Origin of the sequence: Bifidobacterium biavatii DSM 23969, from assembly GCF_000741165.1 — a bacterium.
Lineage (GTDB): Bacteria > Actinomycetota > Actinomycetes > Actinomycetales > Bifidobacteriaceae > Bifidobacterium > Bifidobacterium biavatii.
In genome coordinates, this window is record NZ_JGYN01000030.1 from 230,686 (window position 1) to 288,356 (window position 57,671).

The 57,671-nt window shown below is 64.1% G+C and carries 37 protein-coding genes and 1 riboswitch (2 of these 38 only partly in view); of the genes, 7 read left to right on the plus strand and 30 right to left on the minus strand.

Translation table 11 applies throughout. The features are described from left to right. Both dnaK and pulA (BBIA_RS10460) read right to left on the minus strand, forming a co-directional pair. On the minus strand, nt 1-67 hold the beginning of the coding sequence (gene dnaK, locus BBIA_RS10455) for a molecular chaperone DnaK (RefSeq protein WP_033492623.1). Its footprint begins 1,811 nt before the window's first position; 67 of the gene's 1,878 nt are visible here — the first part of the coding sequence; it begins with the start codon at nt 65-67; its stop codon lies beyond the left edge, outside the window. A gap of 315 nt (nt 68-382) precedes the next feature. Further along, complete coding sequence (gene pulA, locus BBIA_RS10460) at nt 383-5,701, minus strand: type I pullulanase (protein WP_238548498.1); 5,319 nt, start codon at nt 5,699-5,701, stop codon at nt 383-385. 600 nt (nt 5,702-6,301) lie between these two features. Here pulA (BBIA_RS10460) and BBIA_RS10465 point away from each other — a divergent pair. Further along, a complete protein-coding gene (locus BBIA_RS10465; RefSeq protein ID WP_051923983.1) occupies nt 6,302-7,396 on the plus strand; it encodes a LacI family DNA-binding transcriptional regulator in 1,095 nt (364 codons plus the stop codon). An 874-nt stretch (nt 7,397-8,270) separates the two neighbouring features. On the opposite strand, the gene BBIA_RS10470 is transcribed toward BBIA_RS10465, so the two are convergent. From BBIA_RS10470 to BBIA_RS10495, 6 genes are all read right to left on the minus strand, one after another. Continuing rightward, the gene (locus tag BBIA_RS10470) at nt 8,271-9,053 is read right to left on the minus strand and encodes a TraX family protein (RefSeq protein WP_033492624.1); all 783 of its coding nucleotides are present in this window, start codon (nt 9,051-9,053) and stop codon (nt 8,271-8,273) included. Nucleotides 9,054-9,316: 263 nt separating this feature from the next. Continuing rightward, a complete protein-coding gene (locus BBIA_RS10475; RefSeq protein ID WP_033492625.1) occupies nt 9,317-10,189 on the minus strand; it encodes an HAD family hydrolase in 873 nt (290 codons plus the stop codon). Nucleotides 10,190-10,353: 164 nt separating this feature from the next. Then, the gene (gene pulA, locus BBIA_RS10480; RefSeq protein ID WP_238548499.1) at nt 10,354-12,399 is read right to left on the minus strand and encodes a type I pullulanase; all 2,046 of its coding nucleotides are present in this window, start codon (nt 12,397-12,399) and stop codon (nt 10,354-10,356) included. 237 nt (nt 12,400-12,636) lie between these two features. After that, nucleotides 12,637-13,533, minus strand: a complete 897-nt coding sequence (locus tag BBIA_RS10485) for a sugar ABC transporter permease (protein ID WP_033492628.1) — start codon at nt 13,531-13,533, stop codon at nt 12,637-12,639. Next, nucleotides 13,530-14,936: a carbohydrate ABC transporter permease gene (locus tag BBIA_RS10490; RefSeq protein WP_033492630.1), complete on the minus strand. Its 1,407-nt coding sequence runs from the start codon at nt 14,934-14,936 to the stop codon at nt 13,530-13,532. The genes BBIA_RS10485 and BBIA_RS10490 overlap by 4 nt, the downstream gene beginning before the upstream one ends. A 380-nt stretch (nt 14,937-15,316) precedes the next feature. Continuing rightward, nucleotides 15,317-16,627: an extracellular solute-binding protein gene (locus tag BBIA_RS10495; protein ID WP_033492632.1), complete on the minus strand. Its 1,311-nt coding sequence runs from the start codon at nt 16,625-16,627 to the stop codon at nt 15,317-15,319. Nucleotides 16,628-16,907: 280 nt separating this feature from the next. Between BBIA_RS10495 and BBIA_RS10500 the strand changes: the two genes are divergently transcribed. Together BBIA_RS10500 and malQ are read left to right on the plus strand one after the other, a co-directional pair. After that, nucleotides 16,908-18,785 carry an alpha-amylase family glycosyl hydrolase gene (locus tag BBIA_RS10500; protein WP_051923984.1) on the plus strand — a complete coding sequence of 626 codons (1,878 nt, stop codon included), beginning with the start codon at nt 16,908-16,910 and terminating at the stop codon, nt 18,783-18,785. Nucleotides 18,786-19,343: 558 nt separating this feature from the next. After that, a complete protein-coding gene (gene malQ / locus BBIA_RS10505; protein ID WP_033492634.1) occupies nt 19,344-21,698 on the plus strand; it encodes a 4-alpha-glucanotransferase in 2,355 nt (784 codons plus the stop codon). Between the two features lie 441 nt (nt 21,699-22,139). Here malQ and BBIA_RS10510 read toward each other — a convergent pair whose 3' ends face one another. The 10 genes from BBIA_RS10510 to BBIA_RS10550 form a co-directional block, all read right to left on the minus strand. Next, on the minus strand, nt 22,140-23,411 hold the full coding sequence (locus BBIA_RS10510; RefSeq protein WP_033492808.1) for an ABC transporter substrate-binding protein: 1,272 nt from the start codon (nt 23,409-23,411) through the stop codon (nt 22,140-22,142). Between the two features lie 85 nt (nt 23,412-23,496). Further along, complete coding sequence (locus BBIA_RS14320) at nt 23,497-23,904, minus strand: hypothetical protein (RefSeq protein WP_152600483.1); 408 nt, start codon at nt 23,902-23,904, stop codon at nt 23,497-23,499. Nucleotides 23,905-23,943: 39 nt separating this feature from the next. Beyond that, a complete protein-coding gene (locus BBIA_RS10515) occupies nt 23,944-24,777 on the minus strand; it encodes an ABC transporter ATP-binding protein (protein ID WP_033492636.1) in 834 nt (277 codons plus the stop codon). Next, nucleotides 24,774-25,877 (minus strand): ABC transporter ATP-binding protein, encoded by a 1,104-nt coding sequence (locus tag BBIA_RS10520; protein ID WP_238548500.1) that lies wholly within the window; start codon nt 25,875-25,877, stop codon nt 24,774-24,776. The genes BBIA_RS10515 and BBIA_RS10520 overlap by 4 nt, the downstream gene beginning before the upstream one ends. Continuing rightward, nucleotides 25,870-26,853 carry a branched-chain amino acid ABC transporter permease gene (locus BBIA_RS10525; RefSeq protein WP_033492638.1) on the minus strand — a complete coding sequence of 328 codons (984 nt, stop codon included), beginning with the start codon at nt 26,851-26,853 and terminating at the stop codon, nt 25,870-25,872. Before BBIA_RS10525 ends, BBIA_RS10520 begins: the two co-directional genes overlap by 8 nt. A 6-nt stretch (nt 26,854-26,859) precedes the next feature. Continuing rightward, nucleotides 26,860-28,350 (minus strand): ABC transporter permease subunit, encoded by a 1,491-nt coding sequence (locus BBIA_RS10530; RefSeq protein WP_033492640.1) that lies wholly within the window; start codon nt 28,348-28,350, stop codon nt 26,860-26,862. Between the two features lie 464 nt (nt 28,351-28,814). After that, complete coding sequence (locus tag BBIA_RS10535) at nt 28,815-29,027, minus strand: helix-turn-helix domain-containing protein (RefSeq protein ID WP_033492641.1); 213 nt, start codon at nt 29,025-29,027, stop codon at nt 28,815-28,817. A 124-nt stretch (nt 29,028-29,151) separates the two neighbouring features. Then, the gene (locus tag BBIA_RS10540; protein WP_033492643.1) at nt 29,152-29,535 is read right to left on the minus strand and encodes a fluoride efflux transporter FluC; all 384 of its coding nucleotides are present in this window, start codon (nt 29,533-29,535) and stop codon (nt 29,152-29,154) included. Next, on the minus strand, nt 29,532-30,851 hold the full coding sequence (locus tag BBIA_RS10545; protein WP_051923985.1) for a fluoride efflux transporter FluC: 1,320 nt from the start codon (nt 30,849-30,851) through the stop codon (nt 29,532-29,534). The genes BBIA_RS10540 and BBIA_RS10545 overlap by 4 nt, the downstream gene beginning before the upstream one ends. 154 nt (nt 30,852-31,005) lie before the next feature. Then, nucleotides 31,006-32,292 (minus strand): adenylosuccinate synthase, encoded by a 1,287-nt coding sequence (locus tag BBIA_RS10550; RefSeq protein WP_033492645.1) that lies wholly within the window; start codon nt 32,290-32,292, stop codon nt 31,006-31,008. Nucleotides 32,293-32,664: 372 nt separating this feature from the next. Here BBIA_RS10550 and BBIA_RS10555 point away from each other — a divergent pair, with 372 nt between their 5' ends. Continuing rightward, nucleotides 32,665-33,852 carry an FAD:protein FMN transferase gene (locus BBIA_RS10555; protein WP_033492814.1) on the plus strand — a complete coding sequence of 396 codons (1,188 nt, stop codon included), beginning with the start codon at nt 32,665-32,667 and terminating at the stop codon, nt 33,850-33,852. Nucleotides 33,853-34,134: 282 nt separating this feature from the next. On the opposite strand, the gene BBIA_RS10560 is transcribed toward BBIA_RS10555, so the two are convergent. The 4 genes from BBIA_RS10560 to BBIA_RS10575 all read right to left on the minus strand — a co-directional run bounded on the left by BBIA_RS10560 (nt 34,135) and on the right by BBIA_RS10575 (nt 40,655). Next, nucleotides 34,135-35,985: an ABC transporter ATP-binding protein gene (locus tag BBIA_RS10560; RefSeq protein ID WP_033492646.1), complete on the minus strand. Its 1,851-nt coding sequence runs from the start codon at nt 35,983-35,985 to the stop codon at nt 34,135-34,137. Nucleotides 35,986-36,212: 227 nt separating this feature from the next. Further along, nucleotides 36,213-38,099 (minus strand): ABC transporter ATP-binding protein, encoded by a 1,887-nt coding sequence (locus BBIA_RS10565; RefSeq protein WP_033492647.1) that lies wholly within the window; start codon nt 38,097-38,099, stop codon nt 36,213-36,215. Nucleotides 38,100-38,314: 215 nt separating this feature from the next. Further along, entirely contained in the window at nt 38,315-38,803 is a 489-nt protein-coding gene (locus BBIA_RS10570; protein WP_033492648.1) for a MarR family winged helix-turn-helix transcriptional regulator, read from the minus strand. An 832-nt stretch (nt 38,804-39,635) separates the two neighbouring features. Continuing rightward, nucleotides 39,636-40,655 (minus strand): aldo/keto reductase, encoded by a 1,020-nt coding sequence (locus tag BBIA_RS10575; RefSeq protein ID WP_051923986.1) that lies wholly within the window; start codon nt 40,653-40,655, stop codon nt 39,636-39,638. A gap of 38 nt (nt 40,656-40,693) precedes the next feature. Next, nucleotides 40,694-40,797, plus strand: a riboswitch (TPP riboswitch). 435 nt (nt 40,798-41,232) lie between these two features. Here BBIA_RS10575 and thiS point away from each other — a divergent pair. Then, on the plus strand, nt 41,233-41,427 hold the full coding sequence (gene thiS, locus BBIA_RS10585; RefSeq protein ID WP_033492650.1) for a sulfur carrier protein ThiS: 195 nt from the start codon (nt 41,233-41,235) through the stop codon (nt 41,425-41,427). A 125-nt stretch (nt 41,428-41,552) separates the two neighbouring features. Continuing rightward, nucleotides 41,553-42,446 carry a thiazole synthase gene (locus BBIA_RS10590; RefSeq protein WP_081892302.1) on the plus strand — a complete coding sequence of 298 codons (894 nt, stop codon included), beginning with the start codon at nt 41,553-41,555 and terminating at the stop codon, nt 42,444-42,446. Nucleotides 42,447-42,657: 211 nt separating this feature from the next. Here BBIA_RS10590 and BBIA_RS10595 read toward each other — a convergent pair whose 3' ends face one another. The 5 genes from BBIA_RS10595 to BBIA_RS10615 form a co-directional block, all read right to left on the minus strand. Then, nucleotides 42,658-43,779 carry a DNA adenine methylase gene (locus BBIA_RS10595; protein ID WP_202962049.1) on the minus strand — a complete coding sequence of 374 codons (1,122 nt, stop codon included), beginning with the start codon at nt 43,777-43,779 and terminating at the stop codon, nt 42,658-42,660. Nucleotides 43,780-43,783: 4 nt separating this feature from the next. After that, the gene (locus tag BBIA_RS10600) at nt 43,784-44,662 is read right to left on the minus strand and encodes a hypothetical protein (RefSeq protein ID WP_152600486.1); all 879 of its coding nucleotides are present in this window, start codon (nt 44,660-44,662) and stop codon (nt 43,784-43,786) included. Nucleotides 44,663-44,801: 139 nt separating this feature from the next. Continuing rightward, nucleotides 44,802-46,328, minus strand: coding sequence for an amino acid permease (locus BBIA_RS10605; protein WP_033492654.1), 1,527 nt, complete (start codon nt 46,326-46,328; stop codon nt 44,802-44,804). A 302-nt stretch (nt 46,329-46,630) separates the two neighbouring features. Further along, nucleotides 46,631-50,518, minus strand: a complete 3,888-nt coding sequence (locus BBIA_RS10610; protein WP_051924011.1) for an FtsX-like permease family protein — start codon at nt 50,516-50,518, stop codon at nt 46,631-46,633. Nucleotides 50,519-50,883: 365 nt separating this feature from the next. Then, nucleotides 50,884-51,585, minus strand: a complete 702-nt coding sequence (locus tag BBIA_RS10615) for an ABC transporter ATP-binding protein (RefSeq protein WP_033492655.1) — start codon at nt 51,583-51,585, stop codon at nt 50,884-50,886. Between the two features lie 317 nt (nt 51,586-51,902). On the opposite strand from BBIA_RS10615, the gene BBIA_RS10620 reads away from it, so the two are divergent. Continuing rightward, nucleotides 51,903-53,378, plus strand: a complete 1,476-nt coding sequence (locus BBIA_RS10620) for an amino acid permease (protein WP_162179171.1) — start codon at nt 51,903-51,905, stop codon at nt 53,376-53,378. A 289-nt stretch (nt 53,379-53,667) separates the two neighbouring features. On the opposite strand, the gene BBIA_RS10625 is transcribed toward BBIA_RS10620, so the two are convergent. The 3 genes from BBIA_RS10625 to BBIA_RS10635 form a co-directional block, all read right to left on the minus strand. Beyond that, nucleotides 53,668-55,011, minus strand: coding sequence for a serine hydrolase domain-containing protein (locus tag BBIA_RS10625; protein ID WP_033492657.1), 1,344 nt, complete (start codon nt 55,009-55,011; stop codon nt 53,668-53,670). A 98-nt stretch (nt 55,012-55,109) separates the two neighbouring features. Then, complete coding sequence (locus tag BBIA_RS10630) at nt 55,110-56,252, minus strand: glycosyl hydrolase (RefSeq protein ID WP_033492659.1); 1,143 nt, start codon at nt 56,250-56,252, stop codon at nt 55,110-55,112. 414 nt (nt 56,253-56,666) lie between these two features. Beyond that, a protein-coding gene (locus tag BBIA_RS10635; protein WP_238548501.1) for an alpha-galactosidase crosses the window boundary here: on the minus strand, nt 56,667-57,671 show its 3' end. It continues 1,290 nt past the right edge of the window; only the last 1,005 of its 2,295 coding nucleotides appear in the window; its start codon lies beyond the right edge, outside the window; it ends in the stop codon at nt 56,667-56,669.

Consider the following 57,671-nt stretch of genomic DNA (forward strand, 5'->3'; position numbering starts at 1 on the left):
CGCCGCCTTCAAGCGTGGCGATGCAGGAATTCGTAGTACCCAGATCAATGCCTACTGCACGTCCCATAATGTTGCTCCTTTGTTGAGTTGGTTCGTTGTACGTTTCTTGCTCAAGTCTCGGACCCCGAACCGCCCGCCGGCACTTCCCGGTTGGCCGCCCGGCGCCCTCGTCTCGAGGACGCTCTGTTTTGCTTTCCAAAACTTGAGCCTACACCACTCAACTTTTCGACGCAACTTTTTATTCCCGCTTCTTCAAACTTTTTTCAGAACCGCGCGTCAGAACCCATCAGTCCACAGCAGACCGCGGCAACACGCAGAAAATACGAAAGGGGCGCCCGGCAGATGAAACCGGGCGCCCCTTTCAGGCATCGATCAGGTCAGCTCACAGGCCGTACCACGCGATGCCTTCGGCTCGCCAGCCGCGATGAGCGGACGTGATCACGTCGTACTCATACTTGCTGGTCGTGTACAGATGTTCCCCATTAGAAGGGTTATATGCACGATACACCGTGGTCTGTCCATCGCTCGGCTGGTACCAGGCGATGCCCTCGGCACGCCAGCCGTAGCGGGTGGTCAGGATCGTGTATTCGCCCTTGTTCGCGGTCCAGTGGTGGTTGCCGTTATTCGGGTTGTACGCGCGGTACACCGGGGTGCCCTTGTCGGCCTGCTTGAACGCGACGCCCTCGTAGTTCCATCCGATCTTGACCAGATGGTTCTTTTCGTTGGCGTTGGCCGTGTAGTGGTGCAGTCCGGAGTGCGGGTTGTACAGACGGTACACGGACACGGTCTTGGCCGCCGGCTTGGACGGCTTGGAGGGTTCAGACGGCTCGTCCGGCTCCGGAGTCGGGTTCGGATCCGGGTCGGGGGTCGGCGTCGGATCAGGATCCGGCGTCGGCTCGGCCGCGGCCTTCTTGAGCACGGTCGTCGACAGCGCGCCGACGTTCGCCTTGCCGTCCGCGCCGACCGTCACCTTCGCGCCGCCGTCCGTCGTGACCTTGCCGTCGGCGACGAGCGTCTCGTACGCGCCTTCCGGCACGCCCGACACGGCCGCCGCGGCATCGTTCGCGTTGAACGCGACCACGTACGTGTCGTCGCCGTCGGTCAGCTGGTACGCGACCACGCCGTCGGACTGCTGCAGCACGGTCATGTGCTTAGCGATCTCGTCGTAGTCGGACAGGTGCAGCGCGGCGATCGACTTGCGCAGCTTGATCAGGCCCTTCACGTACGCGACGGAGTCGGCCTGCTCGACGGTGCGGTTCCAGTCGATCGCGTTGACCTTGTCGCCCGCGTTGTAGCTGTTGCCGTTGCCGCCCTTGGTGCGCAGGAACTCCTGGCCGAACTGCATGTCGGTGATGCCCTGCGACAGCAGGATCAGCGAGTCGGCGAGCTTGGCGCGCGCCAGACGCACCGCCTCGCTGTCACCGGCCGCGCTCTTGACGAGCTTGTCGTACAGCGTGAGGTTGTCGTGGATCTCGACGTACTGCACCACCTGGTCGGCGCCCGCGTACGCGGTGTCAGAGGACCCGTTGTTGCAGTGTCCGGTGTCGTCGATGCCGTCGCGCTTGTTGTTGCAGCCGAGCAGGTTGGTCGCGATGAGGTTCTCCTTGCCGGCCTTGCCGGTCACGAAACCGGTGTCCTCGTCGGAGAACACGCTACCCTTGATCGCATCGCGCAGCGAGTCGTTGAAGAACGCCACGCCCGGCACCTTGCTGGCGTTGGGCTGAGTGGTCTCCTGGTCGCCGATCGCGTCGGTCATGTCCCAGCCTTCGCCGATGACGAGGATGCTCGGATCGATCTTGTCCAGCGCCGCGCGCACCTGCTTCATGGTGGTCTGGTCAAGCAGGCCCATGAGGTCGAAGCGGAAGCCGTCGACGTTGTACGTCTTCGCCCAGTAGGTCACCGAGTCGACGATGTACTTGCGGGCCATCGCGCGTTCGGAGGCCACGTCGTTGCCGCAGCCGGAGCCGTTGGTCAGGTTGCCGTTTGCGTCGTAGCGGAAGTAGTAGCCGGGGACGGTCTTGCCGAACGCGTGCGTGGAGGCGTTGTACACGTGGTTGTACACCACGTCCATCACCACGTACAGGCCGTTCTTGTGCAGGCCCTTGACCATTTCCTTCATTTCCTTGACGCGGGCGCTCGGGTTGCTCGGATCGGAGGAGTAGGAGCCTTCCGGCACGTTGTAGTTGACCGGGTCGTAGCCCCAGTTCTGCGCGCCGTCGGCGCCGTAGCTCAGGTCGCCGGTCTCGTCGACGGAACCGTAGTCGTAGACGGGCATGATCTGCACGTGCGTCACGCCGAGCGACTTGAGATAGTCGATGCCGGTGGACGCCGCGCCCTTCTTGCCGTCGACCGTGGTGCCCTCCTCGACGAAGCCGAGGTACTTGCCGCGCTTGTCGGCGGAGACGCCGGAGGTCGGCGAGATCGTCATGTCGCGAACGTTCGCTTCGGTGACGATCGCGTCGGTCGGCTTGCTGAACGACTTCATGCGCTTGCCTGCGTCGCCCTGCTCGGATTCGGACAGCACGACGGAGCGCTCGCCGTTGGCCACAGCGGCGGTCGCGTACGGGTCGGGGGACGTGTTGACCGTGCCGTCGGCGAACGTGAGCTCGTAGTCGTAGGCGTAGTCCTTGAGATCGCCCTTGACGCCGAACGACCACACGCCCTTGTCGCCGGACTTCTCCAGCGTTTCGGACTTGGTCGCGGCGGCGTCGGTCTTGGACGAATCCTGGTACAGGCGCAGCGTGACCTTGGTCGCGGTCGGCGCCCACAGCTTGAACGTGGTCTTCTCGGCCGTGTAGTTCGCGCCCAGGTCGTCGCCGTCGTACGCGTACTTCTTGTCGAACGCGTCGGAGCGCACAACCGCGCCGAGCGAGACGTTCTGCGTGCCGTAGCCGTCAACGCTCACCTGGTACGCCTTGGTCACGTCGAGCTCGCCCTTGACGGTGATGGTCAGCGTGTTGCCGTCGGCCTTCACGTCCTTGACGTCGGCGCCGCCGACGCTCACCTTGGAGGCGAGGTCGTCGGCCGCGATGGACTTGTTGAGCTTGGCGGTGATGGTCGTGAAGTCGCTCATCTGCGCGGAGACGATCGTGCCCTTGGCGTCGTACAGCGTGCCGTTGGTGTAGATCTTCGGATCGCCCTGGACGAGCCAGATTTCGGCGTTGGCCGTGCCGTCGTCGTTCATGGTGATGGCGGACTGCGGGATGGTGCGGTTGTTGTCGTCCGGGTCCTTGGCTTCCCAGCCGTCGCCGCCGTAGCGGACGATGAACTGCGGCACGCTCATGCCGCCGCCGTTGAGCGTGTACTTGGCGGTCAGGCCGTAGTCGTCGTGCTCGGTGAACGGGTAGGCGGCGCCGTTGACGCCGTCGGCCCAGCCCCAGATGTCCCATGCCTTCATGCCGTCCTCGCTCGTGTAGTCGTCGGCGAGGCGATGGTAGTGGATGGTCACGTTGATCTTGTCTGCGGTCTTCTTGTAACCTTCCGGAGCCGCGGTGAGCGTCTCGTCGGGCTTGGATCCGTCGACCCAGATTTCGGCCGTGCCGGTGGAGCCGTCAATCAGGCGGTCGCCTCCGACCTTGTCCCAGCCTTCGGTGGTGACGATCACGCCGATCTTGTCGGCCTCGTACGCACCGTCGACGGTGGTTTCGAACACCTTGCCGTAGGAGTCCTCGCCGGTGAACGCGTGCCAGCCGGCCGCGAGCGACTTGCCGTCCTTGTCGGTGCCCCACATGTACACGCCGCGATCGGCGACCTTGTCGCCTTCGGCGGGCTTGTAGTGCACGACGACCTTGGTCTTGGGCTGGTACTGCTGCACGTCGGAGGGCACGCCGGCGCTGGCCTCGTGGTCCGCGACCGCGGTCCAGTGGCCCTGCGCGGTGTAGTTGCCGCCGCCGTTCGGGTTGTCCCAGTTGGAGCCGCCGTCGGTGAACACGTATTCAAACGACTGGCCCTTCGGGTCGACCGTGTACTTGACCCAGCCGTTGCCCGCGTCTTCCATCAGCTCGTGGCCCTGTTCGGCCCAGTTGTTGATGCCGTAGTGCAGGTACGCCTGCTTCCAGCCGTCGGGGAGCTTGTAGTAGATCGTGCGGCTCGTGTCGGTCGCGGCCTTGGCGGCCTCGTCGTTGACGGTCAGGTCGGGGTCGGACGGGTCGGACTTGGCGGTGCCGGTCCACTTGTCCTTGGTCGCACCCGCGTAGATCGCGATGGCCGAGTTCTTGCCGAGCGTCGCGTCGAACGTGCCGTCGTCCTTGACCGTGACGGTTGCGGAGCAGTCGCCGGTCGCGTACACGTTGCAGTATTCACCGGCGGGCAGCGACGTCTTGAACGTCTGCTTGGAGTCCTTGGCGCTGTTGTTGAGCGCGAGGTAGCCGACGTTGCCGCGGCCGAAGCCGAGCACGTTGCTGTCGTACGCCTTCCAGTCGGTCACGCTGGTGCCGGCGACGGCGTTGTGGAAGCCGATCATGCCGCGGATCGCGGTCCAGCGGTCGGCGCACTGCCACGTGCCCGGCGTCATCTTGCCGTCGGTCGGGCAGGTCATGTCGGGCACGCTGGTCGCGGTCGCGCCGGGCGCGCCGTCGTCGTTATTGTCGAAGTAGTAGCCGGAGTAGATGTGCGGCTGGCCGTAGTTGTACGCGAGCATGAACGCGTTCGCGAGCAGATACTTGGAGCCCTTCTTGTACGTGATCGCGGACGAGTTGCGTTCGGTGTCCCAGTTGGTCACCCACACTGCGGCCTGGTCGGAGTCGAGCCAGCCGGTGCCGCCGATTTTGCCGAGTCCCTTGCTGTCGCTGGTGATGTCGGATGCGAACGCGGCGGACAGGTGCGCGTTGTAGTTGAATTCGGAGACCTTGCCGTTGCCGACGTAGTTGATCGGCTGGATCGCGGCGGCCTCGCTCGCGTTGCCGATGACTTCCTGCTCGAAGAAGATGTCGTCGACGTTGCGGCCGGACTTTTCGGCCAGCTTGGCCTTGATGGCGGCCACGTCGGCGGCGGCGATGTGCTTGACCGCGTCGACGCGGAAGCCGTAGACGCCGAGCTGGAGCAGACGGTTCATGTAGTCGGCGAGCTTGTCCTGCACGTATTCCTGGCTGGTGTCGAGGTCCTGCAGGCCGGTCAGGCGGCAGTTCTGGACCTCGTCGGCGTTGGTGTAGTCGCCGATGTTCTTGTCGCAGTCGTGGAAGTTCTCTTTGGTGTACGGAATTGCGGGGAAGTCGCCGTTCGCGTCGAATTTGCTGCCGGCCACGCCGGTGCCCTCGCCGCGGTCGACGCCCGTGGTGTGGTTGATGACCGCGTCGGCGATGATCTGCACGCCGGCCGCGTTGCACACCTTGATCATGTTCTTGAGTTCAGCCTCGGTGCCCAGCTTGGAGTCGAACTTGTAGCTCACCGGTTGGTACGAGGTCCACCATTCGGTGCCCTGGATGGTTTCCATCGGCGGGGAGATCTGCACGTAGCTCACGCCTTCGGGGCCGTATACTTCGGTGCACTCCTTGGCCACGGAGTTCCAGTTGGTCTGGAACGCGATGGCGATGACGTCGCCGCCTTGCGCGGCGGCCGTCGTGCTGTTTGCCGTCGATGCGGTCGTGCCGTCCGCCTGCTGGGCCTGCGCTGGCAGCGCGGTGAGCCCGGCCGCGGTCATCGCGAATGCGATGCCGGTCGCGGCCACGCGTTTGGCGAACGAACTGAATTGTCGTACGACCATATGTGTCCTTTCACTCTCGCCCTTGAGCTCGATGAGTCATGTCGTCATTGAGCATCCTGCTTTGACAACGTTTGCGCGCATGGCAGCAAAGAAGCCATCGTTATCATCGAGGCCCCTTGCTTACGTTCGCATCTCGCAGTCGATGCCAAGGATATCACGTCGAGGGCGTATCCGGCAACGGGATCGGCGTCCCGCGCGAGCCGCGATAACGCACACACAACGCCGCCTTCCGCGCATCATCGCCGGCCCGTCTTCGCGACGTATCCGCACGCGTCTCCGCGACGTCGGACCTGTGCTGGTACCCGCGCCGACGCGACGTTACGCGGCATTCCGCAGCATCTCCGGCCGACCGCTGGCACATCATCAGCACATCATCGGCACACCGCCGGCGCACCGCCGACCGGCGCAAATCGGCCGCCCAAGCCATGCACAACCGGCTGCGACGCGCCCACGTTTCCCGATTTTTCACGGTTTTTGCGCAATAAAATCGTTGTACGGCAACCAATCTGCCAACGTATGCACTATGATGGAACCAATCTTGCAGTTGGAACAGCATCGTTGCCGCCCGAGCGGACGCGCTCACAACCTCAAAGGAGCACTATGACCCAAGCAGACATTTACGACGTCGCCAAGGAGGCGGGCGTCTCCATTTCCACCGTTTCGCGAGCGTTCACGCGTCCGGAGCTGGTGTCCATCAAGACCCGCCGCAAGGTCCTCGAAATCGCCGACAAGCTCGACTTCAACATCTCCCGCTCCGCCACCGCGCTCAAATCCGGCCAGTCGTACCGCGTCGCCCTGCTCATGAACGAAGAGATCACCAGCTGGTTCAACACGCAGGTGTTCGCCGGTATCGAATCCGTCATGCACCCCGACGGCTACGACATCTCCCTGTACCAGCACATCGACACCGCGCAGAACCGCCACGAGTTCTTCACCGAGCTGCCGGTGCGACGCAACGTCGACGCAATCTTCGTCGCATCGTTCGCCATCGACCCGCACGAAGTCGACCAGCTCAAGCGACTCAAGGTGCCGATCATCGGCATCAACACGCCTTCGTCCGACGGCTTCGACGCGACGATCAGCATCGACGACGAAAAGGGCATGTACAAGGCGACGCAGCATCTCATCAACCTCGGCCACAAACACATCGTCTACCCGTGCTCCGAAGCCGTCGCGAACCTCGACTCCTCCATCGATTCGCGCACGCGCGGCTTCATGCTGGCCTGCCAGGACGCCGAAAAGAAACGCGACGACCTCAACTGGGAGGTCCTGTCCGTGCCGCGCGGTCCGGCGTTCGCCGACTCCGCGCTGTCCGCGCTGCTCTCGCTCGACGAATTCCCGGACGCAATCTGCTGCCAGATGGACATGATGGCCATCCCGCTCGTGCTCAAGCTCGAACGCTACGGCCACCGCACGCCGCGCGACTATTCGATCATCGGCTTCGACGACAGCCCGTACGCCGACACGATCAACCTGACCACCATGCGCCAGGATCCGTACGCGATGGGCCGCGCCGCCGCCAACAAGGCGATCAAGCTCATCAACGGCAAGACGCTCGACGACCCATACGAGATCGTCGAGGCGCAGCTCGTCCCGCGCGGCACCGACGCCCCTACGATCTGGACGACTGAGCGTTCCCAACAACGCGAAACGGGGCTTGCGGCGGAAACCATCCGCCGCAAGCCCCGTTTGTGATCTCTTCGCATTGTGGTGCGCATGTACTGGCATGTCCGTCGTATCGGAATCGCGCTATCGCGCGATGCCGTGTTGGTCAGCGGCACTAACGTGCCGCGACGCTCCCCCAGTCGACCTTCGGTCGACAGCCCCCTCAACCGAGGGGGCCGAGGCTCCGCCAGCATCATGTGGTTCTACGGTCTTGAAGTAGAAACCTATAACACGCCTTGCAAGCCCCCTCGGCTGAGGGGGCTGTCAGCCGCAGGCTGACTGGGGGAGCGTCCGCGGCGCAGCCGCCGACAAGCACAGCATCGTGCAAAGCGCGATTCCATTACAAGCGATGCCACCACCAGAAAAAGAGCGGGAGCCTCCATGCGGGGATCCCACCACTTGCGGTCGTCCGGCCGATGTACCGCGTATGCCCACAATGAGTCCGACGGACACTGAGAGGTCCCGTCAACCATGCCCCGACACATGCGTCAACTATCCGCTACGACTAGACAACACTGAAAGGTCCCAGCCGAAAATGCCGGTGTGGGCATGGACGGGATAATACCGGCGGTCTGCCGGCTTTGACGACAGACGAATTCCAATCGTGGGCATAGACCGACCATTACCGCCCACCAGTCGTGGGTATAAACGGGCCATTTGCCGGATCGTGGGCATAGACGGTACACAAACAGGCCCATTCCAGTCCGTTCATGTACCATCTATGCCCACGAATCCCGGCAGTGTACCGTCTATGCCCACAACAAAGCTCGATATTCTCGGCACCGGTCTTGTTGTCACCGGCTTACCACCGGTAACGGCCCGCCTTCCATATCAATGGGATTGCAGTCCGCAAGTTCCTAGAGACCGACCTGGATCATCAGACCAGATCATCAAGGCCGGAGCGTCAGACCAGCAACGCCCCCGCCAGCAGCATGGCGGGGTAGAGCGCGTAGAACACCCACTTGGTCCACGGGCGTGCATAACCGAGGCGGCCGTTGCGGTAGTGCAGGAACGCGACGCCGATGCCCGGCGTGATGCAGGAAACCGCGCCGAGCAGGCCGGCCGTGAACATCATCGTGTTCTCGTGCTGGTTCAGGAAATAGAACACCATCACGAATGCAAGCGTGATCACGCCCGAGTACATCACCTGCTGGCTCACGCCGATACGCAGCAGCAGATTCCACAGCACGCCGGCCACAATCACCAGCGCGGTGAGCGTCCAGCGCGCGGCGCCCGCGTACTTGCGCCCGATCCAGTCGACCGCGACGAGCACGATGTACGCGAACACGAGTCCCCACATCGGATTGTGCGTGCGCGCGTCGAACCACTGACCGGTCATGATTTTGTCGTACGGCAGGCCGGCCACGGACGCGGCGACGAACAGCTGCGCCCAGTACCGCCAACGGTTGCGCGTGTGACGCCATCCGTCGAACAGCAGCCACGCGTAGATCGGCACGGCGCACCACGACGCGATCTCGCACACCACGGCCACGGTGAGCGAGGTCATGTTGTCGGCCGTGGGAACGCCGAAGATCAGCGGCACGAGCGTGACGGACGCGACCGACAGCGCCATGAACACGGCGCCGATCACCTTGAGCCGGAACGCGCTCAGTCCCCCGCGCCGGTACCCTCCGGCGTCCGCGCGCTCCGCAGCCTTGCGAACCTTCGCCATCTCGATCTCGTTCATGGTCACTCCGTTTCTGCTTCTTGGCCTGTGCCGGGCTTGAGCCGCTTGCCCTTATTGTCCTAGCTCCCCTTGTCAGGAAGCTGTCGCACGGTGGCTGAGGGGACGTCACAACCCATCCAACCCATCGCCACAAGTTCGGCAAAATAGCAGTCGACAACAACCAGCGACTGTCCACCGAGCCGTCACCGAACGCTCAACTCCCCCTGTCCAATAACGTTTGCACTGGCACATCGTCCCCGGCCCGATCCGGCCGGACGCCAAAATCAGAGATTGAGGAACCGTAGGATTCCGGCATAGTCGGCGCCGGCCAGCGACAGCACCGCCGACTCGCACACGGCCGGATCGTCGGCCGGGGAAATCTCAGTGCGCAGGTATGCACCGTCGATGCCGGCCGAACGCGCGCCGCCGATGTCGCAGCGCGAGTCGTTGCCGACCATGAGCACGCGGTCCGCATCCAGTCCCTCATACGCGAGCGCGCGGCGGAAGATCTCGGCTCCCGGCTTGCGCACGCCCTCGTCGCTGGAGATGACGATGCGGTCGAGCGCCGCGTCCAGTCCGAGCCGTTCGAGTTCCGGCCGCGTGTAGCAGGTCTGCGCGTTGCTGACGAGGACAACGCGCAAACCCGCCTCGTGCAGCGTCTGCAGGAATTCCAACGCTCCCGGATACAGGCGCAGCAGGCTCGTGCTCCCCTGCCGGAACGCCCACGCGAGCGCGCGGGCCGCGGCGGCGCGATCGTTTGCACCGTCTCGACCGTCATCACCGCGGCCATCACCGTGACCGTCATCGAGATCGCCGCCGTCCAGCAGCGCTGCATACGCGGGCAGCAGGTCAGGTTCGGCCCACTCGCCGCGTTCGGCGCGCGCCGCGTCGACGATCGGCCGCGCAGCCGCGTCGAACCGCGCACGCAACCCGGCATTGCGATCGGCGCAATCGGTGCAATCATCAACACGACCATCATCGCAGCCATCATCGCAACCGCCGTAGCGGCCATCGCCGCAATCGTCGTCGTACGCGACGCCGTATCCGGCAAGCGCGTCCCGCAACGCGTCCCACGCCGCGTCGGACGATTCGTCCGTGCGAATGTCGATCAGCGTACCGTACAGGTCGAAGAACACGGCGTCGTAGCGCATCGTCATCTCATCCTTTCCTGGTCCGCGACCGGCCGCGACCGGTCGGCCCAATCGCACAGATTGCCGCGGCAAACGTACGTACCGCGGCAATCGGTATCATCGCGTCACATGTTGCGCCGCACGTTGCACCGCCTATCGCGGCACACGCCGAACGGCCGTCGCGGCAGCCGTCACGCCCTGCGCCACACCGTAAAGCTGTACGGCGGCAGCGGCAGCCGACGATCGGCGACCGCGGGCGCGGGCGCGTCGCCGGGCTCGTCGATCCCGTCCGCGCCGCTCGCGCCGACCGACCAGTACACGCACTGCCAACCGTTCGGCGCGATCTTCGCGACCTCGCCGTACGGTCCAGGCAATTCCAGGTCGACGGTCGGCTGGTACTGTGTCTCGCCGGTCGGGTTGATGGCGATGCAGTCGTAGCCGACGCGGAACACGACCGTTTCGTCCGTGCGCGGCACGATCATGCGCGCACCGCCGTAGTACGCCGGATTGCCGCGGCGCAGCGCGATGAGCGCGCCGTAATGGTCGACAAGCGACGACAGCCGCTGCGCGCGCCGCCAATCGAGCTGGTTGAGTTCGACGGAGCTGGAGTACGAGTCGGAGTCGCCGTGCTTGGTGCGCGCGAACTCCTCGCCACCGAGCAGGAACGGCACGCCGGCGGCCGAGAACACGATGCCCGCGGCGAGACGGTTGGCGCGCATCAGGTCGTCGCACGACGGATCGTCGGCCGAATAGTCGGTTTCGGACGGCATGCGGCGCAGGACGGCGCACAGCTTGTCCCACAGGGTCAGGTCATCGTGCGCGGAAACGTACTGGATGACCTGTCCGACGCTCGCGGATTCGCGCATCGTGCCGCGCCACGCGTCCACGGCGTGGCGGATGTCGTCGGCGTAGTCGGCGGCCGCGCCGGTCAGATAGCCGGGCACCCAGTTGTAGAAGATGTGGCCGCGCACGGCGTCGCGCGTCGAGTCGCAGAACGCACCGATGCGCGTGCTCAGGCGGTTCAGGCCGCGCTTGTCGGCGAGCACGGCGCCGGACTTGGGGTCGAGCGCGGTTTCGCGGGCCGCCCACGGTTCGCCGTGCATGAGGATGGTCGCGCCGCCCGGCAGCGAGTCGAGCGAGGCGCGCACCGCATTCATGGTGTCCGTGTCGATGAGGCCCATGAGGTCGAAGCGGAAGCCGTCGATGTGGTATTCGCGCGCCCAGTACGTGACTGAGTCGACGATGTACTTGCGCATCATCGGATGCTCGCTGGCCACGTCGTTCGAGCACGCGGAGCCGTCGGAGAACGTGCCGTCGGCCTTGCGGCGCAGGCAGTAGCCGGGGATCATGCGCTCGAACCAGTTGTCGGTGGAGAACATGTGGTTGTAGACCACGTCCATGATGACCTTGATGCCGGCCGCGTGCAGTGCCTGGATCATCTGCTTGCATTCGCGGATGCGGGTCGCGCCGTCGAACGGGTCGGTGCTGTACGAGCCTTCCGGCACGTTGTAGTTGAGCGGATCGTAGCCCCAGTTGAACTTGCGTTCGGGCGAGCGGCGCGAGACGGTCTCGTCGATGGAGCCGTAGTCGTAGAACGGCATGAGCTGCACTGCGGTGACGCCGAGACGCTTGAGATACGCGACGCAGGTCGGGAATTCGCCCTTGCCGTCGACGCTGGAGTCGGGGTGCGTGAACGCGAGGTACGTGCCGCGATGCTCGTCCGGGATGCCGCTGTGCGGATCGTTGCTGAAGTCGCCGATGTGCGTCTCCCAGATGACCAGATCGCTGCCGTTGACGCGCGGACGGCGGTCCTTCGACCAGCCGGCCGGATCGGTGAGCGCGAGGTCGACGACCATGCTGCGTCGGCCGTTCACGCCGGCCGCGCGCGCCCACGGATCGGCCGTGCGCGCGGACGAGCCGTCGGGGAAGCGCACGATGTAGTCGTAGTAGACGCCGTGGCCGATGCCGTCGCAACGGACGAGCCACGTGCCGTCGGCGCCCGGGGTCATGTCGTGGATCTCCTCCGGATCCTCAGCCTCCTCGTCGGATCCGGCGGCAAACAGGCGCAATGTCACGCCGCTGGCCGTAGGCGCCCACACGCGGAACGTGGCGCCCTTCTCGTCGGGGAATGCGCCAAGGTCCGTGTCGGTGTAGACCGGATAGTCGGGGCACGGCATGGCCATGTCGGCGGGGGTCGACTCGACCGCCGCCGGTGCGGGAACTGGTGATGTCATCATGGTTCCTTTCCTCACCTGACTCCCCTTCTCGCGGGGGAGTCCTCACCTGGTTGTGCTGGACTCCTCCCTTGCATGCTCCTATTCATGTTCGGTAGGAAGTACGTGTGTTGTGCGCTGTTTTTGGACGCAGCGAGGGGCAGCCAAGAGGCCACACCTCTTATGCCCTCTTGACTGCCCCTGCCGTGTCCCTAGTGAAATTGGTTTGGCTTGTTGAGCGTTGTGTCGCTCGGTCCTTGACTAGCCCTTAACCGAGCCCGCCATCGACTCCTGGTAGAAGCGCTGCATGACGATGAACAGGATCGCGATCGGGATGGAGACGAGCACGGCGCCGGCCGCGAACTTCGCGAACCAGTTGTTGATGTACTCCTTCTGCAGCATGAGCCACAGGCCGAGCGAGACGGTGTAGTTGGTCTGCGTGCGGCAGATCACCTTCGCCATCACGAAGTCAAGCCACGGGGTCAGGAAGCCGATGATGGCCTGGTAGACGATCATGGGCTTGCAGATCGGGATGATGATCTTGTAGAACACCTGGAAGCGAGTGCATCCGTCGAGCATGGCGGCCTCGTCGAGCGAGGTCGGGATGGTGTCCATGAAGCCCTTCATCACGTAGAAGCCTGCGCCGGAGCCGGCGGAGTAGACGAGGATCAGCGCGATGATCGACGTGTTGCCCTCGGTCAGGCCCATGGCCTTGAGGATGAAGTAGATGGCGGTCACGGCCATGATGCCCGGGAACATGCCGAGGATCAGGACCACGTTCATGAACGTCTTGCGGGTGCGGAAGCGCAGGCGGCTCATGCAGTACGCGACGGAGAGCACGAAGAACATCGAGATGACGCACACGAAGCAGGCGACGACGAGCGTGTTCATGTACATGCGCGGGAAGTTCATGACCGTGCGGTCGGTGAGCAGCTGGATGTAGTTGTTGAGCGTGTACTCCTTCGGGAAGAACGTGCTCTGCGAGGGGGCCGTGTTCTTGTTGAAGCTTTCGGCGAACACCCACACCACCGGGATGATCCAGATGATCGCCATGACGGCGAGGAACAGGTGGGCGAACACGTCGCCCAGGATGCGGCGCTTGTGCGCGTCGTGGAGCAGGCCGTGCGACTGGGCCTTCTGAATGCTGTGATTACTCACCGGAATCCCTCCTCATTCTTGTAGGAACCGGAGCTGCGGTAGGTGATGAGCGACACCACCGCGAGCACGATGAAGGTCATGATGCCGATGACGGCGCCGAGGTTGTAGTCGCCCTTGTCGACGGTCAGCTTGTACAGCCAGGTGATGAGCAGGTCGGTCTTGCCGGCGGACGCGCCGACCGGAACCGGGTCGCCTGCCGTGAGCAGGTAGATGACGTTGAAGTTGTTCACGTTGCCGGTGAACGTGGTGATCAGGTACGGCGTGAGCACGAAGAAGATGTACGGCATGGTGATCTTGACGAAGATCTGCCACCAGTTCGCGCCGTCGATGCGCGCCGCCTCGTACAGATCGGCCGGGATGTTCTGCAGGATGCCGGTGATCTGCATGATCGTGTACGGGATGCCGATCCACAGATTGATGACGATGACGGTGACTCGCGCCCACGTCGCGTCGGTCAGGAACGGCAGCGGTCCGTCGATCAGGCCTGCGGATTCGAGCATGCGGTTGATGATGCCCTGCTGGCGGAGCATGGTGCGCATGACCAGCAGCGAGACGAACTGCGGCACGGCGATCGACATCGAGAACATCGCGCGCCAGAAGCCCTTGAAGCGGGTGGTCTTGCGGTTGATGATCATGGCGAAGAACATGCCGAAGAAGAAGTTCAGGAAGGTGGCGAAGAACGCCCACACGAGCGTCCAGATGAGCACCTGCACGAACAGCTGCGCGTTGACGGTGGCGCCCGCGCCGCCCGCGAACACCTGCTTGAACGTGTCGAAGCCGACCCAGTCGAAGAGCACGACGTGGCTGTGGTCGTAGTTGGTGAACGCCATGGAGATCATGAAGATCAGCGGCAGCACGGTGAAGACGAGAATGCCGAGCGTCGGCAGGAACATGAGCAGTTCGTGGGCCTTGGCGTCCATCAGCGTGTTGATGTCGTCGTGCAGGCTCGGCGCCTTGCCGTTGGCCTTGGCGAGGCATTCGGCCTTGTACGCGCAGCGCAGGGACAGCGTCCACAGGTAGACGAACGCGATGATCGCGACGATCGTGCACACGCCGTACAGCAGGATAATGACCGAGTTGTCGCCGGCGGTGTATTCCCAGTAACCGTCGACGAGCACCTTGCCCTGCTTCTGCGTGCCGAGGCTGGGCAGCTTGCTGAGATAGCCCGCGCCGCTGGTGACCATGAACGCGATGAACGCGATCTCGCCGGCCAGCAGCAGCAGGCCCTTGACGATTTGCTTGCGCGCGAGATTGCCCAAGCCGAACACGACCGCGGACAGCTTGGTCAGCGTATCGCCCTTGGTCAGCGCGGCCTTCACCGAATATGGCGAGGGAGCCACGTAATCGGCGCCCATTGCTTTGCTGCGCCTGATCTCTCGCGGAGAAAGGGTTGTCGTTGTCATGAAACCCTACCGCCTCTCTGAACTTGCTTTCCTATTCCAAAAAACTGAATTGTTGCAATCGTTGTCTTGTCGGGTGCTTCCCTGCACTCCCCGATTGCGATTTCCTGCCTCCGCGTCGTTCCCCGCGCCGGCCTGCATGGGCCTTAAACCGCGCAAAGCCCGGGCGCCGGAGGATTTCCGGCACCCGAACTCTACGGGCAATGAAGGAGGAGAAGGAGAGGTAAGAATGGTGAAACCGCGGTGTTGGTGAGGCTGCCGGGCGGAAGCGCGGTTTCGGAGCAACCGCCCGGCAGTGGCGTACCTTATCGGACCCTCAAGTGGATATGGAATCGATATTCAATTATGAAGTCATGCGGTCTGATCCGCAGTCGGGACCGGACTCACTCGGTCTTCGTCATCGCGGCGAGCAGCTTGGCGAAGTCCTGGGCCTTCTGGGCGGCGTTGGCTTCGGTGGTTTCCTTGTTCACGATGGAAGCGCCGTAGGCCTTGGCCGGATCCCACCAGTCACCCATGGCCGCGATGGACGGCTGCAGGATGGAGGTATTGGCGATGGTGTTGATCTGAGCCTGGGCGGCCGGATCCTTGGCGATGGAGCCGAAGTCGGAACCGTTGCCCTCATAGTCGGCGAGGGAGTTGTCGGACGGCACCACGCCGCGCAGATCCCAGTGGAGCTTCTGAGCGTCGGAGGAGCCGAGGAAGGCGGCGAACTGGGCGGCAACCTTGGAGTTCTTGGCGTTCGGGTTGTAGGCGGCGGCCTTGGAGCCGGCGAAGGAGTCCATCTGGTACTCCTGGCCGTCCACGGTGAACTTCGGCAGCTGCGCGGCGGCGTAGTTGTCGCCCAGGACCTTCTTGACGGCGGCGGCGTTCCACGTGCCGGAGAAGTAGGCGTGGACCTTGCCGTTGGTCAGGTTGTCGAGGCCGGAGGTGTCGTCGTCGTTGATGAAGTTGGCGTTGTTAGCCATCTTGACGAGATACTTAGTGGTGGCGGTCAGCTTATCGACGTCGATGGTGATGCCCTTGGAGGCGTCGGTCGGGTTGGAGTTGTCGCCGAAGAAGGTCAGGTCGGCGGACTTGGTGAACCAGGAGGCCATGTTCCAGCCGTTGGTCATCGGGAAGGAGACGGCGGCCTTGGACAGCATGGTGTCCCAGTTCTTGACGTCGTCCGCGGAGAAGACGGAGGAGTCGTAGTACATGAACCAGGTGTTGGCGGTGTACGGCACACCGTAGAGCTTGCCGTCGGTGCCGGTCACGGAGTCGACGAGGACCTGGGAGTTCTGTTCCTTGACCTGATTGGCCTCGTTCTCGCCCAGCTCGCCGATGGCGCCAGCCTTGACCAGCGCGCCCAGCTGGTCGTTCGCGAACATGTAGACGTCGGCGGCGGCGGCCGGATCGGCGGTCACGGTCTTGGAAGCTTCGGCCTCGGAGACGACGTCGTTCTTCCACGTGATCTTGTAGTCCGGGTGCGCCTTCTCGAACGCGGCCTCAACCTGGGCCAGCCAGGAATCGGAACCGTCCGCGCCCTTGGCCTGGTCTTCCTGCGAGGCCCACACGCTCAGGGTGACATCCTCGGTGCCGCCGGAGGTGGTGGAGGAACCACCCTTGCTGGCGGTGTCGGAACCGCAGGCGGCGAGCGGGAGCAGCATGGCGGCGGCAGCAGTGAGGCCGATAGCCTTCTTCCAATTGATCTTCATCGATCTTCCTTTCCTGTGAAGACGCTTCAGCGCGTTTCGACGCTGATTTCTGTTCTGCACTGCATACGTTGCAGACCCCTTGCGAGATCCGTTCCTGCATACGTTCACACCAGCGTGACCTTCACGTCCAATGATCGCTTATGCATTTCCTTGCAGCGCATCAGTGGTTCTTACTATAGCACCGACCTGCAAACGTTGGCAACTTCCGCTGTTGCAAGTACAATTGCAAACGACTGCCGTACACCGCGGCAAAACGTTCAAAACACAAGGATTCTGAGTCATGGCAGACACGCGACACACCGAAGAAAATCATCCCGACACGCACCCCTCCTGGCTGGCAGACGCCGTATTCTACGAAATCTATCCGCAGAGCTACGCCGACTCCAACAGCGACGGCATCGGCGACATCCAAGGCATCATCGGCAAGCTCGACTACATCGCCGGCCTCGGCTGCAACGCGCTGTGGATCAACCCGTGCTACGACTCGCCGTTCAAGGACGCGGGCTACGACGTGCGCGACTACACGCGCGTCGCCGACCGCTACGGCACCAACGACGACCTGATCGCACTGTTCGCCGCCGCGCACGAACGCGGCATCCGCGTCCTGCTCGACCTCGTCCCCGGTCACACCAGCGAGGAGCACGCCTGGTTCCGCGCCTCCGCCCAGCCCGACCCCGCCGATCGACACCTGCCCGCCGCGCAACGCACAGCCTCGGCCCCCTCGGCTGAGGGGCCGAACCGTACAGAAAACGCCGGAGGCGTTTTTAGGCGAGGACGAGGCGACAGCCGAGTCAACAAAACGGCCGAAGGCTCCGCAATTGCAGGATCTGTCAGCGCAGCTGACTGGGGGAGCGTCACACCTAACAACGCCTCGAATACCGGCTCCCCCAGCTTGTCCGAACGCTACATCTGGACCGACTCGTGGATCGCCGGCGGCGACGGGCTGCCGTTCATCGGCGGCGAAACCGACCGCGACGGCACCTATATCCTGAACTTCTTCAAATGCCAGCCCGCACTCAACTACGGATTCGCGCACCCCCACCAGCCATGGCAGAAGCCGGCGCTCGGCCCGGACGCGCTGGCCACCTGCGACGCGATGGTCGACGTGATGCGCTTCTGGCTCTCCCGCGGCGCCGACGGCTTCCGCGTGGACATGGCCGACAGCCTCGTCAAGCACGACGAGAACGGCAAGCCGTTCACCATCCGCACGTGGCAGTACATGTTCTCCAAGATCCGCACCGAATTCCCGAACGCCGCGTTCGTGGCCGAATGGGGCCGCCCGCACGAGTCGATGCAGGCCGGATTCGACATGGACTTCTACCTCGACTGGCGCTGGGACGGCAATCCGAACGGCTACAACATGCTGCTGCGCAACACCGACACGCCGCTCGCGCACGACGGCGATCTGAGCTACTTCAACGCCGATTCGGGCACATCGATCAAGCCGTTCCTCGACCAGTACCTGCCGCAGCTGGCCGACGCACACCGGGCCGGCGGCTACTTCGACCTCATCACATGCAACCACGACACGCTGCGCACCGCCCAGCGCCTGACCGAACGCGAGCGCACGATCGCGTACGCGACGCTCATGACCATGCCCGGCTGCCCGTTCCTGTATTACGGCGACGAAATCGGCATGCGGTACCGTCCGCTGCCCACCAAGGAGGGCGGCTACACGCGCACCGGCAGCCGCACGCCGATGCAGTGGGACGCCGCACTGCCGAACCTCGGCTTCTCCGACGCGCCGGCCGAAGCGCTGTATCTGCCGGTCGACCCGGCCGACGATGCGCCTACGGTCGCCGCAGCCGAGGCCGATCCGGATTCGCTGCTGTCGACGATCCGTACGCTGCTCGCACTGCGTCACGCGACGCCCGCGCTGCACGCCGACGCCGATTTCGACGTGCTGGCCGGGCGCGACGGCGGACGCGCGTTCGCATATCGGCGCACAGCCGCGGCCTCGGTCGGCGGCACGGTGACTGGCGACGATTCGATGACCGGCGATTCGGTGATCGTGGCGATGAACCCGGGCCGCGAAACAACCACGCTCGGCCTGCCCGCCGACGCGGCCGGCCGCGATCTTGCGTTCGCCGTCGGTGCCCCGTCACTGGACGGCGCCGCGCTCACGCTTCCGGCGCAGTCGTTCGTGATCCTCCGTTGACGTGTGGGCATAATCGGTACATTATGCATGCAGAATTGTGGGCATAGGCGGTATATCTAGCTGATCGTGGGCATGGACGGTCCATTACGAGGGCTTTTCGGCCCCGTATATGTACCGTCTATGCCCACACCCATATGTCGCCCATGGTCGGGGGAGATCGATGACGGTCGGCAGGCTGATTTCGGCAGCGACATATGTCGCCCATGGTCGGAGGGGGATCTATTCCGGCCACGTGTCGACCAGATCGGGCACGTTCATCGGCAGTTCCACTCGGCAATCGGCTCAGCGGTTCCACTCGGCAATCCCACTCGGCAGTCGGCTCAGCGGTTCCACTCGGCAATCCCACTCGGCAGTCGGCTCGGCGGTTCCACTCGGCAGACGGTTCGGCAGTCGCCCGAAGAAACACCGGGATTGCAAACGATGTCAAGACATTGTATGCTGGGCGAAGCAACGTTTTTCGCCAAGTTGGAGCCTCTTATCGCATAGACCGGCCCAACTTGGCGGCATACGATCGCAACGACGCGCCAGCACCACACCGCAGACATCGAAGGAGAGTCCATGACCGACGCCACGCCCGCAACCGCCACAGACGCAACCGCTACCCCCGCCGCAGCAACCGCAACGGCCAAACCAGCCCAAACCACCGAATCGGCCGAACGACTCGCCCGTCCGCTCATCCGCCTCGCCAAAGCCGGCGGCGTGGCCACGTCGTACATCGACCAGGTCGGCACGTACGTCGAAATCGACGACGACGTGCTCGTCAACGTGCTCGCCGCACTCGGCATCGACGCAGGCAGCGACGCGGCAATCATGCAATCGCTCGCACGGCTCGAACGCGAACGCGACGAACGGCTCCTGCCCAGCCACACGATCGTCGTCACCGCCGGCAAGGAGACGTCCGTCACGCTGCACTGCACCGAATCGGAGCAGCCGACGGCGACCATCACGCTGGAAGACGGCACGGAATGCCGCAGCGACCTCGGCGACATACTGCCGAGCGTGAGCAGCACCGACCAGTTCCTCATCCTGCCCGACGACCTGCCGATCGGCTACCACACGCTGCGCGTCGACACCGGCGAACGGCAGGACGAGGCGACGCTGCTGGTCGCGCCGGAGCGCATCCCGCTGCCCGCCGCCATCGAGGAGCACCCGCGCTGGGGCTGGATGACGCAGCTGTATGCCGAACGTTCGCACGATTCGTGGGGCGTGGGCGACTACGGCGACCTGCGCCGGCTCGCGGCCGACGCGGGCGCCAAATCCGGCGCCGACTTCATGCTCATCAACCCGATCCACGCGACCGCGCCGGTACCGCCGCTCGAACCGTCGCCGTACCTGCCCGAATCACGCCGATTCCTCAACGTCACGTACATCCGCCCGCAGGACATTCCCGAATACGCAACGTTGTCAGCCGACGACCGGACCGCGATCGGCGCGCTGCACGCGACCGTCGCCGCCGCGAACGACAGCGCCGAGCCGCTTGACCTCAACGCAAGCTGGGACGCGAAGCGGCGCGCGCTGCGCATTATCTTCGACCAGCCGCGCTCGGCCGAACGCGAGGCCGCGTTCCAGTCGTTCGTGGCCGCCGCAGGCCCGGATTTGGACGCATTCGCGACGTGGTGCCTCGCGTTCGAGGTGTGGGGCGCGCCGTGGGAGGCGGATTCGTGGTTCAAACGGTACAACCGCGAGTCGCCGGAGGTTGCCGCCCTGGTGCGCGACCACCACGACCTGTTCGAGTTCAACCGTTGGCTGCAATGGATTGCAGACGAGCAGGTGACCGCCGCGCAGACCGCCGCCAAGGACTCCGGCATGGCGCTCGGCCTCATGCTCGACATGGCCGTGGGCGTGCACATGCTCGGCGCGGACGCATGGTGGAATCCGGAACGCTTCGCGGTCGGCTCGGTCACGGTCGGCTGCCCGCCGGACTTCTACAACCAGCAGGGCCAGGACTGGGGGCAGCCGCCATTCAACCCGCGGTATCTGGCCGACACCGGCTACCGCGTGTACCGCGAAATGGTGCACGCCATCTTCGAGCACGCCGGCGCGGTGCGCATCGACCACGTGCTCGGCCTGTTCCGCCTGTGGTGGATCCCGCAGGGACGCGGCGCGAAGGGCGGCGCATACGTCGCGTACGACCACGAGGCGATGCTGGCCGTGCTCGCCATCGAGGCGACGCGCGCGAACGGCGTGGTCGTGGGCGAAGACCTCGGCACCGTGCCCGACTACGTGCGCAAGGTGCTCGCCGACCACGGCGTGCTCGGCACCGACGTCGAATGGTTCTCGCGCGTCGACGATTCGGCCACCGCGGGCGACCCGTACGCGCCGCCCAGCACGTACCGCCGCCAGGCGCTCGCGTCGGTCACCACGCACGACCTGCCGCCGACCGCCGGTTATCTCGAATTCGAGCACGTCAAGATCCGCGAGGAACTGGGACTGCTCGCGTCGTCGGCCGACGAATTCCGCGCATCGGCCGAAGCCGAACGCCGCGCGATGCTCGAGCTGCTGGTGAGCGGCGGATGGCTGCGTGTGCCCGTTGCGGACGCGGCCGGCACGGTCGACGCAACCGCCGCAGGGACCGCATCCGACGCTGCGGGCACAGTCGATGCAACCAGCACAACCGCATCCGGCACGTATCTGTCCGCCGCCGACATCGCCGCCGACGTGCCGGCGTACGAGCAGCAGATCGTCGAGGCGATGCACCGCATGCTCACGGACACGCCGAGCGTGCTGCGGCAGGCGACGCTCATGGACGGCGTCGGCCAGCATCGCGCGGTCAACCAGCCGGGCACATCGGACCAGTATCCGAACTGGCGCATCCCGCTCACCGACGCGGCCGGGCACGTCATGCACACCGACGAGATCTTCGACAACCCCCGCGTGCGCTCCCTCGCCGCCGTCATGAACGGCAAGGCGTAGACACCGGCGTTCCGAAAGCGGTTGTGGGCATAGACGGTACATTTATCCATCGGTCACGGGGCTTCGGTTCTCAGACAATTCGACTGTGGGCATAGACGGTACACGCGGGCGCGCCAATCGTGGGCATGGACCGTACATTTACGCAACTGTGGGCATGGACGGTACATTGAGAGCCGATTTTCGCTCGGGAATGTACCGTTCATGCCCACAGTCGTGATGAGAGGGTCCGTCTATGCCCACGAATGTTGTCGGCCGATGACCGTAGCCGATCCGCAACCGATCCTTGCGGTCTTCCGAATACTAGACCGGTCGGGCAAATCAACCACCCGGTCAGTCTGACCGACCACCCGGCCAACCGACCACCCGATCAGTCTGACCGACCACCCGGCCAACCGACCACCCGATCAGTCTGACCGACCACCCGACCAGTCACTCAACCGATCACTTGGTCGGGACCGCGCCTTCCTGCGCGTGGTCGAACACCGGCTTGTTGTCCTTGTCGAACTTGTACACGCCGATCGCCGCGGTGGACGGGTCGTGGTCGTCGTTGAACGGGCCGATGCCGGCCTGTCCCTTGTACTTGATGTCCTTGCCGTCCTTGAGCAGCGCCAGGCAGTCCGCGTACGACGAGCATTCCTCGCCGCCGTTCACGCCGGAGACGGCAGGCAGGTTCTTCGCCACGGTCGCCCCGTCGGTCGCACCACCCTTCTGCGCGGCGAGCGCGGCCAGCACGGTCGCGTCGTACGTTTCGGCCGCGTACGTGAAGTCCACGACCTTCGGATCGATCGCCTTAACCTTGCTCTGGAATTCCTCGGTCGGGTGCGCGCCCGGGATCGTGCCGGTCGAACCTTCGAGCAGGCCCGCGTCGAAGTCGGCGGAATGGTCGACCGTGTTGCCGTCGGTCATGTACAGCTTGTGCGTGTCGATGCCGGCGCTCTTGAGTGCCTTGACGAGCGACTTGGTCTGGTCGAACGCGATGACGAGCACGGCGTCCGGCTTGGCGGCCTTGATCGCGGTCGCGATCGACGAGAAGTTCGTTTCGGTCGGGTCGAACGTGTCCTTCGCGCCGTAGACGACGTTCAGACCGGCGTCCTCAACGGTTTTGACGACCACGTCACGCAGCGACGTGCCGTACTCGTCGTTGAACACGGCGATCGCGAGATTCTGCACGCCATCCTGCGCGATGATCTGGCCGAGCACGGCCCCCTGCACGGTGTCCGGCGGGATCGTGCGGAAGAACAGGTCGTCCATGCCGCTGAATGCGGTGGACGTGGCGCCGTTCGAGATCATCGGCACGCCGGCCGCGACGACCTGCTTGTACGAGTTCTTGACGACGGAGCTGGACGGCGGGCCGATCACGACGGACGGGTTCTTCGACAGCACGGATTGCGCGGCGGACGAGTTCTGGTCGGCGTGGTCCGCGTCGGACGTGTCGGCCGTGACGGTTTCGATATCCTTGCCGAGCACGCCGCCGGCCGCGTTGATGTCCTTAGCTGCGAGCTTGAGCGAGGCGACGTTGGACGGGCCGATGTACGCCCACGAGCCGGTCTGCGGGAACAGGCCGGCGGCGGTGAACGTGCCGGACGATGCGGATACCGACGTTGATCCGGATGTGCCGGACGAGCTGCCGTCCTTGGCGGTCGCGCTCGTCGAGCCGCAGCCGGACAGTGCGAGCACGCCGGCCGCGATCGCCGCGGTGACGATCGTGGCCATGTTCCTGCGTCCGGTGCCACGGATGCCGCGGCTGCCGTGGCTGGGACCTCGGCCGGCGTCGCCGCCGACGATGCTGCTCATGCGGTCACTGCCGTTGTTGCTGATGGTGCTGTTCATACGAATCACCTGTTCCTCTCTCTTGTTTCCCCGTGCGGATGTCCGTGGCGGTACGGTTCAGCCGGATCAGTTGGATCGGCTGGGTTGATTGGTCAGGTCGGTCCGGTTCCGGCGACCCCGTTGATGCGGGATTGCGGCGATTCCGGCGGACGTCCGGTTCGGGCGGTGATGCGGGATGCGAGACGTTTGCTTCGATCTCGTCGATCGTTGTCTGTTCTCGAATCTTGGGATTGACTGTACGGGCCAGTTGATTCGGTTTCTGTCCTCTTGTGTAACCGGCCGGTGACGCCCGAAAACCGTTGGAAACATGCGGTTTTGCGCACTTCGCCGCACTGCGGATCCACTCATTTCCACGAGCGTTTTCTGCGATGCTCATCGTCTGGGAGCCGCAGCGCCACGAATTCCGTTCGATCGTTTATTTACCTTCTTCTTGGACTTCCTCTTCGAGGTTGCCCAAATAAAGGGAGATGACCTTGGGGTCGCCCAGCAGGTCTCGCCCGCGGCCGGAGTAGGCGTTGCGGCCCTGGTCGAGGACGTAGCCGCGGTCGCAGATCTGCAGGCAGCGGCGGGCGTTCTGTTCGACGATGATCACGGAGACGCCGGCTTTGTTGACCTGGCGCACGCGGATGAATGTTTCGTCCTGCAGCATCGGCGAGAGGCCGGCGCTCGGCTCGTCGAGTAGGAGCACGGACGGCTGCATCATGAGCGCGCGGGCCATGGCGACCATCTGCCGTTCGCCGCCGGAGAGCGAGCCGGCGAGCTGGTTGCGGCGGGCGCCGAGCTTGGGAAAGATCGAGCACACGTAGTCGAAGCGTTCGTCGAATTTGCTGGGCGCCTGATATGCGCCCATGTGCATGTTTTCGGCGATGGTGAGCGACGGGAACACGTTTTCGGTTTGCGGCACGAATCCGACGCCGAGCGAGACGAGCTTGTCGGCGCGCAGGTTGGTGATGTCGCGCCCGTCGAGCGTGAGCTTGCCGGAGTGGATGTGCACGAGGCCGAACAGCGATTTGAGCAGCGTTGATTTGCCGGCGCCGTTCGGGCCGATGATGCCGACGATTTCGCCCTTGTGCAGGGTGAGGGACGCTCCGTTGAGGATGTTGACGCCGGGCAGATAGCCGGCGACGAGGTCGACGGCGTCGAGCAGCGGTTCGCCGGCCGGCTCGCCGACGTGGATTTCCGAACGCGGGCGCGTGTCTGCCGCCGGTGCGGTGGCGGATGAACCCGCCGCGATTGCAGTGTCAGTCATTCGAGTCCCTCCAATACCGAGTCGTCGCCAAGGTCGATGTTCGCGTGCGCGCCGAGGTACGCGTCGATCACGGCGGGATCGTTCATCACGCTTTTCGGCTGGCCTTCGGCGACGATGCGCCCTTCGGCCATCACGGTCACCCAGTCGGCGATGTGCCGGACCATGTTGATGTCGTGTTCGACGAACAGCACGGTGGTGCCCTCCTCGCGCAGCGCCATGATGTGGTCGAGTAGCGACTGTTTGAGCGCAGGGTTGACGCCTGCCATCGGCTCGTCGAGCATGACCAGCTGCGGGTCGGACATGAGCGCGCGGGCCATTTCGAGCAGCTTGCGCTGTCCGCCGGAGAGCGCGCCGGCGAAGTCGTCCTTCTTTTTGATGAGCAGGAACCGTTCGAGCAGCGCCTCGGCCTTCTCCCGGTTCGCAGCCTCCTGCTTCCGCCACAGTCCGGGCACGAGCGCGCGGAACATGCCTTCGCCGAGCTGCACGGGCGCGCCGAGCAGCATGTTGTCGAGCACGGTGAGTCGGCTCATCACTTTGGTGAGCTGGAACGTGCGGACCATGCCCATGCGCGCCACCCGTTCGGGGCGCACGTGTTCGAGGTCGTGCCCGTCGAAGGTCCACGAGCCGGTGTTGGGGGTGTCGAAGCCGGTCATGAGGTTGAAGAACGTGGTTTTGCCGGCGCCGTTCGGACCGATGAGCGCAGTGATGCCGTGCCGTTCGATTTCGAAGTGGTCGACGTTCACGGCGGTCATGCCGCCGAATTTGCGCGTCACCTTGTCGGCCACGAGAATCGGGTCGGGCTTGTGCACGCCGGGCTCGTTCTTGACGAACCGCAGGTCCTCGCTCACCTTGTCGCCGTAGGCGGTGGAGATGAGCTTCTCGCCTTCGGGCGCTTTGGTGGCCCATTTGGCGAGGTCGTGGAACGGCTTGCCGGGGCGGTCGTCGCCGGAGGGCAGGTTGGTCGGCGTCACGCCGGCCACGGTTTCCTTCGCGTCCGCAACGTCCGCGTCACGCGCCCCGTCACGCGCCCCGTCACGCTCCGTGTCACGCACGCCGCCGCGCGCGGCGGCGTCATCATTCGTACGCATTGTCCTACGCATTGAACGCCAGCTCCTTCCTGTCTCCCAGCAGTCCCTGTGGTCTGAATATCACTAGACACATGAGCGCGACGCCCACGATCACCCAGCCGAGCGCCTCCACCTGATTCGACGAGATCAGCGTTTCCGGGATCGTGCCACGCATCGTCTCCTTGACGAACGTGAGCAGCACCCACAACAGGCACGAGCCGAGGATCGGGCCGAAGATCGTGGCCGCGCCGCCCAGCAGCAGGATCGTCCACGTGTAGAACGTGACCGTGCGGCCGAGCGAATCCGGCTGCACGGAGCGCGGCAGCACGAAGATGATGCCCGCGAACGCGCCAAAGATGCCGCCCAGGATCAGCGATTCCATCTTGTATTTGGTCACGTTCTTGCCGAGCGATCGGATCGCGTTCTCGTCTTCGCGGATGCCCTTGAGCACACGCCCCCACGGCGAGTGGAACCAGCGCCACACGAGCAGCGTGGCGACGATCACGAGCGCCCATGCGACGATGCGCAGCCACCACGAGTTTGCGATGTTGTTGCTGTACGTCCACAGCAGGAACGTGGTCGAGCCGTCCGGCAGCGGCGAGAGATTCTCGAACTGCGTGGTGAAGTCCTGCGGCGAGATGCCGGCCGAGCCGCCGGTCAGGTTCGTCATGGACGTGGAGCGGCCGATGATGCGAATGATTTCAGCCGCTGCCAACGTAACCATCGACAGATAGTCCGGGCCGAGCTTGAGCGTGGGGATGCCGAGCAGCAGCGCGTAGATGACGGCGAGCGCGACAGCCGCGCAGATGGAGGCGAACAGGTTCGCGCCCATCGACTGCGTGACGGCGAAACCGTATGCACCGAGCAGCATGAATCCGGCCTGGCCCATGTTCATGAGTCCGGTCATACCGAAGTGGATGTTGAGGCCGATGGCGGCGAGCACGTATGCGGCGGTGGTCGGCGCGATGAGTTCGCCGGCCGCGTTCGAGATAATCGTAAGGATGTCCATGATGTTTCAGCCCACTCTCTGCGCTTTGCCGAAAATGCCCTGCGGTCGGACGAGCAGGACGATGATAAGGATTGCGAGCGCGCTGGCGTAGCGCATGTCGTTGGGGATGATGAGCGAGCTCATGTCCGCGACGATGCCGATGACGAGCGATCCGACGAGCGCGCCGTTCGCGGTGCCAAGGCCGCCGAGCGTGACGGCTGCGAACATGAGCAGCAGCAGGGTCGCGCCGGTGTTCCACGAGATGCCGTTGAGGTAGATGCCGAGCAGCACGCCTGACAACGCTGCCATCGCGCAGGAGAGGATCCAGACGATTCGCACAACCTGTTCGACGTTGATGCCGGACGCCGCGGCGAGCGCCGCGTTGTCGGAGACGGCTCGCGTGGCGCGTCCGAGGCGCGTCTTGTACAGGAACAGTGTGATGCCGATGATCACGACGATCGCAAGTCCGGCGGAGATGAGCGTGGGTGCGTCGGTGGTGATCGGTCCGAGCGCGAAGCTGTCGGGCACGGATTTGGTGATGCCTTTGATGTCGCCGCCGAAGAAGAACTGGAACAGGTATTGCAGGGCCATTGACAGGCCGATCGTGACGATCATCTGCTGCATGGGGCCGACGTGCTTGCGTCGCAGGGGCGCCCACACGAGTTCGTTTTGGATCCAGCCGGTGAGCGCGCCGACCGCGACGGCGAACACGGCAGATATGACGAGCGGCCAGTGCAGCAGCTGCGTGCCCACGTAGGCCATGAGGCCGCCGAGCGTGACCTGCTCGCCGTGCGAGAACGAGCTGAGCCGCGTGGTGCCGTACACGAGGTTCATGCCGACGGACATGAGACCGAGCATGAGGCCGAAGATCACGCCGGAGTAGAGCTGTTGCCAGAATCGCGCGCCGATGTTCGCGAGCGTGGCGCTCAGTTTGTCGGTCGCGTCGGCGGTATCGTGCGCGGATGACGAGCCGCGTTCACCGGACGAACCGTTCGTACCGGCCGTACCGCCGTCATCGCCGGACGACGATCCGTCCGATGTGCCGGACGATCCGTTCGAAGAGTCGGACGAGCCGCCCGCCGATCCTGCGCTCTGGTCGAATCGTACGACGCCGCGCTGCTTGTCGAAACTGTTCTTGACGATCTCCACGTCGGCCGTGTTCGTGCCGAGGCCGTGCTTTTTGGCGACGGATTCGTCGATTGTGACCGTGTAGGTGCCGTCGGCGGTGACGCTGAACGCCCATTTGCCGTTCGCGTCGGTCTGCGTGGTCGCCGACTCGGCGCCGGACAGCGTGACGGTCACGCCGGCGATCGGTTTCTTGGACGCGTCCTGCAGAATGCCGTTGACGCAGCCGTTCTGGGCCGTCGGATTGCAGGTGGCGACCGATTCGGCCGCGATAGCGGGCGTGGGTTGGCTGATGGTCAGCGTCATCAGTATTGCGATGAGAGCGGCGGCCAGTGCGGTCAGCGGAGGCAATACCGAACGATGACGCCGACACCGGATGGTTGCGGCTGTCATATCTCGTCCTTCTCTTAGATTGCCTTCAACCTAAACAGAAAAACGCGTCCAACGGTTGCACTCAGGTTTCCCGCCCGTTACCGCATCCGGGCCCGTATTACCCCCGCGTAAAACCCTGCGAATTCACGCGCGAAACCCCCATTCCACGCGCAATATCGCAGTGCGTTGAATACATGCGGGCGCGACGGCGCGATGAAACCGGCATTGCGCTCACGCGCAATACTATGTTCCCGGTGACGTCCAAACCGCTGCTTCGGCACGTGTTCAACGCACTCTGATGCTGGCGGTAGCCTCGGCCCCCTCGGATAGGCCGAGGGGGCCGAGGCTACCGCCAGCATCACAAGCGTTGAACACGTGCCCTGGCGGCAGCTACCGCTGCCGCCGACAGCACAGCATCGCGCGACAGCGCGATACCGATACCCCGGACCACACGACTCGTACCGCCAAAATGCGAAGAGCCACGTTCATTCGCCATAGGAGATCTCCACCGTCATGCCAAGAGTCTGAGCGACCATCAGCACCTTTCTCAAGTCGAAAGATGCCTTACCCGTTTCCACCTTTGCAAGCCAGCTACGGGACACCATCGCACGATCGGCCAACTGCTGCTGGCTCAGCCCAGCCCGTTCGCGCCCCGACCGAATAGCAAGCCCGACATCATACATGGTTCGTATCTTCATGATCGGCACCCCCACATGTTGTATATGATCGTATACAACACTTATTGTATACGATCATATACAACTCATGAACACTCCCCGCCGAACCTAACCAAAATAATAATCGGACGGAGATGGGCGGATGCTACTGGGCAGCGGCGATGCACAGCCAGCCGAGCGTCACGCAGATGAGCGGGACGACGATCGTGGCGGCGCAGTAGGCCGCGGCCATGCCGAAGCGCTCCTTGCGGGCGAGCGAGACCATTTCGTTGATCGCCGTGGAGAACGTGGAGAAGCCGCCGAGAAAGCCGGTGACGAACAGCAGGTAGGTGCCGTGGTCGACGGTCTGGTAGGCGTAGGCGGCCGCGGCGATGCCCGCGCAGAATGTGGCGATCACGTTGATCACGAACGTGGAGAGCGGGAACGCCTTGTTCCATAGGCGCTGGATGGACGTGTTGAGCACGAAGCGGGTCACGGCGCCCAGACCGCCGCACGAGGCGACCAAGAGGAATGTGGTGAATGCGCTCATTGTTCGCGGGCCTCCCCTCGCAGCGGATCGGCGACCATCGGGATTTCGTCGGTCACCGGATCGGGTTCGAACGACGGCACGAGCTTGGACGCGGTCAACGCGTCCAGTTGGACCGTGGTGCCGTCGGCGCGCACGACGGTCGGCCCGCCCGACTGTGCGGCGTTGCCGTTGCCGTCATGTGATGCCGCGGACTGGCCGTTCGCCGCCGCGCCGTTCGACGATACGGCGGTGCGCACGCCGTCGCGTGCGACCGGCTGGCCGTAGTCGCCGGCGGGAGCCTGCGAACGTGCGACATTGGCACCGTCGCCGCGATCGATCGCATCGTGGATCGCCTTGCGCGAGTGTTTTTCGGCCGCGTGCAGGGCGAGCATCGTGCCACCCCATGCGACGAACAGGCCGCATGCGAAGCTGAGCAGCGTGTAGAACGCGAATCCGCCGATTTCGCTAGCCTGCAGCGAGGTCAGGTCCTCGATCGCCATGGCGGACAGCGTGGAGAAGCCGCCGCACATGCCCATGCCGACGCCGCGGCTGGTCAGCTCGCGCGCACGCTTGCGAATCCACGACGCCTGCGACATGTAGGCGCTGAGCGCCGCGAAGATGAAGCAGGCGCACATGTTCGCGATGAACGTGGACGGGTGGAACGCGCTGAAGAAGCCGCCCGCCGCGATGGGGTTCGGCAGGGCCAGGTTCAGGCCGTAGCGCAGGCCGGTGCCGACGAAGCCGCCGAGGAAAACGACGAGATAGATCATGCCGTCGGCGAGCGGATTGAATCTCGCTTGCATGCGTTTCATGGGCGCGAGCGGGATTTTCGGCGGCGCGGGCTGGCCTTCGCCGAGGAGCGCCGCGATCGGACGACCGGACGCGGCGTTGATCTTCGCCGCGGACATTTCCATGGTGGGCGGGTCGATGTCGTTCGACGCCAGCTTGGCGAGCGGCGTGGCCGGCGGCGCGAGCGGCTCGGCAGAGGCGTCACCGGACGCGTCGGACGCGACATCAACGGAAGCAACCGTTGGCACAACGCCGTCCGATGCCAACGATGTCGTCCCCTCGGCATCATCGTCATTCGCGACATCATCATGCGCAGCCGAATTCTGCGCGACTTCAGCAACAGACGAGACAGACGAGACAGACGAAGCGCTTCCAGTCAGCACGGCATCGACATCGTCGGCGACATCCGCATCGCCCACGGCGTGCGCGACCGCGGCATCGTCGACGGCCGTGGCCGCATCCGGCGGCAGCGGTATATCGGACAGTTTCGGCGGCACCGCCGTATTCAGAATCGGCAGTTCCAGCGACGGAACGTCTTCCTCGGACATGTCAATCTCTCCCCCAACGTCACAGTCATCGGCACTTCGGTACTCGCGCCGCGCACGCAGCGCTCGCGGCAGGCGTAGGCGACAACGCGCAGGACAATAACAGAACGGCCGGCCCGAAGCAACCTTGGCATCCGGCCGGCCGTCAATGCGTCCGTCAGTCGATCAACGAGTGGACGGAGATGATGTGGTCGCGCTGCGGGCCGGTGCCGATCGCGGAGATGCGGCAGTTCGACAGCTCCTCGAGGCGCTTGACGTACGCCTGGCAGGTGGCCGGCAGATCGTTGAAGTCGTGCACGGACGAAATGTCCTCGCTCCAGCCCGGCATCATCTCGTAGATCGGCTTGGCGACGGCGAACGCAGCCTGATCGGTCGGCATGTCGTCGAAACGCTCGCCGTCCACGTCGTACGCAACGCAGATCGGGATCTCCTTGAGGCCGGTGAGCACGTCCAGCTTAGTCAGGACGATGTCGGTCAGACCGTTGACCTGGCTCGCGTAGCGGTTGACGACCGCGTCGAACCAGCCGCAGCGGCGCGGACGGCCGGTGGTCACGCCGTATTCGTGACCCTGCGCGCGCAGCCAGTCGCCGGACTCGTCGAACAGCTCGGTCGGGAACGGGCCTTCGCCCACACGCGTCACGTACGCCTTGGCGACACCGATCACGCGGTTGATCTTGGTCGGGCCGACGCCGGTGCCGGTGCACGCGCCGCCCGTGGTCGGGTTGGAGGACGTGACGAACGGATACGTGCCGTGGTCCACGTCGAGCATGGTGGCCTGCGCGCCCTCGAACAGGACGGTCTTGCCCTCGTCGAGCGCCTTGTTCAGAATGAGCCCGGTGTTGGCGACGTATGGCTTGAGACGCTCGCCGAGCTTGAGCAGCTCGTCGGTGGTCTGGTCCACGTCGATGGCGCGGCGGTTGTACAGCTTGACCAGGATCTGGTTCTTCTGGTGCAGGCTGGCCTCGACCTTGTCGTGCAGGTGATCGGCGTTGAACAGGTCGTGCACGCGAATGCCGACGCGGTTGATCTTGTCCGCGTAGGCCGGGCCGATGCCGCGGCCGGTGGTGCCGATCTTGTGCTTGCCGAGGAAGCGTTCGGTGACCTTGTCGAGCACGCGATGGTACGGCGCGATGACGTGCGCCGCCTCGGAGACGAGCAGGCGCGAGCAGTCGACGCCGCGCGACTGCAGGCCGTCGATCTCCTCGAACAGGACTTCCGGATCGACGACGACGCCGTTGCCGATCACCGGGGTGACGTTCGGACTGATGATGCCGGACGGCAGCAGGTGCAGCGCGTACGACTCGTTGCCGACGACCACGCTGTGGCCCGCGTTGTTGCCGCCGTTGAAACGCGCGACATAATCGACCTTCGTACCGATCAGATCGGTAGCCTTACCCTTGCCTTCGTCGCCCCACTGAGCGCCGATCAACACGATTCCAGGCATAACTTACCTCCGCCACATCGCCAATTTCCGCCGTCGATTAGGTTACCCTACGCCCTCTACCCCGGCGGCGCGATTCCCCCGTTCCCGCCCGCATGGCGGGATAGGCCTCGCGGTCGCGCCCCGTCTTCGCGCGTCATTCACGGACAACGGTTGTCCGACTGACCGACAGACGGGCAACGGGGTCGCGCTTGACCGCGCGCGCTATCCCCGTTCGTCCCTCGCTCATGACGTATGACCGTGTTGGCCCCTCACGCGCGTTTCACGGTTGTGGTTTCACGCGCGAGTTTCACGTGAAACACTGCGTTGCGTGAAACGCGCGCGAAGAACGAGCGCGCGCAATGATCGTGCGAAACAGTCGCTACGATGGGCGACATGAGCGAACTGAACGAACGCATGCCGTACGTGACGGCGTTTCCGCGCGCGCTGGGCACGGGGATGATCGTGCGGACGTCGCGACCGATCTGCGACGATCTGCACGCGGCCATGTCGTCGTTCATCGACGATTACGAACGCACGCTGTCGCGGTTCCGCAACGATTCGACAGTCGCCGCGATGGGGCAGGCCGCACACGGCGGCACGTTCGACTTCCCCGCATGGACTATCGCATTGTTCGATCTGTACGACGCGCTGTGCGACGCGACGGATGGCGCGATCGACCCGTGCGTCGGGGAGGATCTGATCCGGCTCGGCTACGGCGCGGACTATTCGTTCACGGTCGAGCCCGGTGCGGACGGCCGGCTCGGCGCGATTCACGGCCGACCGACGTGGCGCAGCGACGTCGAGCGACGCGGCGCGGGCGGCGCGACGCTGGCCACGCACCGGCCTGTACACCTCGATTTCGGCGCCTGCGGCAAGGGATATCTGGTCGATCTGCTGGCCCAGCGGTTCCTTGCGGATTCGTCGGACAACATCAAGAGTTCCGCCAATCACTCCGATACAACAATCGATGAAGGTCTGGCCACAGCCCAGCACGACAACAGTAATGGCGCGTCGAGCACAACGACAACGGGATCCGAACCCTTGGAATTCGTAATCGACGTGGGCGGCGACCTACTGGTCCGATCGTCGCAGCCGATCACGATCGCGCTGGAAGATCCCGCCAACACATCCCGCGCGATCGGCACGGCGAGCGTATCGTCCGGCGCGTTCTGCGCGAGCGCGCCCAGCCGTCGGCGTTGGGAACAGCACTCGGAAAACGGCGGCATTCCGGGAACCAATACGATAGTCCATCATCTGCTCAACGCGATCGACGGTCTGCCTGTACGCAACGTCGCCGCCACGTGGACGTCGGTCGGCATTGTCGACGACGATCATCGCACTGCCGCGAGCGCATCGGATTGCACAGACAACGTCATCGACCCGTCAATCGGCAGTCGCGACTTCGACGCACGCACGCACCCCACCGCACTGGCCGACGGGCTGGCGACGGCCCTGTTCGTCGCCGATCCGAACCATCTGGCCGCCCGTTTCCCCGGCTTGTTCGATTGCGCAATCCTCAACGCCGACCGCACCCTCGCCGCATCCCGCAACTTCCCCGGCACGTTCTTCACGCACCAATAATCGGAATCGCGCTGCGCGCGATGCTGTGCGGCCGCCATCGCCCGCCGCAATCGACGTCCCGGTGGTCACGCGATGGAATAATGACCGAATTTTCCATCCCGTTTTCTCAAGGCATAGCAGAATCACACTCACACCGGCAATTTTCGCGCTTTACGCGGGCACAGGATGGCAATGCCATCCCAATCTCCCATCCCGTGACCAATTCCAAAGTCACGCGATGGCAAAATCCTCCGTTCTGCCATCGCGTGACTCACTCTCCCCGCAATCCAAGCACTCCATCCGTCAGCTGGTGAGCGTGAACTGGCTGTTGTAGAGGTTGGCGTAGAACCCGCCGGCAGCGAGGAGCTGCTCGTGGGTGCCGCGTTCGATCACGTCGCCGTGGTTCATGACGAGGATCATGTCGGCGTCGCGAATCGTGGAGAGGCGATGCGCGATCACAAAGCTCGTACGACCGACGGTGAGCGCGTCCATCGCCTTCTGGATGAGTTCCTCCGTGCGCGTGTCGACCGAGGATGTCGCCTCGTCGAGAATCAGGATCGGTGCGTCCTGCACCATGGCCCTTGCAATCGTGAGCAGCTGCTTCTGGCCGGCCGACAGCGACGTGTTCTCGTCGAGCACCGTGTCGTAGCCGTTCGGCAGTGACTGGATGTAATGGTCGAGTCCGACCGCACGGCACGCCTCGCGAATCTGCTCGTCGGTCACACCCGGCTTCGAGTACGCGATGTTCTCGCGCACGGTGCCGCGGAACACCCACGTGTCCTGCAGGACCATGGAGAACTGGTCGTGCACGTTCCAGCGCGGCACGCTCTTGGTGTCCACGCCGTCGATGGTGATGCGTCCGCCGGCGATCTCGTAGAAGCGCATGAGCAGGTTGACCATCGTGGTTTTGCCCGCGCCGGTCGGACCGACGATCGCGACCTTCTGCCCGGCCTTGACGGTCGCGGAGAAGTCGTTGATGATCGGCTTGCCAGGCTCGTATTCGAAGCGCACATGGTCGAACTCGACGTCGCCGCGCACCGGCTGCCCCGTCCCGTTTGCACGGTCAGCGCCGAGCAACGCCGGCTTGTCGGACTCGTCGGCCATCTCCGGCTCCTCGAGGAAGCCGAACACGCGCTCGGACGCGGCCGCGCACCGCTGCAGGTTCTGGAACGCCTGCGCGAACTGGCTGAGCGGCTGCGTGAACAGGCGGATGTACATCATGAACGCGACGATCACGCCGAATTCGATCTGCCCGTCCATCGCGAGCGCCGCGCCGACGACGCACACGACCACGTAGCCGAAGTTGCCGACGAACTGCATGAGCGGCATCATCAGGCCGGACAGGAACTGCGATTTCCAGCCGGAGTCGTACAGGTCGGCGTTATAGCGTTCGAACCGGCGGATCGAATCGGCTTCACCGTTGTACGCCTTGACGATCAGGTGGCCTGCGTACATTTCCTCGACGTGTCCGTTAACGTCGCCGAGCGCGGCCTGCTGGCGCGCGAAGTACTGCTGCGAGGCCTTCATGATCGCGCCCATGAGCACGAGTCCGAGCAGGCTGGAGCCGATCGCGCACAGCGCCATAATCCAGTTGTTCCAGAACATCATGACGAGCGCGCCAACGAACAGCGTGACGGACGTGATGAGCGAGCCGAGCGACTGGCCGAGCGTCTGTCCGATCGCGTCGACGTCGTTGGTGATGCGCGACAGCACGTCGCCGTAGCTGACCTTGTCGAAGTAGCTGAGCGGCAGCTTGTTAATCTTCACGCTGATCGACTCGCGCAGCTGCTGGGCGGTGCGCTGCGTGACGTTCGCCATGAGCCAGCTCTGCAGGTAGCTGAGCAGCGCATAGCCGACGTACAGCGCGACGAGCAGCCAGCCGATGCGGCCGACGGCGTCGAAGTCGATCGCGCCGGCGACCGGCTTACCGTGGACGACGGCGGGCAGGCCCTTGGTGATTTCGTTGGTCATGTCCTTGAGTTTGTCCGGTCCGACGATCTGGAAGATCGTGCCGGCCGCGCCGAGGACGAGCGCGATGACGATGACGGGGATGTACTTGCGGCAGTAGTGGACGAGTTTGCCCATGGTCTTGCCGAAGTCCTGCGGTTTTTCTGCGGGTCCGTTTCCCGCCGGGCCGTGCGGCCCGCGTCCCATTGGTCCTGGCATGATATAAGTCCTTTCCTGTATGTCATTTCGAGCGAGAGTAGTTGCCCAGCATCTTTCAGCCGAAGCCACTGCTAGCCCTATGTCATTTCGAGCGAGGCGAAGCCGAGTCGAGAAATCTTTCAGACCCATTGCCTCTCAAGATTTCTCCACTCGCTTGCGCTCGGTCGAAATGACAACATCGCGCTCGCACTCGGTCAAAATGACGGAGTTGTGTGTTACGCAGTGAGTTCCGCCTTGCTGAGCTGGGATTCGGCGATCTGGCGGTAGACGTCGCACGTGTCGAGCAGTTCGCGGTGCGTGCCCTGGCCGACCACGCGTCCGTCGTCGAGCACGACGATCCGGTCCGCGTTCATGATCGTGCCGATGCGCTGCGCGACGATCAGCTTGGTCGCGTCTTTCGCGTGCTCGGCAAGCGCGTCGCGCACGTTGCGGTCGGTCGCGAAGTCGAGCGCGCTGAACGAGTCGTCGAAGATCAGAATTTCCGGATTGCGGTAGACAGCGCGCGCGATGGACAGGCGCTGCTTCTGGCCGCCGGACACGTTCGATCCGCCCTGCGCGATCGCCGAGTCGAACCCGTCGTCCATGCGCTCGACGAACTCCGTCGCCTGCGCGACGTCGGCCGCTTCGCGCACGCGTCGGCGTTCGTCGTCGGTCAGTTTGCCGTCGTTCGCCGCGTCGGCCGCGAGCTGCGCGGCTTCGCGCCGACGTCCGGCCGCGGTGGACGTGTCGGCGAGCGCGACGGTCGCATCGTCCGTGCCGGACTTCCCCGGCCTGTCGCCGTAGCTGACGTTGCTCGTGACCGTGCCCTTGAACAGCACTGACTTCTGTGGCACATAGCCGATGCGGTCGCGCAGTGCGGTCAGGTTCCAGTCGCGCACGTCCACGCCGTCGACGAGCACCTGCCCGGCGGACACGTCGTACAGTCGCGGCACGAGGTTGATCAGGCTCGTCTTGCCGGATCCGGTCGCGCCGATGAACGCGACGGTCTGGCCGCGCTTGGCTTCGAACGAGACGTGTTCGAGGATCGGCTCGCGCGAGTCGGGGTACGTGAAGCTCACGTCGCGGAATTCGACGGTGCCGGTCTGGTTGCCGCCGATGCGCGCCACGTCGGCGGCCGTGTCGCGGCCGTTCGTGACGAGCGGGTCGGTGTCGAGCACTTCGAGCACGCGCTGCGCGGAGACGTCGGCGCGCGGCCAGAGCACGAACACCATGCTCATCATGAGGAAGCTCATGATGACCTGCACGGAGTAGCTGGAGAAGACGACCATGTTCGAGAACACGGTGAGTTTGTCGGTGAGCGCGGCCGCGTCGATCAGGCTGGCGCCGATCCAGTAGACGGCGAGCATGAGGCCGTTCATCACGGTGTTCATGAGCGGCATCATCACGGCCATCGCGCGGTTGGTGAACAGCTGCGTGTCGGTGAGGTCCTTGTTGGCCTTGGTGAACTTGGCTTCCTGATAGTCCTCGGCGTTGTAGGCGCGCACGACGCGCAGGCCGGTCAGGTTCTCGCGGGCGACGAGGTTGATGTTGTCGGTGAGCTGCTGCATCGCCTTGAATTTCGGCATAACGAGCGCCATAAGCACGGCGATCGCAATGAGCAGGATCACGGTGGCGATGGCCGTGGCAAGCGTCCATTCGAAGCCGTCGCCGGCGATTTTCATGATCGCCCAGACGGCCATGATCGGCGATTTAACGATGAGCTGCAGGCCCATGGTGATGAACATCTGAATCTGCGTGATGTCGTTGGTCGAGCGCGTAATGAGGCTGGCGGTCGAGAAACGGCTCATTTCGGCCGGGCCGAACGATTCGACCTTGCGGAATTCGAGCGAGCGCAGACGCTGGCCGAAGCTGGAGGCGACGCGAGCGGCGATGTAGCCGGTCACGACCGCGCAGGCGACCGAGCCGAGCGAGACGAGCAGCATCTTGCCGCCGGCGATCCAGATGTCGCGCATCTCACTGCCGGGCGTTTCTACGAGCGTGGTGATGTCAGACATATAGTCGGGCAGTTCGAGGTCGAACCAGATCTGGCCGACGATGGTCACCAGGGCGATGAGCATCTGGCCTATCTCCGCTTTGGAGAGGTATTTCATGATGCGAAGCATTGCGGTTCCCCTTGTGGTTGGTTTGTTGGTTTTGGTTGGTGAATTAGTTTCTAGTCTTAAATTACTTACAGTGTAAGGTATTGCATATGAATCTGCGTGTTTCCTGAGAATCCGACCCCCGTGCGGCGATTTTCACCCGCCGCCACACCGCTCGGAGAGCCTTCCGCCGCGCGGGGCGGCTGGGTCCGGAGTCCGTGAGACGGGACGGGCGGACGTTACGACTTGCTCCCGCCGTCCTCGAACGCTTTGCGGACCTCCTCGGGGGTCGGGCGCGGCTTGCCGGGACGGCAAATCGACATGTAGGTCATGAACTCGCGCGTCAGATCGACGAACTCACGCGTGCGGCGCTCGCCCATCTGCGAGAAGATCCAGCAGATCGCGTCGCGCGCCTCCTGCATGTCCAGCTGGCCGCGCTTGCGGCCTTCGTCAGTCAGGTTCACGAGCACCACGCGACGATCATTGGAGTCGACTTCGCGCGTGATCAGGCCCTTTTTCTCCATCGCAGACAGCAGCGTGGAGACGCGGCCGGTGGTCGCATTGAGCGCGACGGCCAGCTGCGACGGCGTCATCGTGCCGTGATGCGCGAGCTGCCGAATCGCGAACATCTCGCCCTGCGCGCCGCGCGACAATTCGCGCTGCATATCGGAACGGTGGCACCATGCGGTGCGCCACAGCTCGTCGACGGCCTCCTGTTCGAATCCCATGCGCACTTCCTTCGCCACATACGGCAATAACGAATGACGTCTCGCAACGCCACACGATATAATATCTCACACTATAAACAATTCATCACTGTAAGCTATTTCGGCGAGTTTCATCAATGCGATCATCACCAACAGCCCGTCCACAACCCACCCAAGGCCACGATCGGCAACACCGCCATCCATCCAAGCACATGACGGGCACCCGTCCAAGCCGGACGCATTGAGTCGCACCCTCTCCGATCATCTCAAACACGACCGCAACACAACGCGAAAAGAGCCCCGCGCTGTCTTCCGCCACACGGATGCCGTATCACACAACGGGGATCGAGCTCTCCGGCCGTCCACCCCTTCCGAGAGCAATAATGGGACGATCGTACCAAAACTTGACCCGAGCTGACTCAAGTAAATTATCCAGTTTCTCATGTTTGCGCTAACGCCACGACCGGAAAAATGTGACACGCGTTACAGTAACAGCTGTATCGCTGGGCATCTCAGCATATGACCGATATACTAAATAGTGACGTTGGCAAAGCAGTTAGCGCCGGCGGCGACGCCTCAGAAGAAGGCCCAGAGAAGGGGAACGATAATGAACACGATAGGAATACCGATACGCAGTCTATGCAGCATCGCTGGATGCGGACACGAAGCCGAGGAATACGGCATGTGCGGCGAGCATTTCACCTCCGCTCTGGTGCACGGGGCATTTCAGTACCACCACACCAACGCACGCCCACTGCATCACTGAACCGCAACCCATTCTTTGACAACGGCGGCTGCCGATCGGAAACATGACACCCGGTCGGCAGCCGCCGTTTTGCGTGACATCGCATCGCTAGGCGCGCGCGCCGAGCGCGGCGAGTTCATCGGGAGTGAGACTCAGTTCGGTGGCAGCGAAGGAATCGTTGATTTCGCGCGGGTTGCGAGCGCTGGGGATCGTCAAGAGCCGATCATAACGGGTCAGCTCCCACGCGAGCACGACGCGCTGGTAGGAAACACCGCGGGCGGCCGCCACCTTGCGGAACGGATCGTAGGCCGCCTGATCGAACGGGTCGAGGAAGCCGCCAAGCGGCGACCAGCACACAAAATCGAGTCCGAGTTCGGCGCAGTGCGCCATTGTATGCTCCGGGTCGGGATGTGACGGGGAGAACTGGTTCTGCACGGCGATCAGCCCATCCCCCAGAATCTCCCGGGCCGTGTCGATCTGCGCGTTATCCACGCGGGAAATACCGGCGTAGTGGATCACACCCTCGTCCAACAGGGTCTTGAGCGCACCCATTTGATCCTCATAAGGCACGGCCGGATCAGGACCGTGCGAATACAGCAGGTCGAGCGCGTCGACGCCGAGCCGCATCGCCGACTCCTTCGCGTCGCGAATCATCGTTTCCGGGCGCGAATCGGCCATCCAGCCGTACCGGCTGCCTTCCGCCTGCAATCGTTGGCGAGCGGTCGTGTCGGACGCATCGGACGCAACCGGCTCAGTCACCTCAGCAACGTCGATCGTGCGACGGTAGCCCGTTTTCGTCGCAACCAGCACCTCGTCACGCGGGCCGTCCCAGCTGGCGATCGCGTCGCGCACCAATGTCTCGCCGTAGCCGAAATCGGCCGGGACTCCGGTACCACCCATACCAGGCGCGGTCGGCAGGTAGTACGACCACGCGGTGTCGAGATAGCGCACGCCCGCGTCGAGCGCGGCGTGAATCGTGCCGATCGCGGTCGCACGGTCCGGGCGACCCTCGATCGCGAGCGCCATCGTGCCCATGCCGAGCCGCGGGATCCGATGCCCCGCGAAATCAACCGTGTTCGCAAAACCGGTGGAACCGGCGGAATCAGTACTATGCTGCAATGCCGTCATACCGCCCATCATGTCACACCCCGGGGCCTATGATGGACATGCAACCGAACGGGAGCCCGGATGGGCTGAGAGGAAGTCGCGAACTTCGACCGTCAACTTGATGCGGGTAATGCCGCCGTAAGGAAACGGGTTGTTTCGCCGCAACAGCGCGGCGGTTCGCGATATCTCCAGCAGCTCATTCGACCACGACCGTTTGCCCGACCGATCGGACGCGGCATGCGTGCGATTTCCGACGCGCGCGGACTCGTCACCGACGCGCGCACGGATCCGACGGCAGGCGCGGCAACGTGTCAGCAGACGCGTCGTCCGCGACGCGACCGACCAGCAGGCGCGTGGGATTCCGGCAGGCTGCGACGACAACTGAAGAACAACAGAACAACAACTAGTGGTACTTGCACAAGGGTCATGAAGGGGCGCACCACCTTACAGGGTACGGCTGCTTCAGCGACCCTTTTTTCGTGGCGGCCGACGCGCCTGCGGTTTCGCGCCCTCGCGGCCGAGACCGACGCGTCACGTAGGCGAAACGCCCGGAGGCATACCCAGAAAAACCAATCCGGCATACCAGGAAGGGGAACCGATGATCGTCAACGGTCAGGAAGAGACGCTCGACGAACCGATCAGCGTCGCCGATCTGCTCGAGCGCAAGGGACTCAGGGCGGCGCGCGTCGCCGTCGAACTGAACGGGGCGATCGTACCGCGGGCCAAGCGCGCGGAGACGATGCTCAAGGGCACCGACACCCTGGAGATCGTCACGTTCGTGCAGGGCGGCTGAAACCGCGCGCCGCCGGACAGGCGACGGATGCCGACGGCGAATGACAACGAAATGACGACCGAACGGCAGACAGGCGACCGGCAATATCAATGTCTCAATACAGGCATCAATACAAAGGAGTAATCATGACCACGAACGAATCCACCAGCGAGCCCACCCTCGACGAACTTGTCGGCACCGCGACGAACACCGCGCTGCTGCCCGAGCCGGACGCGCACGCCTACGACGCAATCGCCACGGGCGAGGCAGACCCGCTCATCCTCGGCGGGCACAAATTCACGAGCCGCTTCATCCTCGGTTCGGGCCGCTATGATCTGAACCTCATCAAGGCCACGATCGAGAACGCGGGCACGCAGATCGTCACGATGGCGCTGCGCCGCTGCCGCACCACCGAAAACAACCTGCTCGACTACATTCCGAAGGGCATCACGATGCTGCCGAACACGTCGGGCGCGCGCAACGCGGAGGAGGCGGTGCGCATCGCGCGGCTCGCCCGCGAAGTGTGCGAAACCGATTTCGTGAAGGTCGAGATCGAGCACGAGACGAAGTATCTGCTGCCGGACAACGCGGAGACGATTCGCGCGACCGAGATGCTCGCGAAGGAGGGATTCGTGGTGATGCCGTACATGTTCCCGGATCCGATCGCGGCGCGGCAGCTCGAGGATGCGGGCGCGGCGTGCGTGATGCCGCTCGGCTCGCTGATCGGCTCGAACAAGGGCCTGCGCATGCGCGATTTCATCGAGGTGATTATCGCGAACGCGCACGTGCCGGTCATCATCGACGCGGGCATCGGCCGGCCGAGCCAGGCCGCGGAGGCGATGGAGATGGGCGCAGACGCGGTGATGGCCTACACGGCGATCGCCTCCGCTGGCAACATTCCGGTGATGGCACGCGCGTTCAAGCACGCGATCGAGGCCGGCCGCGAAGCGTATCTTGCGGGCCTCGGCACCGTGACCGAAGGCCACGCCGTCCCGTCCAGCCCAACCAACGCCGCCGACTACCTCTCCCCCAGCAAGTAATCGGCTCGACGGGCTTCCATCCCGATCCCACCGGCCGCAACCGAGTCCGCGTTCGATAGTCCCGTCCCAGTTATGGTCGTTATTCCTCTCACAACGACCATAACTGAATCCTTGTTTACCCGACCTGCCTCGCTTGCGGTCGTTATCAGATGGACAACAGCCGTAAGTGAGTCCGCATGCTGCGACACGGACCCGGCCCGCAACCGCCGGGTCAGCCTTTATCGACGACGAAAATGAACTCCCTGTTCGGCTCGTCCAAACTCCGGGCCCACTCGTCGGTCCATCTCATATCCGCCATGACGTTTCGCTTGTAGTCGATCTCGCGCACGGTCACGATGCGCCCGTTCGCGGACAGTACGTCGACGAGCTCGTCGGCGGTGGCCCTGCCGCCCGAACTGTAGGACAGCAACACCCAGCGGGCCCGCACGGAACGGATCAACCGTTCAATGGCGTCGACCGCGATATACCGGCCGTCTGGTCCCTTCCGATATTCTTCGAACACGGATGCGGCCACCTTGTCGGACGAGTCCTTGCGCCTGTTGGCCTTGCCGAACAGTTCAGGACGATCGTTCAGGCACACGGTGGTCCAAATGTGATAATACGAACCGTACCGTACCCGCGAGGGCGGCATTTTTTCGTTGTTGGACCCGTATGGAGGGTCGAAATAGGCGATGTCCGTCTCGACGTCGTCGACCAGGGAGAACACGTCGCCGCTCAATACGGTATGCCTTGCCGGATCCTGCACGCAGACCTTCGGAATCTCCAATCGCAGATCGTTGTAGGATCTCTTGGACCAGGTCTTCAAATACGACACGTAATGGCCCAGAGTATTGTCAACCTTGTCCAAAGCCAGAATCAGGCTCGTCAAGGCGATGCAGCGTTCCAGTTCCGTCAGATGCAGCCGGTCGATCTCGTCGCGGATGGCGTCAAGCCTCATTGCGTTTTTCGTCTGCCACGGCCGCTTTTCCCCGCCGTCGGTAAAACACCGGTCACCGCCATAATGCTCCGTGAACCAGCCCCTCACCGGAGGCAGGGCATTCAGGTGGTCGATAAGCTCCCGATATGATTCCGGCGGCCGGTCATTCTTCAAATAGCAAGTGGCGAATACCTTGGACCACACCGCCTTGTCGGAAGAGACCACGCGATATCCGGTCTTGGCGAACGCCTGCGATACGCGCGTGGTTCCGGCGAAGGCGTCCCAGACGGTCGAACCGCCGGTATCCCGCGCCAAGGCGAGAATGTCCGGCAGCAGTTTCAGCTTGGACCCGGCGTATTTGATGCCTTCCGTCTCAACGTCAATGCGTGGATCGTCAAACAGTGCGCCCTGAATCAACCGGCTATTCCGCCTTCTTCAATCGCTGAATATCGGCTTCAACGGCCTCCAGCGCCTTCTGGTGGCCCGTCTGCGACGAAACCAACGCGTGAGAGAACAATTCGAGCAGCGTCATGTTCTCGGCATACGTGATCCATCCGCCAGTGATGCTCGTAAAATACTGCGATGCCGTTTTCGTATTCGTCCACAGCCCGCGCTGCAGCGCGTTCGCGGACGCCCCGCCATACCTGACTTCGCAGATGTACTGCGAATTCGCGTCAAAGAAACGATATACCGGATGCAGTCGCCCCGAACCCGCGGTTTCCTTGACGATGAACGCCGTGTCGCGCTTGGCCTTGTCATAGTCGAAAATCATGATGTTGCAGCGCTTGTGCTTCTCGTCGTAGATCAACGGCATCACGTTCACCGACTGGAAGGAGGTGAAACTGTCGTCGCTGAAAATCGCGTCGATCACGTCTCGGTCGCGGATGTCATCCCCTTCTTGTTCAAGCCGGGGGAACATCCTCTCGTTCTTATCGGTTGACAGCTGCAGCGGACCCACGCCGTATGCCTTCAGGCTTATCGGAATTTCCTTCTTCGTCAGCGCTTCGACGACGGTGATGTCTTCTTCGTGCTCCTTGGCCCGGAACAGATCCTTCCCGACGTGCTTGGACGAAAAATCGTACATGTACTGGTTGATGAATTCGGAAATCGCGATTTCAGCCATATCTCCGTGCGTCTTGTTGCCGATCAGACGCATGGTGAAAATGTTGCCCAGCGTCATGGTCATCAGATCGGGATTCTTGCTGACGAACAGCGTAAGCCGCTTCAGGAATTCCTGGTATTCCTTCCTGGTGTCCGTGACGCTGTTCACAGCGTTGTCCGCTTCCTCATCAACCATCATCGATCCTTCCCGCTTGGCCGCCGCGTACCCGCTCCGAGCGGACGTCCTTCACAGATTGTCATAGTACGCCGACCGGCCATGGCGTCCGCGCCCAACCACGTCCAACCACGCCCGACCGCACGGAAACAGCCTACGGCCGCTACCGCCCCAGCGCCGCCTTGAGGTCGCGAGATTCGAAGCGCTCGTGCAGCAGGCAGTAGCCGCCGAACACGGCCAGCCACACCAGGCCCGCGATGGCGGAGCCGCGCGTGTCGTCGGCCAGAAACAGGGTGCAGTAGACGAATACGAAGAACGCGATCGCCAGCGTGTTGGTAAAACGCCACGCCGGCATCACGAATCCGTCCGGGATGAAGTCGGCGGAACGACGGTAGCGGCGGTGCGCGATCATCGTCAGCGTGTAGATGAAGATGATCACGGCCGACGACGCGGACGCGAACAGCACGAACGCGCCGGACACGCCCGGCAGCGCGTTGATGACCGGCGAGAGCAGGATCAGCGCGGCAGACGCGAGGATCGCGCGCGCCGGCACCTGACGCTTGGAGACGACGCCGAGCTTCTGGAACGTCGGCGACTCGGACTCGACGGCCAGCTGGTACAGGTGGCGTCCGGCCGAATACAGCAGCGAGTTCAACGCCGAGGACGCGGCCGTGATGACCACGAAGAACACGAGCGCAGCCGCCCACTTAAGTCCCGCATACTGGAACACCATGATGAACGGCGAGGCGAACGAGCCGTCCGCGTTCGGCTTAAACGTGGTCCACGGCACGATTGCCATGATCGCGAGCAGCGCACCCACGTAGAAGATGAGCACGCGCACGATGATCTCGTTGACGGCCTTCGGCAGCACCTTGCGCGGGTTCTGCGTTTCGGAGACGGTAACGCCCACGAATTCGATCATCTCGTATGCGTAGAACACCATCTGGAAGCTCATGAGGAACGCGAGCCAGCCGTTCGGCGCGATGGAGAAGTTGTTCGTGATGTTGTCGAGCCCCGCGTGGCCGCCGGGCGAGACGCCGTCCTGTCCGGTGATCTGCACGGAATCGTAGTGGTAGCCGATCACGACCATGACGACCGCGGTGGCGATCATCGCGCAGATGAGCGTGATCTTGATCATCGAGAACCAGAATTCCGCCTCGCCGAACGCCTTGACGGCGATCAGGTTGATCGTGACGAGCGCGGCGAGGAAGCACAGTTCGATCAGCCATTTCCAGTGGGCCAGATCGATGCCAAACGTCTCGAAGAACGTGATGAAGTACGTGGAAACGGCCGTGATTTCGCTCATGCCGATGAGCACGAGCACGATCCAGTACGACCAGCCCGCGAACTTGCCCCAGCCGTTGCCGAGATAGCGGCGAATGAAGTTGATGAACGTGTGCTGGCTGGGGTCGCGGTACATGAGTTCGCCGATGGCGCGCATCAGCAGGAACATGATGATGCCGACGGCGATGTATACGAAGACGATGCTCGGGCCGGTCAACGCGATCGACTTGCCGGAGCCGAGGAACAGGCCCGTGCCGATGGTGCCGCCGATGGCGATGAACTGGACGTGGCGGTTGTTCAGGCCGCGGGCCATCTGGTTGTCCTTGTCGAGGCTTTCGACGGACGTGAGGGTGCCGGTGCCGTCGGAGGATGAACCGTTTGGCTTGGCGCTCTGGGTGTTGCTCATGTTCTACCTGCTCTTTCGATAACAGGTTCAAACTGTAGCATCGCGCATGTTACGGAAACAGGGTTGGTTCAACGACTTTGCGTGACAATATCGTGCGCATTTCGGCCAAAAGTTCAATTCGTTGAACTTTGCGGATGAAATAGCCGTCTATCATTGCATCCAACGGCGAAGCTGCGGTGGGCAGATCGTCCGAATACCGTGGCGGAGAGATTTCTCCGCTCGCTTCGCTCGGTCGAAATGACACATCCCGATGCCCTACCGAGAAGGTTCGAATGGCATGGCATCGGCAGCATGTCGATTCACTACTCGACGGATTTGGGGGAACTGACCGGGTCGATGCGGTCGAGAACCGGATTGGTGAAGAACTGCACGAGCAGCGCGAACACCATGGTCACAGCCGCGGCGATCGCGTAGCTTTGCCAACGTACGCTGACCTCGAAGTAGATGCCGGGCATGGCCAGCGCCGCCGTGAGCAGCCCGCCGACCCAGCGCCCGACCGGCAGACCGACGACCACACCGAGCACGGTCAGGATCAGCATTTCACGGTTCACGTACCGGTGCACCTCGCGGTCGAAGAATCCAAGCACCTTGAGCGTAGCCATTTCGCGCACACGCTCGGACACGTTCGTGTTGGCGAGCGTGAACAGCACCACGAGCGCGAGACCGCCGGCCAATGCCACGATGAGCGCCACCACCGCGCCCATCAGGTCGAAGCTGAAGCTGCGTTGCAGATCGGCCGTACTGGCCACGCTGAGCACGTTCGCATCCTTGCCGAGCCGCTCCGCATACGCGATCTGCTCGTCGTCGGAGCCATCGTATTGCGCGAAAATCGCGTTCATCTGCACGCCGTCGACCACGGTGTCCAGCGAATCGGCACTTGTCACGTCTTCCGAGGAATCACCGTCGCCGTTCGTCGAATCCGCGGTCGAATCCTGAGCCGAATCCGCCGACGCACCGCCGCTTGCGGTCGCATCCGTCGCGGTTCCCACAGCATCCCCGCCGTCCGCGGTTCCGCCGAAGAACCGCGCGTAGTCGCCGGCCGTCACGTACACGTCCGAGCCGATCACCGACCGGCTGACCGCGGCGACGCGCACCTGCTTGCGCTGCGCTTCACCGTTTTTGAGCGTGATCTGGTCGCCGGCGCGCACGCCGAGCGCGTTCGCAGCGCTTTGCGCGACAATCACGCCGTCCGGCCGGCCGTGTTCGAACGCGGACAGGCGTATCGGCGAGCCGTCCGCGGCCGAGCGCAGGTCGACGATCCGGTTGAGCGCGGCTTCGTCCGGTACGGTGACGATCTGCACGGTTTCCGTTTCGTCCATGCCGGTCGTGATCTCGCCGTTTTCGATCCGCGCCAGCGCGACCGCACCGGACGCGTCTGACGCTTCAGCCGAACCGTCAGACGAACCGTCAGACGAATCAGCCGAATCAGCTGAACTGGACGCACCGGCGCCGCCAATCGTCCCGTCGTCGTTCAGCCGTTCCAGCATCGACGCAACGTGATCGTGATCGGTCACGACCATCAGGTCGTAGCGGTACACGTCCCGGTACTGCGTGACCGGCAGCGCGTCGACCGTGTCGCTGATCGCCAGCCCGCACACGATGAGCGCGGTGCAACCGGCCACGCCGCCGACCGTCATGATCAGCCGCGACTTGAACCGCACGAGGTTGCGCACGGTGACCTTGTTGAGGAATTTCATGCGCCGCCACAGCGGCCCGATCCGTTCGAGCAGCACGCGCGAGCCGGCCCGCGGCGCTTTCGGCCGCATGAGTTCGGCCGGCGTGAGCCGCAGTTCGCCCGCGCACGCGACCGCCGTGGCCGCGACGATGCCGACCACGAACAGCGCGATGCCGGCCGAACCGTACAGCCAGTCGTATTCGAACCGCACGCCGGGCACGGTGTACAGGCCCTGCAGCACAACGAGCAGGAACGCCGGAATGCCGATGAATCCGGCGATCAGGCCGAGTCCGCCGCCGATCAGACAGGCGAGCGCAGCGAACAGCACGTAGCGCGCGCCGATCGCGACCGGCCCGTACCCGAGCCCGACGTACGTGCCGATCAGGCCGCGTTCCTCCTCGACCATGCGCGTCATGGTCGTCAGGCTCATGAGCACGGCGACGAGCAGGAACACAACGGGGAACGCGCGGCCGATCGATTCGATCGAACTCAGGTCCGATTTGATCGCGCTGAATCCGCCGATCGCGGAACGAGTCTGCACGTACCAGCGCGCTTCGGCGATATCGTCGACGCGCTGCTGCTGCCGGTCGAATTCGTCGCTGGCCTGCTGCTTGCTGCGGTCGAGTTTGGCCTGCGCGGCGGTGAGCTGTTTCTCACCGTCGGCGAGCTTGGTTTCCGCGGCTTTGAGCTGTTTGCGGCCGTCTTCGAGTTGTTTGCGACCGTCCTTGAGCTCGGTTTCCTGCTTGTCGAGTTCTTTGGATTGTTCGTCGAGTTTGGCCTCGTTCGCGTCGAGCTGCTTGCTTTGCTGGTTGAGTTTGGCGTTGCTGTCGGCGGCTTTGAGTTCCTGCGAAACGAGCTGCTCGTTCTGCTGGTCGAGTTGGGTTTGCGCGGGAATGATGGTGTTGTTCAGCGTGGCGGCGAGTTGGTCCCGCTGCTGCGCGAGCTGCGCGCGTTGCGTGGCGAGGCTGGAACGTTGGGCGTCCAGTTGGCCGATGATTGCGGCGATGCCGGCCTGGTCGGGCTGCGCTTGCGGCGCGTTGATGCCGAACGCGGCGAGTTGCTTGCGCAGCTGCGTCCACTGGCTGTTGGATGTGCCGTTGGAGCGGGTGGCGACGACTGTGTCGCGGCCCGCGTCGTCGGCGGCACCGGACTTGCCGGAGTCGCTGACGGAATCGCTGTCGTCATCGTGCGCGGATCCGCTGCCGTTGACGGACGGCAGTGCGTTGAGCGCGTCCGTCAGCGAACCGATCGTCGCGACCGTACCGTCGATCGTCGCGATGCCCTGTTTCGTCTGCGCAATGCCAGCGTCGATCGGCTTGCGCTTGTCGGTCAGCTCGGCCTGCGCCGCGTTGAGTTTGGCGCGTGCGGATGTGAGCTGCGCGTTGCCGGCGTCGAGTTGCGCGCGGGCCGTTTTGATCTGCGCGCGACCGTCGTCGATCTGCTGTTTGGCCTGCGCGATCTGCTCGCGCGCGTCTTTGATTTGCTGTTCGCCGTCCTTGATTGTGGCGTCGTTCTCGTCGAGCTTGCGGCGGTTGGTTTCCAGCTCGTTGCGGCCTGTGAGCAGGTCGGCGGAGTTTTTGTCGAGCTTGGCCTGCGCGTCGGCGAATTGCTTGGCGGCCTTGGTTTTTGCGTCGTCGAGCTTGGCTTGGGCCGTGTCGACAAGCTGTTGGCGACGGGCCTGCTGCCGGCTGGTTTGCACCTTGTGTTCGATGCGTTCGGCGACTGTTCGGACCATGTCGTCGTAATCGCTGCCGAACGAGCTTGTGTCGGCCGCGCCCGTGACAGTGATGCTGATGGCGGTGTAGATGTCGCCGGTCACGCCGTCGCTGGGTGCGAAGAATGTGTAGTCGGATGCGAGCGTTTGCCGGAATGCCTTGCTGCCGATGCCGTCGGGGTTGCTCACATCCTTCGGGTCGAGGACTTCGCCGACGATCGTGAGCTTGGTCGGGAATCGCGGGGCCTGTTCGCCGGTCGCGTCCGCTGCGGCGCCGTTGGCGGAATCAGTCGCGTCGTTGTCGTCGGACGCATCCGTCGCCTCGTCGGTCGTTTCATCGGCCGGCGTGACGGTGAGCTTATCGCCGATCGCCAGCCCGCTGTCCATCAGGAACTTCTTCGTGACCGCGATTTCGCCGGATTTGGCCGGCATGCGGCCGTCCTGCAGATACGGCTGGTCGAGTCCGGCCGTACCGATTTCGGTGAGCGTCACGGTTTTGGCCGTGCCGTCCACCTTGGTTTCGACGCTCTGGCTGCGCTCGGGTTGCACGACAGCGACGCCGTCGATCGACTTGAGCGCGGCCACGTCGTCGTCGGTCAGACCGAGCGTGGACATCACCTGAATGTCGTGCAGTCCCTGCGCGTCGTAAAACCGATCGGCCGCAAGGAACATGTCACGACAACCGGCGTAAATGCCGGTGAGCACGGCCACGCCGAGCAGCGATATCACGGCGATCGACACGAACCGCTTCCATCCGCGCAGCCAGCAGCGCAGCGTGTCCTTCGCGAACGCGGCGGACATGCCGCGACCGGCCGCGGCGCGATCCGCAGCATCCCCGGACGCGTCGTTCGCCGACGCATCGTACGCACCCCGGTCGGTCACCACATCGTCCGACACGGATGCCAGTTCATCCTCGTACGCGGCGTTCGCGGCGGCAGCCTCGTCGCCATCGTTCGCGGCCGAACGGCCGACGTGCACGGCGTAGCGCGGCGCATCGTCATCCGGCATGGACGCGAGCGCGTCCTTGTACGCGACGTTCGTCGACGCATGCATGCTGTCGGCATCGTTCGCATCCGCCGCGTCAACACCGTCCGCGTCATATCGCGACTCGCCGCCGGCCTCGCCGCCGACCTTGCCATACCGCTGTTTACGAACCATCGCAGCACCTACCATTCGATGTCGGCGATCGGCGTGGGCGCGGGGTTCGTCTCCTCGCTCGTCACCTTGCCGGAACGGAAGCGGATCACCTTGTGCGCCATGGGCGCGAGCGCGGAGTTGTGCGTGATGATCATGACCGTCATGCCCTCCTCGTGGCAGATGGTCTGCAGCAGCTGCAGCACCTCCTTGCCGGTTTCGTAGTCGAGCGCGCCGGTCGGCTCGTCGCACAGCAGCAGTTTCGGCTTTTTCGCAATCGCGCGCGCGATGGAGACGCGCTGCTGCTCGCCGCCGCTCAGCTGCGCGGGGAAGTTGTTCAGGCGATCGGCCAGGCCGACTTTGCGCAACGTGTCGGCCGGGTCGAAATGGTCGGGGCAGATCTGGCTGGCGAGTTCAACGTTTTCCAGCGCGGTCAGGTTCGGCACGAGATTGTAGAACTGGAAGACGAAGCCGATGTCGGTGCGGCGGTAGGCGATCAGGTCGCGTTTGCGCAGGCCGGTGATGTCGCGGCCGCCGACGATCACGCGGCCGGACGTGGCCGTGTCCATGCCGCCGAGGATGTTGAGCGCCGTGGTCTTGCCCGCGCCGGACTGGCCGAGGATGACGGTCAGTTCGCCCGCGTCCGCGGTGAAGCTGGCGCCGTCGAGCGCGCGGATCACCGTTTCGCCGGCCGGGTACTCCTTGGTCACCTCGTCGAACTCGATATACGTCATCGCGCACCCCTTCGTCGCTCCTGCCGCCGCGCCCGCTGTGGCACCGTACGATCCCTACACGGCTTATCGCACCACCGTGCCACTTCGCCGCCGGCACACGCGGCCAGCCGCGTCATTCCACTCCCCTTATTCTCCCACAGTTTCTCCCGAAGTCGCGGGTACGAACCGGCCAACCGGAACGTCGATTCCCCATGCGGATCCGAGCGATTGGACGCGACGAAGGCCCGAAACGCGGTTTGCCTTACAATACCCTCGTTGCATAGGTATGCATGCAGTGTGGCTGCACGGCCTGCCGCATGCGAGAGATTGGAGAGCATATGGTCGACAAGACCACCGCGCCGGCGCGCAAGCCGCGCGAAACGGACGACGTGCCGGTGCCGGCGACGCTGCGCAAGTCACTGAAAAACCGTCATATCCAGCTCATCGCGCTGGGCGGCGCGATCGGCACGGGCCTGTTCTACGGTTCGAGCGAGTCGATTTCGCTGGCCGGACCGTCGATTCTGCTCGCGTATCTGGTCGGCGGTCTGGCGATCTTCATGATCGTGCGCGCGCTGAGCGAAATGTCGGTCGAGGATCCGAAAGCCGGCGCGTTCAGCTACTACGCGACCCGCTACTGGTCGAAGCGCGCCGGATTCGTGAGCGGCTGGAACTACTGGTTCAACTACATCCTCGTGTCGATGGTCGAACTGTCGGTCGTCGGCAGCTTCGTCAACTACTGGTTCCCGAACATCCCGCAATGGGTGTCCGCGGCCGTGTTCCTCGTCGTGATCGCCGCCGCGAACCTGCTCGGCGTGAGCAAGTTCGGCGAATTCGAGTTCTGGTTCGCGATCATCAAGATCGTGGCCGTCGTCGCGATGATCCTCGGCGGCCTCGCCGTGCTCGTCGCGGGGCTTCCGACCGACTCGGGCATCAAGGCCAGCTTCGCGAACTGGTTCGCGATCGACGGCGGCTTCTTCCCGCACGGCCTCATGCAGCGCACGGCCGACGGCCAGTGGACGGGCCTCCTCATGGCCCTGTGCGTCGTGATGTTCAGCTTCGGCGGCACCGAGCTGATCGGCATCACCGCAGGCGAAACCGAAGATCCGCGCGTCACGATCCCGAAGGCCACGAACGGCATTATCTGGCGTATTCTCGTGTTCTACATCGGCGCGCTCGGCGTGATCATGGCCGTGGTGCCGTGGAACACGATCGACGGCAAGTCCAGCCCGTTCGTGCAGATCTTCGACTCGGTGGGCGTGCACGCGGCCGCCGGCATCCTCAACTTCGTGTGCCTGACCGCCGTGATGAGCGTCTACAACTCCGGCCTGTACGCGAACTCGCGCATGCTGTACTCGCTCGCCAAGCAGGGCAACGCGCCCGCATACTTGGGCAAGCTGAACTCGCACGGCGTGCCGGTGGCGGGCGTGGTCACGTCCGCGATCATCACGGCGCTGGCCGTGGTCGTCGTGTTCCTGTGGCCGGAGTTCGCGTTCAACTATCTCATGTCGATCGCGACGATCGCCGGCGTGATTAACTGGTCGATGATCATGGTCACGGAAATGCATTTCCGTCGCGTGGTCGCGGCGGGCGACGGTCCGGCCGAACTCGCCGGACTGCACGGTTCCGAGGCGTTGGACGCGATCCATTTCAAACTGCCGTTCGCGCGCATGATGCCGTACGCCGTGCTCGCGTTCCTCGCGCTCGTCGTGGTGCTCATGTGCTTCTCGCCGAGCTACCGCGTGGCCGTGGTCGCCGGCGTGATCTGGCTGGCGATCCTGCTCGGAGCGTATCAGCTCACGCAGGCGCGGCGGTAGGTCACGCGCCGGTCGGCCGCGACAAGCGAGCCGCAATCGCAAGGCCGTAACTCAGCAGGATCACAACGATCCCATTGGGTTACGGCCTTTTTCGCGCCCGGAAACGACCGTAACTCAACAAGAAACGCACGTTCCTGCTGAGTTACGGCCGCCCACAGGCCGCAGAACGACCGTAACTCAATGGGAGGAACGCGATATTGCTGAGTTACGGCCTGCAGGCGGACGACTGACTGCGACACGGCCGCCGGCGGACGGTCGCAACGCAACGGAGCGTGACGAAGCCGCCCGTCTACTCCAGATGCGTGTTGACGATGTTCTTAACCTTGCGGGTGAGCGGCACGGTGCCCGCATTGGCGAGCTGGATGTTGAACAGGAACGTCGCATCGGCCGCCGGATCGTTGCAGAAATACGTGCCGAGCCAGCCGTCCCAACCGTATTCACCCCGGTGCGAAAGCATGAGCGACTTGCCCGGCTCTTCGACGATGCGCATGAACGTGTTGTAGCTGCAGCCCGGCTGCCAGCCTTCGTAGTCCGGGTAATGCCGCGCGAACAGCGCGCCCGAGGTCATCGTGCGCACGGTGAGCGGCTGCAGGATGCGCACGCCGTCCAGCTCGCCGCCGTTCAGCAGCATCCGCGCGAACCGCGCGTAGTCGTCGATCGTGGACTTGAGACCGGCGCCGCCGGCCTGATACGCGGGATCGGACGTCGCCGCATACGCGACGCCGAGATGGTCGGTGACGATCTCGCGCAGCGGCTTGCCCGCATTCGTCGGATCGATCGGGAAGTCCGGGCTGTCGGCGATCTCGGCGAGGCGGTCGAGCTTGCCGGCGGGCACGTAGAACGCGGTGTCGCGCATGCCGAGCGGCTCGAAGATCTCGTCGTGCAGGAAGTCGCCGAACCGCTTGCCCGACACGACCTCGACGATCGCACCCACCACGTCCGCGCTCGTGCCGTACATCCAGTGCGATCCGGGCTGGAACCGCAGCGGACAGCCGCCGAGCCGGTTCGCGAGTTCGACGGTGTCCATCGGATCGTCGCCGTGCAGCCGGGCGCCGAGCTCGTCGAAGACCTTGCCGACCAGCCGCCCGGCCTCGAACTGCGGATCGGGGTACGGCAGACCCGATGTCATCGTGAGCAGATCCTTGACGGTCAGGTCGCGTTCGAGCGGCACGGTGCGTTCGCCGTCGCCGGCCACCGAGCCGATCGTGCCGGCCATGTCGGTCGGGATATCGTTGGTGAGGAAGGCGGTTTCACCGTCGGGCTGTCCGTCGCGGTCGTGAACGGCGACACCGGCACCGGCAGCGCCGGCGACCCGTCCGCCGGGCACGAATTCGGTGGTGACGCGCTGCCCCTTGAACCCGGGCAGAAAGTCACTGACCGGCTGCGCGAGGTCGATCAGTCCGCGTTCCACGAGGATCATCGCGGCCGTGCCGGTGATCGGCTTGGTCTGCGAGTACAGGCGGAAGATCGTGTCGCGGGTCATCGGCCGCGGCACGGTGATGCCGCGCGCGCCGGTCTCGGCGTACCAACGTTCCTCGCCATGCTGGATGGCCAGCATGTTCGCACCGGCCACCTCGCCACGATCCACCGCACGATCCAATGCATCCTGGATCAGCTGCTGTGCGTCTGCCATTGTTTCCCCCTCTGCGATCACTGCGGCGATGACTACGGCTTCTCCCCTGACGAGCGGAGCCGCCGATCAGCTCATCAACCAGCCTATCGGACTGCCGGTCACGCGTACATGTTCGGCAGCGTATCCGCCATGCGCATGAAATCATCGCGCACGAACCGCCGGAAATCCTCGGCATACGGCGAGTCCACGGTCGGCGTGCCGTATGCGCCGGTGTCTTCCGCCCCGGCGAAATTGCTCCACGGCAGATACCACAGCGCACGACGCGTGTATCGGTTCGCCTTCGCGGCGCTCAGTAGGAACGTCGTCCACGGCGTGTTCGGATCATCGCCGTACGCGGCCGCAAACTCGCGCGGCGACCCGACCTCGGTGACCGCCGCAAGCCGCCCGCGCTCCTCGCCGAGCCGGCCGATCAACGTGAGGATGCGCACGAGCTTGTCGTGCCGTTCGTGCGGGTCGGCCGCCTCCGGGCCGGAAAGCGGGCGGTCGATGTCCCAGTAGTCGTCGAGACCGAGCACGTCGACGTACTCGTCGCCCGGATAGCCACGCAGATAGCCGGCCTCGAGCGTCGCGTCGTCGGTCATGTCGATGCGGCTGCGGTCGGGCGAATACGCATACAGCACATGATGCACGCCGCGCGCGTCGCGCAGGTATTCGACGGTCATGCGCCACAGCGAGGCGAACTGTTCCGGCGTGGTGTCGGTCGGCTGCGCGGGCGAGCCGGAGCACCACCAGAACCAGTCGCCGGTGTGCTCGTGGAACGGGCGGAACACGACCGGGATCGGCTCGCCGTTCGCGTCACGCACGCTCAGCAGGAAGTCGGCGAGACGGTCGAGCCAGCCGATGTACTGGTCGTGATGCGATCCGCCGGGCAGCACCGCGGCGACCGAGCCGGGCGCGAGGTTCTCGCCGTAGCCGCCTTCGGTGATCGGGTTGACCGAGTGCCAGCTGAACGTGACGATCGCGCCCATCTCGTAGGCTCGGCGGGATTCCCGGCGGATGTCGTCGAACGGCATGTGGTCGATGTTCTCGTCCCAGCCGAGTTCGATGCGGCCGAGGTCGATGCCCCACACGGCCGGATAGGCGCCGGTCACGGCGAACGTGTCGGAGTCCGCGTCGGCGGTGTGACGGGCGAACGTGTCGCCTTGATGGCCGAACATGGCGAATTCGCCGGTGTGCGCGTGCAGGGCGTCGAACAGCGCGCGGGCGCGAGGGGTGAGGTTCGGGTCGACCGGGATGGCCATGGCTTTGCCTTTCCTTGGTTTGGCGGCGCATTGCGGCGTCGCATGGTCATGATGACTGATGTACGTGGGCACCGCCGTCATCGTGACTCTCGACGGAGCCTGTTGATGGTCACGATGACGGTACGCCGATGAAGTTCGGTCATCGTGACTTGTCCGATGGTCACGATGACGCAGCGGGACGGCTGATCCGATATCGTGACTCACCGCGAAGGTCACAGATCGTTGATATTCCAAGCGTCACGATGGAAGGTCGCCAAAGCGGCACCGAACGTGATGGTCACGATGACATCATATCGGCGGCAGCGCGTCATCGTGACCCGCGAATATGGTCACGATGACGAAATCCTCATGAGCAATCCGTCATCGTGACCATATCTCATCTGCGTCACCGTCGAGACGCGCGCAGCACGCCCGTCAGATCGCCTCGAACTCGAGCACGATCGCCTGCATCGGCCACAGGTTCGGCAGCTGCAGCCCGACCGTGCCGAGCAGCAGTCCGGGCGCGACGAATCCGCCGTCCTCCTGCGCGGAGGTGAGCCACTGCGGCGTCACCCACCCCCAGTGCGATTCGCCGATCTCACGGCGCATCCGCACGCGGTACGAGCGCGCCGGGTCAAGCCCGGTCACGAGCAGACGCTCGGCCAGCCAGTCGCGGATGTTGTCGGTGGTGGCGACGACCCACACGGCGTGCGTGCGGTCGGCGTTCACCACGCCGCGCGCCCGCAGCGATGGATCCTTGAGGTCGGCGTGCATCACGCGGCCGGTGTGCAGCAGTCCGCGCAGCTCTTTGTAGAGCGCGACGAACGACTTCAGCACGGCGATCTCGGCGTCCGTGCATTCGAGGATGTTCCACTCGAACCCGGAGCAGCCGGTGAGCGAGATGGCCGCACGGTAGCTCAGATCAGTGGCGCGCCACGTGGAGTGCGCGGGCGACGGGCCGACGTGCGCGCCGATCATCTCAGGCGGCACGATGAGTTCGGTCCAGCGCTGGATATCGACGCGGTCGCGCGGATCGTTGGAGTCGGACGCCCAGATGCGGTCGGCGTGCTGCAGGATGCCCGCGTCGGTGCGCGCGCCGCCGGACGAGCAGCTTTCGATCTCGAGTCCCGGGAAGCGCGTCTTCAGCTCGTCGAACAGTCGGTAGCAGGCTTCGGTCTGCTCATGCAGGCCGAACCGTCCGTCGTGCATCGGCTCGGTGACCTCGCGGTTGTGATCCCACTTGATGTAGTCCACGCCAAGCCGTTCGACGAGCGCGGCCATCTGGTCGCGCACATGCGCGTACGCGTCCGGATCAGCGAGGTCGAGCACGTACTGCGTACGGTACGACAGATCCTCGCGATACGGCACCGCTTCGGGCGCGGCGAGGATCCAGTCCGGGTGCTCGCGCGCCAGGTCGGAGTCGAGGTTGACCATCTCCGG

Bases quoted from the DNA above. Each gene is read 5' to 3' on its own strand.
- BBIA_RS10525 (WP_033492638.1), bottom strand. From the start codon at position 26,853: ATGGACATCCTTACGATTATCTCGAACGCGGCCGGCGAACTCATCGCG.
- BBIA_RS10470 (WP_033492624.1), bottom strand. From the start codon at position 9,053: ATGAACGAGATCGAGATGGCGAAGGTTCGCAAGGCTGCGGAGCGCGCG.
- BBIA_RS10465 (WP_051923983.1), top strand. From the start codon at position 6,302: ATGACCCAAGCAGACATTTACGACGTCGCCAAGGAGGCGGGCGTCTCC.
- thiS (WP_033492650.1), top strand. From the start codon at position 41,233: ATGATCGTCAACGGTCAGGAAGAGACGCTCGACGAACCGATCAGCGTC.
- BBIA_RS10550 (WP_033492645.1), bottom strand. From the start codon at position 32,292: ATGCCTGGAATCGTGTTGATCGGCGCTCAGTGGGGCGACGAAGGCAAG.
- BBIA_RS10600 (WP_152600486.1), bottom strand. From the start codon at position 44,662: ATGATGGTTGATGAGGAAGCGGACAACGCTGTGAACAGCGTCACGGAC.
- BBIA_RS10510 (WP_033492808.1), bottom strand. From the start codon at position 23,411: ATGGCCACGATCGTCACCGCGGCGATCGCGGCCGGCGTGCTCGCACTG.
- BBIA_RS10475 (WP_033492625.1), bottom strand. From the start codon at position 10,189: ATGACGATGCGCTACGACGCCGTGTTCTTCGACCTGTACGGTACGCTG.
- BBIA_RS10565 (WP_033492647.1), bottom strand. From the start codon at position 38,099: ATGCTTCGCATCATGAAATACCTCTCCAAAGCGGAGATAGGCCAGATG.
- BBIA_RS10500 (WP_051923984.1), top strand. From the start codon at position 16,908: ATGGCAGACACGCGACACACCGAAGAAAATCATCCCGACACGCACCCC.
- BBIA_RS10490 (WP_033492630.1), bottom strand. From the start codon at position 14,936: ATGACAACGACAACCCTTTCTCCGCGAGAGATCAGGCGCAGCAAAGCA.
- pulA (WP_238548498.1), bottom strand. From the start codon at position 5,701: ATGGTCGTACGACAATTCAGTTCGTTCGCCAAACGCGTGGCCGCGACC.
- pulA (WP_238548499.1), bottom strand. From the start codon at position 12,399: ATGATGACATCACCAGTTCCCGCACCGGCGGCGGTCGAGTCGACCCCC.
- BBIA_RS10615 (WP_033492655.1), bottom strand. From the start codon at position 51,585: ATGACGTATATCGAGTTCGACGAGGTGACCAAGGAGTACCCGGCCGGC.
- BBIA_RS10520 (WP_238548500.1), bottom strand. From the start codon at position 25,877: ATGCGTAGGACAATGCGTACGAATGATGACGCCGCCGCGCGCGGCGGC.
- malQ (WP_033492634.1), top strand. From the start codon at position 19,344: ATGACCGACGCCACGCCCGCAACCGCCACAGACGCAACCGCTACCCCC.
- BBIA_RS10535 (WP_033492641.1), bottom strand. From the start codon at position 29,027: ATGAAGATACGAACCATGTATGATGTCGGGCTTGCTATTCGGTCGGGG.
- BBIA_RS10555 (WP_033492814.1), top strand. From the start codon at position 32,665: ATGAGCGAACTGAACGAACGCATGCCGTACGTGACGGCGTTTCCGCGC.
- BBIA_RS10570 (WP_033492648.1), bottom strand. From the start codon at position 38,803: ATGGGATTCGAACAGGAGGCCGTCGACGAGCTGTGGCGCACCGCATGG.
- BBIA_RS10530 (WP_033492640.1), bottom strand. From the start codon at position 28,350: ATGACAGCCGCAACCATCCGGTGTCGGCGTCATCGTTCGGTATTGCCT.
- BBIA_RS10515 (WP_033492636.1), bottom strand. From the start codon at position 24,777: ATGACTGACACTGCAATCGCGGCGGGTTCATCCGCCACCGCACCGGCG.
- BBIA_RS10620 (WP_162179171.1), top strand. From the start codon at position 51,903: ATGGTCGACAAGACCACCGCGCCGGCGCGCAAGCCGCGCGAAACGGAC.
- BBIA_RS10545 (WP_051923985.1), bottom strand. From the start codon at position 30,851: ATGTCCGAGGAAGACGTTCCGTCGCTGGAACTGCCGATTCTGAATACG.
- BBIA_RS14320 (WP_152600483.1), bottom strand. From the start codon at position 23,904: ATGAGCATCGCAGAAAACGCTCGTGGAAATGAGTGGATCCGCAGTGCG.
- BBIA_RS10605 (WP_033492654.1), bottom strand. From the start codon at position 46,328: ATGAGCAACACCCAGAGCGCCAAGCCAAACGGTTCATCCTCCGACGGC.
- BBIA_RS10560 (WP_033492646.1), bottom strand. From the start codon at position 35,985: ATGGGACGCGGGCCGCACGGCCCGGCGGGAAACGGACCCGCAGAAAAA.
- BBIA_RS10610 (WP_051924011.1), bottom strand. From the start codon at position 50,518: ATGTCCGCCGCGTTCGCGAAGGACACGCTGCGCTGCTGGCTGCGCGGA.
- BBIA_RS10590 (WP_081892302.1), top strand. From the start codon at position 41,553: ATGACCACGAACGAATCCACCAGCGAGCCCACCCTCGACGAACTTGTC.
- BBIA_RS10630 (WP_033492659.1), bottom strand. From the start codon at position 56,252: ATGGCCATCCCGGTCGACCCGAACCTCACCCCTCGCGCCCGCGCGCTG.
- BBIA_RS10575 (WP_051923986.1), bottom strand. From the start codon at position 40,655: ATGACGGCATTGCAGCATAGTACTGATTCCGCCGGTTCCACCGGTTTT.
- BBIA_RS10625 (WP_033492657.1), bottom strand. From the start codon at position 55,011: ATGGCAGACGCACAGCAGCTGATCCAGGATGCATTGGATCGTGCGGTG.
- BBIA_RS10495 (WP_033492632.1), bottom strand. From the start codon at position 16,627: ATGAAGATCAATTGGAAGAAGGCTATCGGCCTCACTGCTGCCGCCGCC.
- BBIA_RS10540 (WP_033492643.1), bottom strand. From the start codon at position 29,535: ATGAGCGCATTCACCACATTCCTCTTGGTCGCCTCGTGCGGCGGTCTG.